The 48,104-nt window shown below is 62.4% G+C and carries 46 protein-coding genes, 2 tRNA genes and 1 rRNA gene; 22 read left to right on the forward strand and 27 right to left on the reverse strand.

The window, feature by feature from the left end:
* Positions 1 to 7: 7 nt before the first annotated feature.
* Both rrf and VL598_RS09320 read left to right on the forward strand, forming a co-directional pair.
* Positions 8 to 120: ribosomal RNA gene (gene rrf / locus VL598_RS09315) — 5S ribosomal RNA — on the forward strand.
* Positions 121 to 402: 282 nt separating this feature from the next.
* Entirely contained in the window at positions 403 to 1,515 is a 1,113-nt protein-coding gene (locus tag VL598_RS09320) for a PA0069 family radical SAM protein (protein ID WP_325326425.1), read from the forward strand.
* 20 nt (positions 1,516 to 1,535) lie between these two features.
* Here VL598_RS09320 and VL598_RS09325 read toward each other — a convergent pair whose 3' ends face one another.
* A complete protein-coding gene (locus VL598_RS09325; protein ID WP_325326426.1) occupies positions 1,536 to 1,997 on the reverse strand; it encodes an NINE protein in 462 nt (153 codons plus the stop codon).
* Between the two features lie 312 nt (positions 1,998 to 2,309).
* On the opposite strand from VL598_RS09325, the gene rpsP reads away from it, so the two are divergent.
* The 6 genes from rpsP to VL598_RS09355 all read left to right on the forward strand — a co-directional run bounded on the left by rpsP (position 2,310) and on the right by VL598_RS09355 (position 6,508).
* Positions 2,310 to 2,564, forward strand: a complete 255-nt coding sequence (rpsP, locus tag VL598_RS09330) for a 30S ribosomal protein S16 (RefSeq protein ID WP_053568597.1) — start codon at positions 2,310 to 2,312, stop codon at positions 2,562 to 2,564.
* A 77-nt stretch (positions 2,565 to 2,641) separates the two neighbouring features.
* Positions 2,642 to 3,331, forward strand: a complete 690-nt coding sequence (gene rimM / locus VL598_RS09335) for a ribosome maturation factor RimM (protein WP_325326427.1) — start codon at positions 2,642 to 2,644, stop codon at positions 3,329 to 3,331.
* A 24-nt stretch (positions 3,332 to 3,355) separates the two neighbouring features.
* Positions 3,356 to 4,123 (forward strand): tRNA (guanosine(37)-N1)-methyltransferase TrmD, encoded by a 768-nt coding sequence (gene trmD / locus VL598_RS09340; RefSeq protein WP_325326428.1) that lies wholly within the window; start codon positions 3,356 to 3,358, stop codon positions 4,121 to 4,123.
* Between the two features lie 167 nt (positions 4,124 to 4,290).
* Positions 4,291 to 4,671 carry a 50S ribosomal protein L19 gene (rplS, locus tag VL598_RS09345; RefSeq protein ID WP_325326429.1) on the forward strand — a complete coding sequence of 127 codons (381 nt, stop codon included), beginning with the start codon at positions 4,291 to 4,293 and terminating at the stop codon, positions 4,669 to 4,671.
* A 94-nt stretch (positions 4,672 to 4,765) separates the two neighbouring features.
* The gene (locus tag VL598_RS09350) at positions 4,766 to 5,443 is read left to right on the forward strand and encodes a CoA pyrophosphatase (RefSeq protein ID WP_325326430.1); all 678 of its coding nucleotides are present in this window, start codon (positions 4,766 to 4,768) and stop codon (positions 5,441 to 5,443) included.
* Positions 5,444 to 5,560: 117 nt separating this feature from the next.
* A complete protein-coding gene (locus VL598_RS09355) occupies positions 5,561 to 6,508 on the forward strand; it encodes a CobD/CbiB family protein (RefSeq protein WP_325326431.1) in 948 nt (315 codons plus the stop codon).
* An 84-nt stretch (positions 6,509 to 6,592) separates the two neighbouring features.
* Here the strand turns inward: VL598_RS09355 and VL598_RS09360 are convergent, their stop codons facing one another.
* Genes VL598_RS09360 through VL598_RS09370 form a run of 3 tightly spaced genes read right to left on the reverse strand, consistent with a single transcriptional unit; the run spans position 6,593 to position 9,146 of the window.
* Positions 6,593 to 6,913 (reverse strand): DUF2007 domain-containing protein, encoded by a 321-nt coding sequence (locus VL598_RS09360; protein WP_325326467.1) that lies wholly within the window; start codon positions 6,911 to 6,913, stop codon positions 6,593 to 6,595.
* Between the two features lie 17 nt (positions 6,914 to 6,930).
* A complete protein-coding gene (gene rsgA, locus VL598_RS09365; protein ID WP_325326432.1) occupies positions 6,931 to 7,890 on the reverse strand; it encodes a ribosome small subunit-dependent GTPase A in 960 nt (319 codons plus the stop codon).
* Positions 7,887 to 9,146 (reverse strand): M48 family metallopeptidase, encoded by a 1,260-nt coding sequence (locus VL598_RS09370; protein ID WP_325326433.1) that lies wholly within the window; start codon positions 9,144 to 9,146, stop codon positions 7,887 to 7,889. Before VL598_RS09370 ends, rsgA begins: the two co-directional genes overlap by 4 nt.
* Positions 9,147 to 9,283: 137 nt before the next feature.
* Between VL598_RS09370 and orn the strand changes: the two genes are divergently transcribed.
* Positions 9,284 to 9,892, forward strand: a complete 609-nt coding sequence (gene orn, locus VL598_RS09375) for an oligoribonuclease (RefSeq protein WP_325326434.1) — start codon at positions 9,284 to 9,286, stop codon at positions 9,890 to 9,892.
* Between the two features lie 17 nt (positions 9,893 to 9,909).
* On the opposite strand, the gene mog is transcribed toward orn, so the two are convergent.
* Positions 9,910 to 10,533 (reverse strand): molybdopterin adenylyltransferase, encoded by a 624-nt coding sequence (mog, locus tag VL598_RS09380; RefSeq protein WP_325326435.1) that lies wholly within the window; start codon positions 10,531 to 10,533, stop codon positions 9,910 to 9,912.
* Positions 10,514 to 11,134 carry a ribosome biogenesis factor YjgA gene (gene yjgA / locus VL598_RS09385; protein ID WP_325326436.1) on the reverse strand — a complete coding sequence of 207 codons (621 nt, stop codon included), beginning with the start codon at positions 11,132 to 11,134 and terminating at the stop codon, positions 10,514 to 10,516. The genes mog and yjgA overlap by 20 nt, the downstream gene beginning before the upstream one ends.
* 210 nt (positions 11,135 to 11,344) lie before the next feature.
* Between yjgA and pmbA the strand changes: the two genes are divergently transcribed.
* Positions 11,345 to 12,715 carry a metalloprotease PmbA gene (pmbA, locus tag VL598_RS09390; protein ID WP_325326437.1) on the forward strand — a complete coding sequence of 457 codons (1,371 nt, stop codon included), beginning with the start codon at positions 11,345 to 11,347 and terminating at the stop codon, positions 12,713 to 12,715.
* Here pmbA and VL598_RS09395 read toward each other — a convergent pair.
* The 4 genes from VL598_RS09395 to VL598_RS09410 all read right to left on the reverse strand — a co-directional run bounded on the left by VL598_RS09395 (position 12,684) and on the right by VL598_RS09410 (position 16,728).
* Positions 12,684 to 13,904 carry a PepSY-associated TM helix domain-containing protein gene (locus VL598_RS09395; protein ID WP_325326438.1) on the reverse strand — a complete coding sequence of 407 codons (1,221 nt, stop codon included), beginning with the start codon at positions 13,902 to 13,904 and terminating at the stop codon, positions 12,684 to 12,686. The genes pmbA and VL598_RS09395 overlap by 32 nt on opposite strands.
* A 239-nt stretch (positions 13,905 to 14,143) precedes the next feature.
* The gene (locus VL598_RS09400; protein WP_325326439.1) at positions 14,144 to 14,650 is read right to left on the reverse strand and encodes a dihydrofolate reductase; all 507 of its coding nucleotides are present in this window, start codon (positions 14,648 to 14,650) and stop codon (positions 14,144 to 14,146) included.
* 329 nt (positions 14,651 to 14,979) lie between these two features.
* Positions 14,980 to 16,353: a sigma-54 dependent transcriptional regulator gene (locus tag VL598_RS09405; RefSeq protein WP_325326440.1), complete on the reverse strand. Its 1,374-nt coding sequence runs from the start codon at positions 16,351 to 16,353 to the stop codon at positions 14,980 to 14,982.
* Between the two features lie 99 nt (positions 16,354 to 16,452).
* Complete coding sequence (locus tag VL598_RS09410; RefSeq protein ID WP_325326441.1) at positions 16,453 to 16,728, reverse strand: hypothetical protein; 276 nt, start codon at positions 16,726 to 16,728, stop codon at positions 16,453 to 16,455.
* An 860-nt stretch (positions 16,729 to 17,588) separates the two neighbouring features.
* Here VL598_RS09410 and VL598_RS09415 point away from each other — a divergent pair.
* From VL598_RS09415 to VL598_RS09425, 3 genes are all read left to right on the forward strand, one after another.
* Positions 17,589 to 18,965 (forward strand): sigma-54 dependent transcriptional regulator, encoded by a 1,377-nt coding sequence (locus VL598_RS09415; RefSeq protein WP_325326442.1) that lies wholly within the window; start codon positions 17,589 to 17,591, stop codon positions 18,963 to 18,965.
* A gap of 105 nt (positions 18,966 to 19,070) precedes the next feature.
* Positions 19,071 to 20,042, forward strand: coding sequence for a thymidylate synthase (locus tag VL598_RS09420; protein ID WP_325326443.1), 972 nt, complete (start codon positions 19,071 to 19,073; stop codon positions 20,040 to 20,042).
* Positions 20,043 to 20,147: 105 nt separating this feature from the next.
* Positions 20,148 to 20,288, forward strand: coding sequence for a hypothetical protein (locus VL598_RS09425; RefSeq protein ID WP_325326444.1), 141 nt, complete (start codon positions 20,148 to 20,150; stop codon positions 20,286 to 20,288).
* Between the two features lie 127 nt (positions 20,289 to 20,415).
* Here the strand turns inward: VL598_RS09425 and fumC are convergent, their stop codons facing one another.
* The 9 genes from fumC to fdxA all read right to left on the reverse strand — a co-directional run bounded on the left by fumC (position 20,416) and on the right by fdxA (position 28,622).
* The gene (gene fumC, locus VL598_RS09430; protein ID WP_325326445.1) at positions 20,416 to 21,816 is read right to left on the reverse strand and encodes a class II fumarate hydratase; all 1,401 of its coding nucleotides are present in this window, start codon (positions 21,814 to 21,816) and stop codon (positions 20,416 to 20,418) included.
* 80 nt (positions 21,817 to 21,896) lie between these two features.
* On the reverse strand, positions 21,897 to 23,489 hold the full coding sequence (locus tag VL598_RS09435; protein WP_325326468.1) for a phospholipase D family protein: 1,593 nt from the start codon (positions 23,487 to 23,489) through the stop codon (positions 21,897 to 21,899).
* Positions 23,490 to 23,777: 288 nt separating this feature from the next.
* Entirely contained in the window at positions 23,778 to 24,461 is a 684-nt protein-coding gene (locus VL598_RS09440; RefSeq protein WP_325326446.1) for an HD domain-containing protein, read from the reverse strand.
* 66 nt (positions 24,462 to 24,527) lie between these two features.
* Positions 24,528 to 25,907: an MATE family efflux transporter gene (locus VL598_RS09445; protein WP_325326447.1), complete on the reverse strand. Its 1,380-nt coding sequence runs from the start codon at positions 25,905 to 25,907 to the stop codon at positions 24,528 to 24,530.
* A gap of 227 nt (positions 25,908 to 26,134) precedes the next feature.
* Positions 26,135 to 26,356: an RNA-binding S4 domain-containing protein gene (locus VL598_RS09450; protein ID WP_325326448.1), complete on the reverse strand. Its 222-nt coding sequence runs from the start codon at positions 26,354 to 26,356 to the stop codon at positions 26,135 to 26,137.
* A 288-nt stretch (positions 26,357 to 26,644) separates the two neighbouring features.
* A complete protein-coding gene (locus VL598_RS09455; protein WP_325326449.1) occupies positions 26,645 to 27,412 on the reverse strand; it encodes a DUF4088 domain-containing protein in 768 nt (255 codons plus the stop codon).
* 438 nt (positions 27,413 to 27,850) lie between these two features.
* Positions 27,851 to 27,926 (reverse strand) — tRNA-Asn (locus VL598_RS09460).
* 111 nt (positions 27,927 to 28,037) lie between these two features.
* Positions 28,038 to 28,113: transfer RNA gene (locus tag VL598_RS09465), tRNA-Asn, on the reverse strand.
* 185 nt (positions 28,114 to 28,298) lie between these two features.
* Positions 28,299 to 28,622: a ferredoxin FdxA gene (gene fdxA / locus VL598_RS09470; RefSeq protein ID WP_325326450.1), complete on the reverse strand. Its 324-nt coding sequence runs from the start codon at positions 28,620 to 28,622 to the stop codon at positions 28,299 to 28,301.
* Between the two features lie 265 nt (positions 28,623 to 28,887).
* On the opposite strand from fdxA, the gene pncB reads away from it, so the two are divergent.
* From pncB to rmuC, 5 genes are all read left to right on the forward strand, one after another.
* Positions 28,888 to 30,096 carry a nicotinate phosphoribosyltransferase gene (gene pncB / locus VL598_RS09475; protein ID WP_325326451.1) on the forward strand — a complete coding sequence of 403 codons (1,209 nt, stop codon included), beginning with the start codon at positions 28,888 to 28,890 and terminating at the stop codon, positions 30,094 to 30,096.
* A gap of 176 nt (positions 30,097 to 30,272) precedes the next feature.
* A complete protein-coding gene (locus VL598_RS09480) occupies positions 30,273 to 30,944 on the forward strand; it encodes a lactate utilization protein C (RefSeq protein WP_325326452.1) in 672 nt (223 codons plus the stop codon).
* A 363-nt stretch (positions 30,945 to 31,307) separates the two neighbouring features.
* Positions 31,308 to 32,762, forward strand: coding sequence for a sodium:proton antiporter (locus VL598_RS09485; RefSeq protein ID WP_325326453.1), 1,455 nt, complete (start codon positions 31,308 to 31,310; stop codon positions 32,760 to 32,762).
* Complete coding sequence (locus tag VL598_RS09490; protein WP_325326454.1) at positions 32,762 to 33,751, forward strand: D-glycerate dehydrogenase; 990 nt, start codon at positions 32,762 to 32,764, stop codon at positions 33,749 to 33,751. Before VL598_RS09485 ends, VL598_RS09490 begins: the two co-directional genes overlap by 1 nt.
* Positions 33,751 to 35,241 (forward strand): DNA recombination protein RmuC, encoded by a 1,491-nt coding sequence (gene rmuC / locus VL598_RS09495; protein WP_325326469.1) that lies wholly within the window; start codon positions 33,751 to 33,753, stop codon positions 35,239 to 35,241. The genes VL598_RS09490 and rmuC overlap by 1 nt, the downstream gene beginning before the upstream one ends.
* Positions 35,242 to 35,475: 234 nt before the next feature.
* Here the strand turns inward: rmuC and VL598_RS09500 are convergent, their stop codons facing one another.
* The 6 genes from VL598_RS09500 to VL598_RS09525 all read right to left on the reverse strand — a co-directional run bounded on the left by VL598_RS09500 (position 35,476) and on the right by VL598_RS09525 (position 43,009).
* Positions 35,476 to 35,970 carry a GNAT family N-acetyltransferase gene (locus VL598_RS09500; protein ID WP_325326455.1) on the reverse strand — a complete coding sequence of 165 codons (495 nt, stop codon included), beginning with the start codon at positions 35,968 to 35,970 and terminating at the stop codon, positions 35,476 to 35,478.
* Positions 35,971 to 35,978: 8 nt separating this feature from the next.
* Positions 35,979 to 36,254, reverse strand: a complete 276-nt coding sequence (locus VL598_RS09505; protein ID WP_325326456.1) for a hypothetical protein — start codon at positions 36,252 to 36,254, stop codon at positions 35,979 to 35,981.
* Positions 36,255 to 36,298: 44 nt separating this feature from the next.
* Positions 36,299 to 37,630, reverse strand: coding sequence for a gephyrin-like molybdotransferase Glp (glp, locus tag VL598_RS09510; RefSeq protein WP_325326457.1), 1,332 nt, complete (start codon positions 37,628 to 37,630; stop codon positions 36,299 to 36,301).
* Positions 37,631 to 37,730: 100 nt separating this feature from the next.
* Entirely contained in the window at positions 37,731 to 38,387 is a 657-nt protein-coding gene (mobA, locus tag VL598_RS09515; RefSeq protein WP_325326458.1) for a molybdenum cofactor guanylyltransferase MobA, read from the reverse strand.
* A complete protein-coding gene (gene moaA, locus VL598_RS09520; RefSeq protein WP_325326459.1) occupies positions 38,384 to 39,493 on the reverse strand; it encodes a GTP 3',8-cyclase MoaA in 1,110 nt (369 codons plus the stop codon). The genes mobA and moaA overlap by 4 nt, the downstream gene beginning before the upstream one ends.
* Before the next feature lie 183 nt (positions 39,494 to 39,676).
* Entirely contained in the window at positions 39,677 to 43,009 is a 3,333-nt protein-coding gene (locus VL598_RS09525; RefSeq protein WP_325326460.1) for an Rne/Rng family ribonuclease, read from the reverse strand.
* 717 nt (positions 43,010 to 43,726) lie between these two features.
* Here VL598_RS09525 and VL598_RS09530 point away from each other — a divergent pair.
* From VL598_RS09530 to VL598_RS09545, 4 genes are all read left to right on the forward strand, one after another.
* Positions 43,727 to 44,764 (forward strand): RluA family pseudouridine synthase, encoded by a 1,038-nt coding sequence (locus tag VL598_RS09530; RefSeq protein WP_325326461.1) that lies wholly within the window; start codon positions 43,727 to 43,729, stop codon positions 44,762 to 44,764.
* The gene (locus VL598_RS09535; protein ID WP_325326462.1) at positions 44,745 to 45,404 is read left to right on the forward strand and encodes an HAD-IIIA family hydrolase; all 660 of its coding nucleotides are present in this window, start codon (positions 44,745 to 44,747) and stop codon (positions 45,402 to 45,404) included. Before VL598_RS09530 ends, VL598_RS09535 begins: the two co-directional genes overlap by 20 nt.
* Entirely contained in the window at positions 45,401 to 45,799 is a 399-nt protein-coding gene (locus tag VL598_RS09540) for a Rieske (2Fe-2S) protein (protein WP_325326463.1), read from the forward strand. The genes VL598_RS09535 and VL598_RS09540 overlap by 4 nt, the downstream gene beginning before the upstream one ends.
* Positions 45,800 to 45,948: 149 nt before the next feature.
* Complete coding sequence (locus VL598_RS09545) at positions 45,949 to 46,965, forward strand: S49 family peptidase (RefSeq protein ID WP_325326464.1); 1,017 nt, start codon at positions 45,949 to 45,951, stop codon at positions 46,963 to 46,965.
* A 33-nt stretch (positions 46,966 to 46,998) separates the two neighbouring features.
* Here the strand turns inward: VL598_RS09545 and VL598_RS09550 are convergent, their stop codons facing one another.
* Together VL598_RS09550 and VL598_RS09555 are read right to left on the reverse strand one after the other, a co-directional pair.
* A complete protein-coding gene (locus tag VL598_RS09550) occupies positions 46,999 to 47,721 on the reverse strand; it encodes an SAM-dependent methyltransferase (protein WP_325326465.1) in 723 nt (240 codons plus the stop codon).
* A partial coding sequence (locus VL598_RS09555; protein ID WP_325326466.1) for a Maf family protein occupies positions 47,718 to 48,104 on the reverse strand: 387 nt, incomplete at its 5' end. The genes VL598_RS09555 and VL598_RS09550, both read right to left, overlap by 4 nt.

The raw sequence follows: 48,104 nt of genomic DNA on the forward strand, positions 1-48,104 counted from the left end.
AGTTATGCCTGATGATCATAGCGAGTTGGTACCACCCCTTCCCATCCCGAACAGGACCGTGAAACGACTCCACGCCGATGATAGTGCGGATTCCCGTGTGAAAGTAGGTAATCGTCAGGCTCCCTATCCCGTCAAAAACCCTGCCCTATCCGGCGGGGTTTTTGCGTTTACGCGCCCAAAACGTCCGCCACGCACGTTCAATCGCTAAGCGGTGCGCAGCTTGTTTTAGTCGCCTACGCCGGCGAATCGGGAGGCGTATGATTTCAACGCACCTCCGTTCATCGCCTTGCGGTCGGGGCGGCGATCGTGGAGCGTTTTTCGCGCACCTTCCGTGACGATAAGCGACGATAGGCTTATCGATGTGGTCACGATATTTTCCGCATGGTTCGAGTTCATCGATCTATGGACGATTCCGACGTCGAATATCCTGTTGTGCCACCTACGCCCCAAAAAGGCCGCGGGGCTGTGACGAACTTGCAGGGGCGCTACGAGCTCGAAAGGCGCGAGTCGGTGGACGACGGCTGGGCGCCGGGCGACGATGAGGGCGGACCGGCGCTGCGTACCGAGGTTTTCGAGGAGCGGGCAAAAAGCATCCTGACGCGCAATAAGTCGCCGGACGTGCCTTTCGACGTCTCACTCAATCCTTATCGCGGGTGCGAGCATGGCTGCATCTACTGCTTCGCTCGTCCGACTCATAGCTACCTTGGCTTGTCGCCCGGGCTGGACTTCGAAAGTCGGATTTACGCCAAGATCAACGCGGCTGAACTACTCGAGCGGGAGTTAGCGAAGAAAAGCTATGTGCCCGAACCTATTGCCCTCGGTGTCAACACGGACGCCTACCAGCCTATCGAGCGTGAGCTGCGCATTACGCGGCGCGTGATCGAGGTGCTTCACCAATTCGGCCATCCGTTCGCCGCCATCACCAAATCGTCGTTGATCGAGCGTGATCTCGATCTTCTCGCGCCGATGGCGGCCCGAGGGCTTGTCATGGCAGCCGTTACGGTCACAACGCTCGATCCTGTGATTGCGCGCACGCTGGAGCCACGAGCCGCAGCTCCCGCACGACGTCTGCGTACCATCCGCGCCCTGAGCGAAGCCGGCGTCCCGGTGGGAGTCAGCATTGCACCCGTCATTCCCTTCGTCACCGAGCCGGACTTGGAGCGCGTCCTCGAGGCCTGCTCGGAGGCCGGCGCCACGAGTGCGAGCTACATTGTCCTGCGCTTACCCTGGGAAGTCGCGCCGCTGTTCCAGGACTGGCTCGCCGCCCACTTCCCCCAACGGGCCGAGCGTGTGATGGCACGCGTGCGCGATATGCGAGGTGGCAAGGACTATGACTCGTCGTTTGAGCACCGGATGAAGGGAGAGGGGGCTTGGGCGCTCCTGCTCAAACAGCGCTTCGATAAAGCTGCAAGACGCCTCGGGTTGAACATACGGCAACGTGGCATCCTCGATATCTCCCAGTTCCGGCGTCCTCCCGAGCGGGACGCCAGCAATCCGCAACTCAATCTCTTTTGAGCTGCCTCAGCTTCGCGGCATCAGCGAAACGCGTCGTGCCCGACTTGCGATTCGAAGTACGTCTGAAATGCGACGGCGAGGCCCGCCATCAGCATCATCGCGCCAATGAAGAGCGAAAAAATGACGATGAGTACCACGGTCCAGCCAGACCGGCTGTGCTTGTCCAGCCCGACGTTGAATTGCGAATCCCACTTTGGATCAGGACGCAGCCCGTACACTATCGCGGCTAGAAAGGCGGTGAGCAGCGAGATCGCACCCAGCACCGCCAGTAGCCAGCCGGCGGGCAACGTTGGCGTCGCAACGAGGAGTAGCACGCCACGAACACCGAGCAACGTGGCTAGCGCGTGCGACCAGCCGAACGCGTCACGCAAGCCGTACAGATAGAAGCGGTGGGCGCCGAGACTGCCCAGCAGGAAAGCGAGTGCGGCTGTCAGAGTCTTTGACCGAAAAACGGGCCGATGCTGGCAAGCGGGCTTGGGCATGAGGCTCCATTGAAGTGGCGCGATGGCAGTTGGCCGATATCGCGAAAGTGCCGGAAAGTGGCGCCTGTGCACGTGACCGGCCAAGAGTGTAGGGTCGCGAGAGGCGAGCCATCCAGATCCGCCGGGTCGCCCATTTTACGCTGCGAATTGACGCCGGAATTGACGTTGTTTACGCGCCGATCAGTCGTCGGCGATGTGCCGTGGCGCCGCAAACTGGTGGGCGCTCGCCTAAGTGTTTGTTATGGTTTTGATTTTCCGCTATACTCGAGCGTTTCTGTGATTGTCGAATCCCAGGTTATCAAGGATTAGAGTATGGTCATCATTCGCTTGGCTCGCGGCGGCTCGAAGAAGCGCCCGTTCTACAACATCGTAGCTACCGATTCCCGCAGCCGTCGCGATGGCCGCTTCATCGAGCGCGTTGGCTTCTACAACCCGGTTGCCACGAAGGGTGAATCGCTGCGTATTTCGCAGGATCGCCTGACGTATTGGCAAGGCGTCGGCGCACAACTGTCGCCGACAGTCGAGCGTCTCGTTAAGCAGGCGCAACAGGCGCAGCCGGCTGCTTAAGCGCATTGTCGGCAGCTTTCATGGTCTTACATGTCGGCTCTGCCGGCAGGCTGTGATAGTTAGCTGGAGGTCTGGCAATGTCTGCGCATGATGCTGGTGGTTCGGGGCGCGCTAAGCCCGCGCAACGTACGAGTGTGTCTTTTGGTGCGTTTGCCCGGAAGCCCACCGCGCGGCGAGCGTCGGAATCCGATGCGCAAGCTCAGGGGCGGCCCGAGCCTGTTGAGGTGTGGCCTGACGATGCAGTTGAGGTCGGCGCGATTGTCGATGCGTACGGTCTCAAAGGTTGGGTAAAGGTCGCAGCGCACGCGAGCGCGGGGCAGGGTGGCGACGCCTTGCTCCACGGGAAACGCTGGTGGCTGGCCAAAGGCCGCGAACGCATGTCGGTTCAGCTGACGCAAGTCAAGCTGCATGCCGGCCATGTCGTCGCGCATTTGGGTGGGCTGGCCGATCGCGACGATGCGCTGGCCCTGCGCGGATATAGCGTCTACGTCCGCCGGATGGACTTCCCAACTCTGAGTGACGACGAGTTTTATTGGGTCGATCTGGTCGGTCTTGAGGTCGTCAATGAAGCCGCTGAGTCACTTGGCTGCGTTGCCGACTTGATCGACAACGGGGCGCATTCGGTTTTGCGCGTCGAATACCCTTTGGCGGGCAAGGACGGCGAGCCGCGGACCGCCGAGCGGTTGATTCCGTTCGTCGGCGCATATGTGAAAACGGTGGACCAGGCGGCCAAGCGCATCGTCGTCGACTGGCAAACCGATTACTGACCATGATCGAGCGAGGGGAGTGCGATGCAGTTCGATGTCGTCACGCTCTTTCCCGACATGTTTCGCGCACTGACTGAGTGGGGCATTACGAGCCGCGCGACGAAGCAAGGTCGTTTTGCTCTACGTACGTGGAACCCGCGCGATTTCACGACGGATAATTACCGCACCGTCGATGACCGCCCCTACGGAGGCGGTCCTGGCATGGTCATGCTGGCGAGGCCGCTCTCGGCTGCTATTGCTGCGGCGAAGGCGGCGCAGGCGGGGCTTGGAATCGACCGCCCGCGTGTGGTGATGATGTCGCCGCAAGGCGCGCCGCTTAATCATGAGCGGGTCGTGTCGTTTTCGCGCGAGCCTGGCCTAGTGCTGCTGTGCGGGCGTTACGAAGCTATCGATCAGCGGCTGATCGATAGCTGTGTCGATGAAGAGGTGAGTCTGGGCGATTTTGTTCTGTCCGGCGGTGAGTTGCCGGCGATGGCCTTGATGGATGCCATCGCGAGACAGTTGCCGGGCGTCCTGAATGATGCACAGTCGGCGGTGCAAGATAGTTTCGTCGATGGTTTGCTCGATTGTCCGCATTACACGCGCCCCGAAGAATACGAAGGCGCGCGCGTGCCCGACGTGCTGCTTTCTGGGCACCACGCCGAAATCGAGCAGTGGCGCCGCCGCGAGGCGTTGCGCAACACGGCTGCCAAGCGCCCCGATTTGATCGAGCGCGCTAGGCGCAACAAGATGCTGACCCGCGCCGATCAGGCGTGGCTCGCAAGTCTTGCCAAGCTGCCGCCAAAGGATTAAACGCGCTTTTTTTGCGTTTTTGCAGCGGCTCGGCGGGAAAAGGCGGCATCGCGCATGCGAGTGTGCGGTGCCGGTTGTAAACCCATCCTCTATCGGGGCCACGCCGGGCGCGTCGCTTAAGCGCGAAGGCGGGCAAAACGCCGACAAGATGGCATTAGGAGTCAGTGATGAATCTGATTGCAAAACTCGAGCAGGAAGAAATCGAGCGCGTGCTCGAAGGCAAGGCGATTCCGGATTTCGCCCCGGGCGATACGGTGATCGTGAACGTGAATGTGGTCGAAGGCACCCGCAAGCGCGTCCAGGCCTACGAAGGCGTCGTGATCGCGAAGCGCAACCGTGGTCTCAACTCGTCGTTCATCGTCCGCAAGATTTCGTCGGGCGAAGGCGTCGAGCGGACGTTCCAAACGTACTCGCCGCTGTTGGCGAGCATCGTAGTGAAGCGCCGCGGCGACGTGCGCCGTGCAAAGCTGTACTATCTGCGCGAGCGCTCCGGCAAGTCCGCACGTATCAAGGAAAAGCTGCCGTCGAAAGACCGTTCGGCTTCTTGATCGTAATAGCTGTAAGAAAAAGCACCCTTCGCGGGTGCTTTTTTGTTGGACAGGCGAGAATAACGGTACACGTGCACTATCTTCAGGAGCTGCATTGATCCGCCCCATTATCGAACCTGAAGTCTTGCCGGTCGAATCGACCGGAGCTGGTTTGCCTGTAGTTGCATCACCGCGCCTGACGCCCGATGGCTTGCGCGCTCGTTTCAAGCAGCGCTTGGCATGGTCGCCGGAGCCCACCGAAGACTGGCGTAAAGAAAATGATCCACGCGCAGCAGCGGTACTGATACCGCTTGTGGTGCGCGAGGCGCGACTCACTGTACTGCTGACGCAACGTGCTGATCACCTCAGCGCGCACGCGGGGCAGATCAGTTTTCCCGGCGGACGACACGAACCGGATGATGAAAATGCCATCGCAACGGCACTGCGCGAAGCGAGCGAAGAGGTGTCGCTCGCATCTGATCGCGTCGAGGTGTTGGGTGCGCTGCCGGATTATCTGACAGGTACCGGCTTTCGCGTGACGCCGGTGGTTGGTCTCGTGCATCCGCCGTTTTCCGTCGAGGCCGATACCCTCGAAGTGGCCGACATTTTCGAAGTGCCGCTCGATTTCCTGATGAACCCCGCTCATCACCAGGTTCGTTTGCTGCGCTGGGAGCAGGGCGAGCGGCGCTTTTTCGCGATGTCGTATCCGCGCCCGGGCGCTGGAGGCCACTATTTCATTTGGGGCGCAACGGCCGGCATGTTGCGAAACCTCTATCGCTTTCTTGTCGCATGAGACGTATAGCGGGTGTCGAACGGTGGTGCGCCTATCCGCATCCTACGTTCCGCCGCTTCTGCCCTGTGCTATCGTTACGCGACAACAGCTAAGAACCCAATAGGCACGGCGCTTCGCATGACTTTTTTCTCCGTATTGCTGGCTCTCGTTCTCGAACAGTTGCGTGCGCTTTCACCGACTAATCCGGTGTTCGCACTGCTTCAATACCATGCGCAATGGGCCGCGCAAGGTTTCGACGCCGGCAAGAGAAAGCATGGAATTCTGGCGTGGCTGGCGGTCGTGGTGCCCTGGACGCTCGCCGTCGCGGCCATCTACTTCCTGCTCTATCGAATCAGTTTTGCGCTGGCGTTTGTCTGGAACGTCGTCATCGTCTATTTCACGCTCGGCTTTCGGCAATTCAGCCATTACTTTACGGATATTCACCTGGCGCTTAACAACGACGACGTGCAGCGCGCCCGGGAAATTCTCAACGAGTGGACGGGGATGGAGACCGTCGATATGCCCGTTGGGGAAATCGTGCGTCATACATTGATTCACGCAGTCGTTGCTTCGCACCGGCACGTCTTCGGCGTATTTTTCTGGTACCTCGTTCCTATTGGGCCCGCTGGCGCCGTGCTCTACCGGATTTCGGAATATCTCGCGCGCGCGTGGTCGACGCCTGCCGACGACCGCACGGTTGCTTTTGCAACGTTCCCACAACGCATTTTCCTCGTGATGGATTGGGTACCCGCCCGGCTGACCGCGCTCGGGTTTGCCATCGTCGGCAATTTCGAGGATGCAATCTACGCGTGGCGAAATCACTCGCGTCAGTGGCCCGACGTCAATGAGGGGGTGCTTCTCGCCGCGGGTAGCGGTGCGCTCGGCGCACGGCTTGCCGGTCCCCTCGCGGAGCCGTCGAGCCTCGAGGGCCTCGAGACGCTGGGGTCGTCCGATGGTCCTCCGATCCCTGTTGGTGACGACTGCACACCCCGCACGCTGCAATCGGCAGTGGGCTTGGTCTGGCGGGCAGTCATCCTCTGGATGATCTTGCTGCTCATGCTGACCATTGCGGTTTGGGTGGGGTAGCAAGGGGTTGGCAGGGGCTGGCCTTCGTCGGCACGTCACACGGTCGCGATCAAGGCGCAATTGGGCGACGATTCGGTCTGCCGCTTATTCGTCGAGCGGATTGCGTGCCGTGCCGCACTGCCAGCAGACTGTGAATTGAGGCTCAAGCGTTTCGCCGCATTGGCTGCACCGCCACGGTTTGCCGCCGGGGGGCGGGCCGTTCAACGCTGCCGCAATCAGCTTTCTGGCCATCGCCTCGTCACGCTCATCAACCAGCCATAGTTCGGGCGCACACTGTTCGGCAGGGATTTCGCCCAGCGCGCCGGTCAGATAGCGGTTATGCAATTCGCAGGGAATGCCCGCGACGCTGAGCAGGTTCACCCAGTGCTGGCCGATCACGGCGTTTGGAGCGAACATCAATCTCAGCATGGCAGGTCTCGGCTTTAGCGGACTATCTGGCTCGCTTCGTGCACGAGCTGAGCGTAAAGCGCATGGCGGGCTGACACAATGCGTCCGTCCCCCATCGCATCGAGAATGGCACACCCTGGCTCGTGCAGATGATGGCAGTTGTAGAAGCGGCAGTTCGCGAGCAGCGGCCGAAACTCGGGAAACGCGCGCTCGAGTTGACCCTCGGTCAGATGGTAAAGGCCGAACTCCTGGAACCCAGGCGAATCGATCAGCGCCCCACCGCCCGCCAGAGGATAGAGCCGCGTGAACGTCGTTGTATGGCGGCCGCTTCCGAGGGCTGTCGAAATTTCGCGCGTGGCCGCGTCAGCATTCGGGACAAGCAAATTGACGAGCGTCGACTTGCCCATGCCCGATTGGCCGAGCAGCAGCGTGGAATGGCCAGTGAGCCGCGCGCCGAGCACTTCGCGGGCTTCATCGGGGCGCTTTTTGATCGACAGCTCCAGCACCTCGTACCCGAGTGCCCGATAAGGCTCGAGTCGGGCTCGAGCCTTCATGAGCGCCGGCTCGATATCGGTCTTGTTGAGCACGATCAGCGGTAGAAGCGCGTTCGCTTCGGCGGCGACAAGGGCTCGGCCGAGCAGATCCTCGCTGAAATGCGGCTCCGTCGCGAGCACAATCAGCAGTTGATCGAGATTCGCGGCAAAGAGCTTTGACTTGTACTGGTCGGATCGATAGAGCAGATTGCGGCGCGTGCCGATTTCAACAATGACGCCCTGATCGGCCGAAGACGGTTGATACACCACGCGATCGCCGACTGCGACCTCACTCCGCTTGCCGCGTGGAAAGCATTGCACGAGCACGTCCGCTTCTGAGTCGGGCGCAACCACATAGTGGCGGCCGTGTGCAGCGACGACGAGCCCCTCGCTCAGTTGCTGGGGCTCGCGGTGTTCAGCAGGGGCTACGCGTTTGCCGGCTTTGGCTGTGCGGCTCGTCATGCTTGGCGCAACAACCGGTCGATTCGCTGCGAGGCCGGGGGGTGCGAATAATAGAAGGCCGTATAAAGCGGGTCAGGCGTGAGGGTGGACGCGTTGTCCTCATAGAGCTTGACGAGCGCATTGACGAGCTCACGTGCATCGGTCTGGCTTGCGGCGAATGCATCCGCTTCGAATTCGTGCTTGCGCGAGCTAAGGCTGCCGAGCGGCGTCACGAAAAAGAGGAACACGGGCAGGGCCAGGAAGAACAGCACGAGCGCGAGCCCGTTGTTGCTCGCCGTCATCGACGGTTCTACACCCAGGCCCTCGTAGAACCACGTACGCTGTGTGAGCCACCCGAGTAAGGCGAAGAGAGCCAGACTCACCGCGAAGGTAACGATCATGCGCTTGACGACATGGCGGCGCTTGAAATGACCGAGCTCGTGCGCAAGCACCGCTTCGATCTCGTCACCGGTGAGGCGCGCGAGCAGGGTATCGAAGAACACGATCCGCTTGGCGGCGCCAAACCCGGTGAAATAGGCGTTGCCGTGCGCCGAGCGGCGGCTGCCGTCCATGACGAACAGCCCCTTGGCGGCGAAGCCGCAGCGCTTCATCAGTGCTTCGATGCGGTTTTTGAGGGCCTCGTCCGCAAGCGGCTCGAACTTGTTGAAGAGCGGCGCGATCAGTGTCGGATACAGCACGAGGACGAGCAGCTGAAAAACGACGAGCACGGTCCAGGCCCAGAGCCACCAGAAGCTGCCTGCCTGGTTCATCAGCCACAGGACCACGAAGACCAGCGGCAACCCGAAGGCAGCGCCCAACGCGGCACCTTTGATGAGATCGCCAAAAAAGATGGCCTTTGTCATCCGATTGAACCCGAAACGCTCCTCGACGACAAATTGACGGTAATAGTCGAAGGGAAGATCGACCGCGCTCGCGATCACAACCACCGCGGCGACCAGTGCGATCTGCCCAACGTAGCCGTTCCCGACGAGGCCCGAGATGATGACGTTGAGCGCCTGCACGCCGCCGAGCAGCGTGAGGGCAACGGTCGTGGCGGCGCCCACGATCACTTCGATCATGGCGAGCCGCGTGCGCTCGATCGTGTAGTCCGCTGCGCGCTGGTGCGCGGCGAGCGGGATCGTGCCCGCGAACTGCCGCGGCACCGTGCCACGGTGGGCTGCCACGAATCGGGTCTGGCGGGCGGCGAGCCAGAGCTTCGTGCCGACCATGGCCAGCACGGTGGCGGCAAAAACGACGGTGAGGTAGAGAGAGGGCATCGCGTCAGGTCATCCGTTGTATCTATGCGAGAATTATAGAGATTTGCGCGATGGCGAGCGGAACGGCGAATTCTCGCCGCTCGAGCGCCGCGCGTCTTGCCGCACCGTTTTCCTTATTTTTACCTTGGACGCCTTGAATGACTGACATCCTCGAACCCGTCGGCGAGCCGACGCTCGCACGCAGCGAGATGAATCTCGTCTGGCTGGATATGGAAATGACGGGGCTCGAGCCCGATACCGACCGCATCATCGAAATTGCGGTCGTCGTCACCAATTCGACACTCGATAAGATGATCGAAGGTCCCGTGTTTGCTATTCATCAGAGCGACGAGACGCTCGGCAAAATGGACGAGTGGAACAAGAACACGCACGGCCGCTCGGGGCTCATCGAGCGCGTGCGGGCCTCGACGATCACCGAGAGCGAAGCGGCCGAGCAAATCCGTGCTTTTCTTGGGGCCTATGTGCCGCCCGGCAAGTCGCCGATGTGCGGCAACTCGATTTGCCAGGACCGCCGCTTCATGGCGCGCTGGATGCCGGAACTGGAGCAGTTTTTCCACTATCGGAACCTTGACGTGAGCACCTTGAAGGAGCTCTGCCGGCGCTGGCAGCCGGCCATCTATAAAGGTTTTCAAAAGCGCGCGATGCATACCGCGTTGGCCGACATCCACGAATCGATCGACGAGCTCAAGTACTACCGCCAGCATTTCCTCGTGCCGAGCGCACCTCTCGAAGGCGGCCAATCGTAGCGGGCTGCGCTACGCCACTATGCGCGCGGCGGGCGCTGCGCGCTTTTCGGGCGGAACGCCGCTACCACTTCCTCGTTGGTCGTCATGTAAGGGCCGCCAATGAGATCGATGCAGTAGGGCACCGCTGCGAAAATCCCCGGGACTTTTACCGCACCCGTCTCGGTGCGCAGACCCTCGAGCGTCTCCTGGATCGATTTCGGCTGGCCCGGCAAGTTGATGATTAATGCCGCGTGCGTCGGCGTTTCCCTGACGACGGCGACCTGCCGAGAAAGAATCGCCGTCGGCACGAAGTTCAGACTGATCTGGCGCATCTGTTCGCCAAAGCCGGGCATTTCCTTGGTCGCGACGGCAAGCGTTGCCTCAGGCGTCACGTCGCGCCGTGCGGGGCCCGTGCCGCCCGTCGTCAGGACGAGGTCGCAGCCGACCTCGTCGACGAGCTCGATCAGCGTCTTTGAGATCGTCGCAGTGTCATCGGCGATAAGCCGCTTTTCCGTGCGCCAGGGGGAGGTCAGCGTCTTTTGCAGCCAGGCTTCCAGTGACGGGATGCCTTTGTCCTCATAAACGCCGCTCGTGGCGCGGTCGCTGATCGACACAAGCCCGATCAGGACCTCGTCGGGGTGGCTACGTTTCGCTGTCGTCATCGTCGTCATCCGTTGCGTTGTTCCAATCGGCGTCGTCCTCGTCTGCTCCGGTTTTGGCGCTCGCCGTCTTGATCCATTGGAAGAGCTCGCGGTAGTAGCGCGGCGGTTTGCCTTGCTGCGTCTCCTTGCGGGCGTGGCGAATCAGCGTGCGGCCCGTTTGCGCATCGGCATCGGGGTGCTCGCGCACGAATGCCGTGAATGCGTCGTCATCCGCAAGCAGCCGATCGCGCGTCTGCTCAATCCAGTGCAGCCTCGCCGTTGCGGCTTTGTTCACGCCGCGGTACGCGTCGAGCGCCGTTCGCAGCGCTTCAGTCTCGGCGTCCGTCAGCGAGCGCATCACGCGGCCGATGTACTGCATCTGCCTGCGCTTGCCTTCGTGATCGGTGATTCGGCGTGCGTCGCGCACGGCGTCGGCCAGATCCTCGGGCATCGGCATGCGTTTCAAGGCATCTTTGGACAACTCGACGAGTTGCGCGCCAAGCACCTGCAGCGCCTGCATCTCACGCTTCATCTGCGATTTGCTCGGGCGCTCGTAAGCGTCGTCGTCGTGGGGCTCGGCGTCGGGCAGCCCCATCGGTTGAATACGGGTTTTGCGTGTCATGGCGTCATTTTACCGTGCCCGTCGGCATTGTCCTGCGCCATTCGATTAGCCCTATCAGGGCTGGCCCCCAACGTACATCGGCGCTGACCTTGCTATGATCGCGGGATGCAATGCGACTGGCGCGCGACACGCGTTCCAGCGTCCCGATCGGGACCGGGCGGATGACGCCCGTCTCGCACCCCCGACAAGCTCTAGACCGGATGGCAACCCATGGCAGCGGACACCGACACCTCACAACGCTTTTTCCCGCATACACAAGACGACCTCAAAGAAATCGCGTCGGACATTCTGCGTCACGCGAAATCGCTTGGGGCCACGGACGCGGCCACCGAAATCTCGGAAGGTGACGGCCTGTCCGTCACGGTGCGGCGCGGCAAGGTCGAAACGATCGAGCACAATCGCGACAAGATGGTGGGAGTGACGGTGTTCATCGGCGCAAAGCGAGGCAACGCCAGCACGTCTGACTTCTCCAAAGAGGCGCTACGCGATACCGTCGCTGCTGCCTACAACATCGCCCGCTTCACGGCCGAGGACAACTGTGCCGGGCTCGCGGAAGAGGAGCTGCTGGAGACGGCTCCGCGCGATCTCGATCTTTACCATCCGTGGCATCTGAGCGCCGACGAAGCAGTTGAGATCGCGCGGCGCGCCGAAGACGCGGCGTTCGCCACCAACGCACAGATTCGCAACTCGGAGGGGGCGAGCGTCTCGGCCCAGCATTCGCAGTTCGTCCTGGCGACAACGCGCGGATTTCTCGCCGGGTACCCGTACTCGCGGCATTACATTTCCTGCGCGCCGATTGCCGGCAGCGGCCGCAATATGCAGCGCGACGATTGGTATTCGTCGAAGCGAAGCGCGGTCGAGCTTGCCGCTCCCGACGCGATCGGCCGTTACGCGGCCGAGCGCGCGCTGTCGAGGCTGAGTGCGCGTCGCCTCGATACCCGCAAGGTGCCTGTGCTCTTTGAAGCGCCGCTCGCAGCGGGCCTCTTGGGCGCATTTGTGCAGGCGACAAGCGGCGGCGCGCTCTACCGCAAGACGTCGTTTCTCGTCGACAGTCTCGGCAAAGCGGTGTTTGCGCCGCATGTGCAGATCGTCGAAGACCCGCACGTGGCAGGTGCCATGGGCAGTGCGCCATTCGATGAAGAAGGCGTGCGCACGAAGCAGCGTGCGGTCGTCAAAGACGGGGTGGTGGAAGGCTATTTCCTTTCGACCTACTCCGCGCGCAAGCTTGGCATGCAGACGACGGGTAATGCCGGCGGGTCGCATAACTTGTCGCTCGTGAGCTCGGCCACGCGCGACGATGACGACTTCGAAGCCATGCTCAAGAAGCTCGATACCGGGTTGCTCTTGACCGAATTGATGGGGCAGGGGGTCAACTATGTGACGGGCGATTATTCGCGCGGTGCATCCGGCTTCTGGGTCGAGAACGGCAAGATTCAGTACCCCGTCGAGGAAATTACCGTCGCCAGCACGCTGCAGGATATGTTCCGCAACATTGTGGCGATCGGCACGGACACCATCGTGCGCGGAACGAAGCACACGGGCTCGGTTCTTATCGAGCGGATGACGGTCGCAGGTCAGTGAGGGAACGCCGGGCTGCCTGCAGGCGGGCTCGGCGTTTCTTCAGCCAGATCAGCACGCCTGTTGCACTGAGCATCGCGAGGGCGACGCCCGTCACGCTGATGACGACGCGCCCGAGCGTGCCTGCGATGCGGCCCGTGTGCAGCGGAAACTGCATTTGCATGAAAAGATCGCCGGCCGAGCCGCGCCCAGGAATTTGCTGGCCGGCTGGCATCCCCGTTCCCGCATCCCAATAGAGCCACGCGCTGCGCAGGCTTCCTTGGCCGCGCTCGTCGCCCGCTGCAAAAAAGCCTATTGCGTACGCGGCTTGTCGTGGCGCGTACCGTAAAGCGCCGAGCGGGGCGACAATGCCTTCGCGTCGTGCCTGCGCGGTGGCGGCATCGACGATTTGCTCCCGACTCCAGACAGTCTCGGCCGGTTCCGCCGACCGGCGTTTTGCGCCCGCCATGAACGGTGTCGATTGCAGTGGGGAGAGCCACGAGACGAGCGGCCGCACAACGGGTGCTCCGAGACTGACCGAGATCGACGTCAGGGCGACGGTTGCCAGGACGGCCCATAGCCAGACACCGCCGGAGCGGTGCAAATCGAACGTGAGTGCGTGGCGCCCACGGTTGAAGCGGAACACGAACGACTTCCACCGGTTTTTTGCGCTTGGGAATGCCAGCACAAGTCCGATGCAGCAGTCGAGCAGCCAGATCATGCCGACGATTCCCAGGACCCATCGCCCGATTTTGACGCCGCCTTGCTGCGGCCGTAACCAGAGCGAGTTGTGGAGCTCGTAGAGGGTCGGGAGCAGATTGAGCCGTGCGAGCGAGAACCTGCCCAAATCGCGCCGGCCCTGGATGGCTCCTGTGACCGGATCGATTGCGACTTGATCGAAGCCGAGGCGATAGGGCTTCCCGGTTTCCTCGTTCGTCCGGCCGGCAACGCGCACGACGAGCGTTGCGCCTGGCTCGATACGCAAGGGAAGGTAGGTGACGACGAGCCGCGGGTCGGCCGTCTCAAGCCGACGCGCGAGGGCCAGCGGCGCCTCGGGTTGTCCGGGCGAGGCTGAACGGAAAAAGGCCGGATTGAGTGCCCGGTCGAGCTCGGGCTCCCATGCAATGACGGCACCGGTCAAGCCCGAGACGAAAAGAAACAAGGCCGTGCCCAGCCCGAACCAACGGTGCAGAAAAACGAAGGTTCGCCTCATGCTGACGTCCTGCTTCTCATGCGGTGCGTGTGATCGTGGCGCGATACGACTAGGGCATCCGAAGGAAATGGGTTCGACATAGCATATATATGCGAATGAGAATGCGTCGCATTCTATGTCGGGCAGCGTCCGCGCCGCAAGTTGAATTAGGGCTGTGTCGACGTCGATGCCAAGGCGCCGATGACAACGAAATTGGGCTGTGCCACGCGGGAACCAAGCGTGTGCACAGCCGGAGCCGGTTAGCGGGCGGGGGCGAGGCGCCGGTAAACGACGCGGGCGTAGTCGAACCCGTCCACACCTTCTTTTTGGAGCAGCTCTCGCGAGACGGCTTCCCACTGTATCGGGTCGGGTTCTGCGAAGGTGGCATCGCCTTCGAAGTCAGCGGCGATCTCGGTCACGATGAGCTTGTCCGCGAACGCGATGCCCGCTTTGTAGAGCTCCGTGCCGCCAATGAGGAATGCTTCGGTTGCGCCGTCGGTGGCGGCGAGCGCGAGTGCCGCCTCGATGCCCGTGACGGTTTCGCAGCCTTCGAAGCGGCGCGATGCATCGCGTGTCACCACGATGTTGCGGCGTCCCGGCAGGGGGCGGCCGATCGATTCGTGTGTCTTGCGCCCCATGATGATGGGCGCGCCCATCGTCGTGCGCTTGAAAAAGGCGAGATCCTCGGGCAAATGCCAAGGCAGTTGGTTCTCGCGGCCAATTACGCCATTGCGGGCGCGGGCGACGATCAGTGTCAGCGTTGTCATCAATAAAAGCGTCAGCGCATAAAGCCAGATTGGCGCCGATTGTACGCGACCCGAGGGCGCCCTGGACGTCACGCCCGGCAACTGCTGGGGGTGAGGCTTCCGTTGCCGGTGCCGCTATCGGTTCGAGTGCGTGTGTGCCGGGGCATCATCCGAATGCGCCGCCCAAATACAGGCGGTTCGTACGCCATACACAAGCATGGCAGAGCTTGACCGGCAGGAATCCCGTTCGGCCATCATGAGCTCATTTGCCGATGCAGTTTGGCCTCGCCTCACTTGCTGCGCGCGTCGTCGGATGCGCGCAGCAAGTGTTCCGTCAAGTTTTGCAGCCCTTAGTTCTCGGCTTTCTCCTGCGGCTCTTGTGTCGTGGCGTCGCGCAGCCCGTGTGCGGCCATCAATCGATATAGCGTCACCCGGGAAATGCCGAGGTCGATCGCAGCTTCGTTGAGCCGGTGCCGATGACGAAGCAGCGCCGCCTCGATCGCGCGCTTTTCCGCTGTATCGCGTGCTTCGGCAAGCGTCATCGTTTCCTGCGCCGTGAACTGAGCCAGGTCGAGGTCTTCGGCGGTGATGAGCTTGCCTTCGGCCATCACGATCGCGCGTCGCACTCGATTGATCATCTCGCGCACGTTGCCAGGCCAGCTGTAGCTGTACATTGCTTCAATCGCTGAGGGCGCGAAGCCGCGAATCTTGCGCGAGCTGTCCGTCTTGAATTTCTGCAACGTGTGTTGCGCGAGAATCTCGATGTCCTTGCCCCGCGCCCGCAGAGGCGGTTCATCGATGCGCAGCACGCACAGACGATGGAAGAGGTCGGTGCGAAAGCGTCCCTCCAGCATCGCGGTTTCGAGATCGACGTGCGTGGCGGAGACAACCCGTACATCGACCTCGATCACCTCGCGCCCGCCGAGCCGCTCGATCTTCCCTTCTTGCAGGAAGCGCAACAGACTCGCTTGGCTCTCGAGCGGCAGATCGCCGATCTCGTCAAGAAAGAGGGTGCCACCGTGCGCGGCCTCAACACGCCCGATCTTGCGCTGGTTGGCGCCGGTAAAAGCGCCGCGCTCATAGCCGAACAACTCCGACTGCAGAAGATGATGAGGTATCGCGCCACAATTGATGGCGATGAAAGGCGCTTTGCGGCGCGGCGAGCGTTCGTGAATCGCTTGCGCCGTCAGCTCCTTGCCGGTGCCCGATTCGCCCGAAATGAACACAGGCGCATCGGTATTGGCCACCTTTCGGATCGCGCGAAAAAGCTGTTGCATCGCGTCGCATGTGCCGATCATCTCGTCGTTGCCGATCATGGCGACGCCGGCCGCCATGTCGAGCTCGCACAGCGTCATCATGCCAAAGGCGCGGCCCAGCAAATAGTCGATCGAAGCCTGCGCGGCCGGCAGCTTCACATAGTCAAAGCAATAGTTGCGAATTGCCCGGCGCATGTCGGGTTCGTCGAGCTGCTCGGAATTAGCGAGTGCGATCCACCCGATATGCTGCCGGCGCAGGCTGGGTTCGAGCGCGGTCAAATCGCGGGCGGACAGGCGCGTCATATCGATGAGTCCCGCCGACGGCAACTCCGGTTTCGCGAGACGTGCGGTTTCGCTCGGCGAGCGCGCAACGCGCACGCTCCAACCTTGGCTCTTCAGATGCTCGACGAGCGTTTCATCAGGGATGCGCGCAACATAAATGAGCGCCCTTTCCTGAGAGTCGTTCATATCGACGCTTTCCTTAACGTGTGCCGTCGACGGACAACACGAGCCGGCCGCAAACGGCGCAACTGGGGTGACGTGAGGGGCTGGGCACACGATATCTGCCTATGCCGAACGCCAAAAGGTCGACGAAAAGCGCTCGCCGGGGTCGCGCCTGTCGGTCGCAATCCACGTCAACGGGATCGTGATGAACGGCGACATCCCGACCGGCGTCTTCGCGAGTAAGCGATTGGCGTCGATCGCACGCAGTGTATTGAGAGCGGCTTCTTGCGGCTGATTGGCAAGCGCCGGTCCCGTCGTCTGCGAGGACGCAGTCAGTTCGCCCGCCCATGCGCCGTCTTTCGACGCCGCATGGGCGGCCCTCGTTGACCTCTTGAACATTCTTCTTCCCCCGGTCGTCGGCAGCCGCGAATCCCGTGTCTCCTTGCTTCGAGACTGCCGCCTTTGGTCATCTGCTTTGTGCGTGCGACGAGTCATCGCACGCTTTATGTCATGTCCGCGCGCCTCATTGACCAACATTGCACCGAGTGCGTCATCTCCTTCCATAACCACGGCCCTCGGTGCCCAAAGAGAGCGCGAAGTGGGTCAACGGCATCGATTGTTTGCCTGCTTGCGCGCTGCGTACATGAGTGACACGAGTGCAAGCGTAGACGCATCGATGGCCGATTGCGCGTTGCTTGCCGCACATATCGCAATGCAGCGAGGCATGACGACGGCGTGCCGAGCCAGCCGGCTGGCGTTTTTTGTCGAAGCGCCGAACCAATCACTATCCGTGGATGGGCATGTGGGCGAGTGCGTTGCAACGGCCAGAGTACTTGCACGCGTTGCAAGCTTCGGGCGACATGAGGAAAAAATGTTTCAATGTTGAAACGAACTGGCAAATGGCGATTAAAGCAGGGTGCAAAATTGGCTTTGTCGTAAAAGAGCCACGCGGTTGCGGTAGAAATAAAATGTTGACGCTGGCTGCTGCGACTCGGATTGCACCGTGTGCCTGTGATTTTTCTCGATTATTGTGACGCCGGCAGGCCCGAAAGGGCGGGCCGTATAGTAAGCTTCACAGCTTTACATCTAATAAGAAGACCGAGCGTCGACGGTTATTAATAATATTTTTTCGAAATACAGCTTCACAGGGAGAGCAGAGCAATCGGCGCCTTGGTTTCCGAGCAGCGAGGTGGCGAGCATCGCGGTTTAGACCGCATGCGGCGCTTTACACTCGTTCGCCATTACAAAGAGGCTGAAGAATGGAACTCGTAACACGACAACTGATTTACGTTACGCGAGAGGCGAACGCTCAGCTGAGTGCGCAATTCCATGAGCGGGGGTGGCACGTCGATGTTGTCGCGAATGCGCGCGACGCCAAACGCGCGCTGCGCGGTGACGCGGCCGCAGGCGGTTTGCTGGATTTGTCGAGTGGATTCGAGGGACACGAAATCGGCGCGTTCGAAACGTGCCTGACGACGCCGCGCGTAGGCTGGGTCGCTGCAACGATGCCGGGGCAGTTGCAGGATGCGGCGCTTCGCCGGCTAGTGCGTGACTACTGCTTTGATTACGTGACGCTTCCATGCGAGGATGGGCGCGTCGTGGATTCGGTTGGCCACGCCTATGGCATGGCGGTGCTGGCCGAAGCCGATCACGAGATGCTCACGCGTGTTGGCGAGAACGAGATGATCGGCTCATGCGAGGCGATGCGCGCGCTCTTTCGCTCGATTCGCAAAGTGGCCATGACGGATGCCCCTGTGTTCGTTTCGGGAGAGTCGGGCACGGGCAAGGAGCTGACGGCCGTCGCGATTCACAAGCGCTCCCCGCGGCGCGATGCGCCTTTTGTCGCCATCAATTGCGGCGCGATTCCGCCTCACCTCTTGCAGTCGGAACTGTTCGGATATGAGCGGGGGGCCTTTACCGGCGCGAGTCAGCGCAAGATGGGCCGCATTGAAGCGGCGCACGGCGGCACGCTATTTCTCGACGAAATCGGCGACCTGCCGCTCGAAAGCCAAGCGAGCTTGCTGCGCTTTTTGCAGGAAGGCAAGGTGGAGCGGCTTGGCGGCCACGAATCGAATGTGGTCGACGTGCGCGTCATCTCTGCAACGCACGTTGACATGCATCGGGCCATGGTTGAGGGGCGATTCCGGGCTGATCTTTACCACCGGCTTTGTGTTCTGCAGATCGATGAACCTCCGCTGCGTGCCCGCGGTAAAGATATCGAGTTGCTTGCGCGGCATATGTTCGAGCGCTTCAGAAAAGATGCGAGCCGACGGGTGCGCGGCTTCTCGCCGGACGCCATCGCAGCCCTTCACAACTATCGCTGGCCCGGCAATGTGCGCGAGCTGATCAACCGAGTGCGGCGGGCGATCGTCATGTCCGAGGGGCGGCTGATTACCGCGCGCGATCTCGAGCTGTCCGAATACGTCGAGATTGTCCCCGTCTCGCTCGCACAGGCGCGCGAGGCGGCCGAACGCCAGGCGATCGAGCTCGCGCTGTTGCGTCATCGCGGACGGCTCGGCGATGCGGCGCAGGAACTCGGTATTTCGCGTGTGACGCTGTACCGGCTGCTCGGCGCACACGGCATGCGGCAAATCGAAGTTCATCAGGGCGGCGTTCATATGACGAGTGGAGGGTGAGGGAAATCCTCCCGTTCCGAAGCGGCTTGATAGAATCGCGACTCGCGCACGCGTCGCGAACGAAGCACTGCAGCCGCGTGCTGAACGCCTGAGGACTTTCCCCCGATGAAACAGTATCTCGATCTTGTCCGTACGATCCTCGAGACCGGCACCTGGCAGGAGAACCGCACGGGCATCCGCACGATCGGCATCCCTGGCGCGATGTTGCGTTTCGATCTGCAAGAGGGCTTTCCTGCCGTCACGACCAAAAAGCTTGCGTTCAAATCGGCCATCGGCGAGCTGGTTGGCTTCTTGCGGGCCTCGCGCAGTGCGGCGGAGTTCCGCAGTCTGGGCTGCAAGGTCTGGGACGCGAATGCCAACGAGAACGCACAGTGGCTTGCCAATCCGTTCCGTGAGGGGTCGGATGACCTCGGCGATGTCTATGGCGTCCAATGGCGCAAGTGGCCAGCCTACAAGGTGCTCGAGGCGCAAGCCGAAGCGCGGATCGAAGATGCCGTTGCATGCGGCTATCGTATCGTCACGCAGTTCGAAGAGGACGGGGCACGCAAGGTGCTCCTCTACAAGGCGATCGATCAGTTGCGACAGTGCCTCGATACGATCATCAAGAGCCCAACCGACCGGCGCATCCTTTTTCATGCGTGGAATCCGGCGGTCCTCGAAGAGATCGCACTGCCGGCGTGTCATCTGCTGTACCAGTTTCTGCCGAATGTGACGCGTCGGGAAATCTCGCTGTGTCTCTATATTCGCAGCAACGATGTGGGGCTCGGCACGCCTTTCAATCTCGCCGAAGGTGCTGCGTTGCTTTCGCTCGTCGGGCGGCTCACCGGGTACACGCCGCGCTGGTTCACCTACTTCATCGGCGACGCTCATATCTACGAGAACCAGCGTGCGATGCTCGAGCAGCAGCTCGAGCGCGAGCCGTTTGCAAGCCCGCGGCTCGTCATCGCGGAGCATGTACCGTCCTTTGCCGAGACGGGCGTCTATGCGCCTGAATGGCTCGAGAAGATTGAACCCTCCGATTTTTCGCTTGTCGATTATCGGCATCATGAGCCACTGACGGCACCCATGGCCGTGTGATGGCTTTGCCCGTAGCCGCAATGGCTGTCGGTCGTCAACGACGGCCGATGGTGCGCGTGCGCGGGCTCTAGAATCGATGATCAACGCAGAGAGTCGGAGGTTGCAATGAAAGCGTGGATCGCAGCAGTTCTGGCTGCGTGGATCTGCGCCGCGTGTGCTCAGGGAGGACCGTCTTCCTACGGGCCGCAAGGCGGCAGCGTCACGATGTACGGCACGGTCGATACAGGTGTCACGGTTAAGAACTGACCAGCCGTGCGAGAAGCGCGCATCCCTTTGCGCGTGGTGTAAAAAAGACGGGCTGGGCACTCCGCACCCCGTACACCGCACCGCAGCGCGTGGTCGCAGTGCGCGTGTACCCAACGCTGAATGATGGCTATCCGCCTTGTCGGCCTACCATATCGGCAGGACGCACCCACTCGTTGAACTGCTGCTCGGTGACATGGCCGAGCGCCAGCGCAGCGGCCTTGAGCGTTGAGCCTTCCTTGTGCGCTTTCTTCGCGATCTGGGCGGCTTTGTCGTAGCCGATGTGCGGATTGAGTGCGGTAACGAGCATCAACGATTCGCTCAGAAGCGCATCGATGCGTTCGCGATTTGGCTCAATGCCGATGGCGCAGTGATCGTTGAAGCTTTGCGCCCCGTCCGCGAGCAGTCGGATCGACTGCAGCACGTTATGCGCAATCATCGGCCGGTAGACGTTGAGCTCGAAATTGCCGTTGGCGCCGCCGATATTGATCGCCACGTCGTTGCCGAACACCTGGCAGCACAGCATGGTGACAGCCTCGGATTGCGTCGGATTGACCTTGCCCGGCATGATCGAGCTGCCGGGCTCGTTTTCAGGGATCGCGATCTCGCCGAGCCCGCAGCGCGGACCGCTGGCGAGCCAGCGGATATCGTTGGCGATCTTCATCATGCTCGCGGCTACCGTTTTCAAAGCGCCGTGCGCGAATACGAGCGCATCGGCTGCGGCCATCACCTCGAATTTGCTCGCTGCACTGATGAACGGCAACCCTGAGCGCTGTGCGATCGTGGCGGCCACGCGGGTGGCGAACTCGGGATGTGCGTTCAGGCCCGTGCCAACGGCCGTGCCACCCTGGGCGAGTTCATAAAGATGCGGCAGCGCCGACTCGAGATGCGCCATGCCGTGCTCGAGCTGCGCCACATAGCCCGAGAACTCCTGCCCGAGCGTGAGCGGCGTCGCATCCTGCAAGTGTGTTCGGCCGATCTTCACAATGTCGTCGAACGCACGCGCTTTGGTCGTGAGCGTTGCCGTGAGCGTCTCGAGCGCAGGCAGCAGATGGTGGACGATGCCAATCGCTGCGGCAACGTGCATCGCCGTGGGAAACACGTCGTTGGACGACTGGCCTCGATTGACGTCGTCGTTCGGATGCACTTTGCGCGCTTGCCCCCGTTCGCCGCCGAGCAACTCGCTCGCGCGGTTCGCAATGACCTCGTTCAGGTTCATATTGGTCTGCGTGCCCGAGCCCGTCTGCCAGACTGCCAGCGGAAATTCGCCTGGATGCTGGCCCCCGATGATCTCGTCGGCCGCCTGCATGATCGCGCGCGCCTTGTCCTCGGGCAGTAGACCGAGCTCGAGGTTGACTTCGGCAGCCGCGCGCTTGATCAGCGCGAGCGCCGTGATCAGTTCGGGGGGCTGCTTTTCCGTCGAAATCTTGAAGTTCTGCAATGAGCGCTGCGTTTGCGCGCCCCACAGATGCGCGTTCGGCACGGCAATGTCGCCGAAGGTGTCGCGCTCCATGCGTACGTCGTCGGTCATAAGTGCCTCCTGTGAATCCGAGATGACGGGGTTTGCGTCGATCTTTATCGAGTACGCCCATAAGGCCGCATGCACGGCGCTTACAGCTGCGAGTCGATCGGCAACAACAAGAATAGCCCGCCGAGCAGATTGCGCACGAACCCGGCCTGTGGGTCGAACGACCATGTGTGCGGATCGCGGCGCGAGTCAGTCGCATCGTTGCCGCGCCAGACAAGGCCGGAACTGGGCGCCCCGATCGCGCGCAACCGCGCCTCTTCTTCCGGCGTAGCAAGCGTGACCCGGTAGCTCGCATCGGGCGACATCGATCGTTCGATCAACGAGGCGACGGCCTCTGCCAACTCCCGACTATCGATGACAAGGGCCATCTCGGTGTTCAGATGGGCAGAGCGGGGGTCTAAATTGAGCGATCCGATGACGAGCTTGCACCGGTCAATCACATAGGCCTTTGCATGCAAGCTCGAGCGCGAGCGGGAACCCGGGCTGAGAAAACGGCGGCGCGTCGTACGCTGCAGCGGCTGAAACTCGTACAACTCAACGCCGTTTTTGAGCAAGGCGATGCGGTAGCGGCTGTACCCGGCCTGCACGGCGATCGCGTCGGTCGACGCCATCGAATTTGTCACGACAGCGACGCGCACGCCGCGCCGCGTCAGGTCGCCCAGCAGTTGCACCCCCGCCTCATGAGGCACGAAGTAGGGTGATAGCAACAACACCTCGTGCTGCGCGCCGCTGACGAGTTCAGCAAGGCGATGCATTGGGGGGCTTTGATAGTCGTCGTCAAGCGCGGTCACCTTGCGAGGCGAGTCCACGAGGAACTGCGCGGGTGCCCAGACGAGGCCCAGATCGCCTTGCACCAGCCGCGCAGCGAGCGGCGCGTCGCTGACTGGCTTCGCACCCACGGCTTGCGCTTGGGCTCTCCAATGCGCGCGCAGGGCCTCGCGGGCGGCTTCCAGATCGGCTGTCTTGTAGTGCCGCTTGTCGAGCGCACTGAGGGGATAGGCGAGCGGGCTATTCCAGAAAGCGTCAAAACTGCGCGAGACGTCGCGCACGATAGGGCCTACGGCGAGGACGTCCAGATCGCGAAACTGCAGCGTCGGGCTGGCGCTGAAGTACTCGTCGCCCAAGTTGCGTCCGCCCAAGATCGCCACCGAACCATCCGCAATCATCGCCTTGTTATGCATGCGGCGCGTGTACTGGTCGATGCGGGTGAAGACGTTTTCTGTCCGCGCCAGGACGCTCCTGTGCGTGCTGCCGTACGGGTTGAAGACACGCACTTCGATCGACGCGTGAGTCGCAAGGGCGGCCATCAGACGCTTGTTGTCGTCGAAATTGAAGCCGTCGACCAGCATGCGTACGCGTACGCCCTGGTCTGCCGCATAGAGCGCCGCGGCGAGCAGTAGGCTCCCGGTATTGTCTTCGGATGCGATGTAGTACTGCAGGTCGAGTGTCTTCGTCGCGGCGCGTGCGAGTGCAACGCGCATTTGGAGCGCCTCGGTGCCGCCGATCAGCAGACGAAATCCCGATCGGCCCTGGTGTGCCGCGGCGAGCGGTGCGAGCGCGTGGCCAAGCGGCGTCGATTGCGGTGAGGCCAGCGCGCGTGTGACCGGGCGATCGAGTGAGGTGGCGGGCGGCAGCGTCGTGCAGGCGGCGAGAAGAAGCGCCACGAGCGTGGGCATGAGCCGGATGGCCGACGCAGTGACGCATTTTTTCGCGAGGTATGCGATCGGGTGCGGTTTGGCCAAGCGGCTTGCTCTGGCACGAACACTGACACGAAGATTCATCGCGGCCGTTCTTGTATGAAAGTTACCCCCAATGTCAGCCGTGGGGATGCCGCGGCGGCTTTGGGCGGCGGGGTCGCATCAGTTTATGCGCAAGATACGGACCTGGGCGCGTCAGTGGGGATTAGTGTGCCGGTGCTGTCTTGCCAAGTTGCGTTTGGACTGGACCGGCAGGTAAAAAAATGGCTAGCCCGCTGCTTTCTGAAATCCAAAAACGAGGCTTGTTTCGTTGCTTAAGCTTTCGAGGAAATCGAGCATGAAAGCATGGCGTTGTTCGGCAATCTTTCTCGCGAAGGGGGTATTCATCCTGTCCTTCAAGAGCAGTAACTTTTCATAGAAGTGATTGATCGTCGTTCCATTTCTGAGCTTGTACTCTTCGAAAGATCTGTGCAGAACCGGTTGGATGTCTGCGCTCATCATCGGTTGGTTGAGAGCTCCACCAAAAGCAAATGCGCGAGCAATCCCTATTGCACCCATCGCGTCCAGCCTATCCGCATCCTGTACACACTGCGCTTCGATCGACAGCTTTAGATCATTACCGGAGTTCGCTCCCCGGTAGGGGATATCCAGGATGATTTGAGCCACGGTGTCGGCCATATCGCTCGACATGGTATGGGTCCGGATCCACTGTCTCGCGATTTCAGGGCCGATCGCCTCATCGCCGCCGTTCAATTTGTAATCCGAGATGTCGTGAAACAACGCCGCAAGTTCGACAACTGTCGAGTTTGCGCCGCATTCGCGAGCGATCATCTTCGACATCTTCCAAACGCGCTCCACGTGCAGGTAGTCGTGCCCGGTATGGTCCTCCGGCATTTGCTGCTGAACAAACTGCCGGGCGGCCGTAATAGTGCCCTCATGCGAATTCGACATCTCTTTCGCCCCTGTATTCACAGCATCAAATCTCAACAATCCAACGGCGGATCAGGAGAGCACTGTTCAGCCGTGCCCTCGACGCGTCATGCGCTCGAACCGCAATGTCATCAGCACAGCGACGCTGGCCAATCCTGCCGCGAGCCCCCACCAGAGGCCGCGCGCGCCGAGGCCCGCGTGAAAAGCCAGCCAATATCCGGTCGGAAAGCCGATACCCCAATAGCCGAGCGTCGCAGCAAGCATCGGAATACGGGTGTCCTTCAGGCCGCGCAGGCAGCCTGAGCCGATTGTCTGCATGCCGTCGACGATCTGGAACACGGCCGCGATGCCGAGTAGCGCGGCCGCGAGTGCGGCCGTCTGCAGGTTCTGCGGATCGTCGAGGCGCAGATAGAGCCCGACGATCACGTGGGGCGCTGTGAAGTAGAAGAGCCCGGTCATCGACATGAACGCGACACCGAATCCGAGCGCGACGAAGCCTGCATGCCGCGCCGCAAGCGGCTGCCCGGCACCGAGCCAGTAGCCGACGCGGACGTTCGCGGCCTGCCCGATCGCGAGCGGCACCATGAACGACACGGAGCTCACATTGAGCGCGATCTGGTGCGCGGCGAGCGCCGTCGGGCCGAGCACGCCGATCATAAGGCTCGTGGCGAGAAAGAGTGTTGCTTCGACGCCGAAGGTGATGGCCACGGGCCAGCCGATGCCAAAAAGCTCACCCATGAGCGGCACGTTGGGACGCGCCGCGGCGATGAAATGCCGATAGCGACGGCGGCCATGCAGCAAGGCGACGAGTGCGATTGCCGCAGCCCAAATCGTGATTGTCGTCGCGGTGGCCGCACCGACGAGGCCAAGGCGCGGGAGGCCAAACGCGCCGTGAATCAGGCCGTAATTGAGCACTGCATTCACGCCGACACTCGCGATCGAGATCCAGAGCAACCGCTTTGCCGCACCGATGGCGGGCAGGAAAGCACGCATCATGCCCACGCCGATCATGCTGCCGACCGACGCCCAGCGCAGCACGTCCATGTAGGCGCCGACATCATGCGCGAGCGCAGCGGGCTCGCCGAACCAGAGCAGGAGCGGCTCGGTGAACGAGAGCACGACAAACGCAGGTACGGCAAGCAGCACGGCAAGCACGAGGCCCGTCCAGTAGATGTGCGGGACGCGGTGGTCGGCCTGAGCGCCGCGCGCATGGGCGACCGTCACGCTGACCGACGACAATATGCCTTGCAGCAGCGTTGCGACGACGAAGAACAGATTGGCCCCCAGGCCGCCGGCCGCAAGCGCCTCGGGGCCGAGCGAGCCGAGCATGATGGTGTCGGTGACGCCCATCGCCATCTGCGACAGTTGAGCGATGGCCAGTGGTGCGGCGAGCCGGGCCGTTTCTGCCGCGTGACGGGTTAGCGTCGGCGGCGCGGCGACCGAGTTGGAGAGGCCGGAATGCGACATGGGAATGCTGAACGAGCCCTCGGTAACGGCGCGTGCACGCCGTGTCACGTTGTTATGGATCTGAAAGACGAAAGCTTATTGCCTGGCGGCGCGCTTGTCGATGGATAGGCTGCAAGATGAGCCGATCGCGCTATGCTTGGCCGCGCCGCCGGCCGTCTCGGGGCGGGGCTGAAATGGGGGCGTATCGTGCGATACGTTCGGCAGTGCCAAGCCGGTCGTGATTGCGCTCAAAGCGCTTCGTGAACGGCAATCCGTGTGCTGCCTACCATTACGACCTCACCCGCTCGGATCTTGCAGGTTTTGCGTAGCTCGACGCGGCCGTCGACTGTAACCTCGCCCGCAGCGACAAGGGCCTTCGCCGATCCGCCACTGTCGGCAAGTCCCATCAGCTTGAGCAGGTTATGCAATTCGACGTACTCACCCGTCAGCGTGAAATCGAGGTTGGCCATGGCGGTGTGCGCGCGCCGCGCAACGAAAGAAGGGCAGGCATCATAAGCGAAGGGCGGCCCCGGGGGAATAGGCGAGATCGTATTCGCTTCTCATGTTTACTGCACGCCCTTCGGCTTCGCCTACGGCGAGACCTGCCGGCTTCCACGGCGCGGCCGTACCCGACCCGTTGCCGCAGCCGGTGCGACACCGGTGCGTCGTCGCAATCCGGCTCAAAGTCTTTCCCCGGGGCAGGTATCGGCCCTGGCGCCACCGCTCGGGCGCGGGGCTTTGTGTCGCTAGCTCGACGCTCAGTCCGAACGGCGCTGTTCGGGACGTGGTGCCTGCGCTGGCGGCGTGAAGAAATTTCGCAGCCAGGCCGCCATGCGGGAGAAAATGTCGTACGGTTCCTCGACGAAGATCTCAGGCTTGAGTAGCCGTAGGAACTCCATAATCTGCAGCGCCTCGTGCTTTTGGAAGGAGCCGTGGGCGAGCCCCAGCTTGAGCAGGGCGCGCAACTCACCCAACTTTTCGCGTGCGCTGCTGCCGACGCTCGTCTCGCACGCAATCTTGGCTTCATAGACACGCTGGCGCAGCGACTCCGCGAGGCGCCAAGCGGGCGTTTGCATCATCTCTTCGAGCGACTGCATATCGCGCGCCGAGGCCTTGATCTGAGCCGCCAGCGGATCCACGAGTGAAGCATCGCCGCCTGCTTCCTTGACGATCGCCGCAGCCCATTCACGGCATGCCTTGGCGAGTTCATCAGGGGTCCACTCGGAGCGCACGGCGAATGCGAAGCCGTGCACCTCCGCTTGTCGAACGAGGATCGCGACTACGTCTGGAAATTCCTTGTCGAGCGTGCGCTTGGCCCAGGCGTACTGGCCACCCTGCAACATGCGCTGAACAGCGTGCTCGGTGAGCGGGACCATGTTGTCGAGCAGCTTCGCGCGCAGGAAGTCTTCGAATGACGGCGTCGCAAACTGCGGGTCGAGCTTCAGCGACACACGCACGAAAGCTTCAAAGTCCTTCTGCAGCGTGGCGATGGTTTCGTCGCGGATTGAAAGGGTGATCTGACCCATGGGCATGTCCTGATGGCTCGTCCGTGCGCTTTCTTGCCGGCACACTGTGTGTGACCCCTCGGCGGCTATCGGCGGCAGTTGCGTCGAGTCGTTGCGCCGGTTGCGTGGCACATGTCGCGACATTGAAACACGTCGCACATCACTGCGCTTGCTGAGGAGTACATTTCGTCCTCTATATCGGCAATGCATGCCAAGACTTGAGTGCTGGATCAAAATTCGCCGCGTAGGGCAGAGGGGTGATCTACGAATCAATTCGCTGCCCGCTCTGCTGGCGTGGGGGCAAAACGACTTGTATCGTCGGTTCCGGCGATGCGCGTGATAGCGGGGCGCACCGGCACGGCTGCTCGCGTATCGCCAGCGAGCTTGAACGAGAGGTGACCAAATTGGGCCGACAGAAAACAAAAAAGGTAGCGCTGATGCGCTACCTTTTTCGCTATTTGGCTCCCCGACCTGGGCTCGAACCAGGGACCTACGGATTAACAGTCCGGCGCTCTACCGACTGAGCTATCGGGGAATAATACGATTCTGCACAACTGCGATAGTGGACGGTTTCTCAACTTCGCGAAAACCACTCTCTACCTTACACAACGAGCCCGCTTCGAACGGGCTCGTTGCACACATTCTTTGGCTCCCCGACCTGGGCTCGAACCAGGGACCTACGGATTAACAGTCCGGCGCTCTACCGACTGAGCTATCGGGGAACAACTGCAGAGAAACGAGATTTTAGGGAGCGGGGATCATGCTGTCAATACCCTTCTTGCGAGAATGAGGGCAAAGCACATGCAAAATTCGCATCACCGTGTTCGGTTATGCAAAGGGCGCGACCGAACACCGCAAGGCGTGCTCGCCGACGTAAGCCGCACTCGATGCGTTTCCCCGCGTCCGATCAGCGCTCAAGCAGGTTGAGCTTCTCAGTGACGTCTTTCCACTGATCCGCCTCGGGCAAGGAGCCTTTGGTCTTCGTAATGCTGGGCCAGTTCTTCGCGAGGTCCGTATTGAGCGCGATGAAGTGTTGCTGGTCGGCGGGAACGTCTTCCTCGGCGTAGATCGCGTTCACGGGGCACTCTGCAACACAGACGGCACAGTCGATGCACTCATCCGGATCGATCGCGAGGAAGTTGGGACCTTCGCGAAAGCAGTCGACCGGACAAACGTCGACGCAGTCCGTATATTTGCACTTGATGCAGCTTTCGGTCACAACGTGAGTCATTAATGCTCCTGCACAGGGTATCGGGGAATCGGATGATGCCGGTTAATCAAACCCGTTATTGTAGCGTAACAGCAGCAATTCGATGGCCACGGACCCGCCCGGTTTAGATCGATTCGTGATGAGTTTATAAGGTCCCGGCGTATGGCGTCGGCGGGTTTCCTGCGGGATGGGCGCTATCGGGCTGCCGCCAACGCGCTTCGGGTAACATGGGGCAGCGGCGGGCCATCGTACCCTCCGGTCCAAACCTTGGCAGTCTTGCGGAATCATGATCATTACATCCCTGCTCGACACTGATCTCTACAAATTTACGATGATGCAAGTGGTGCTGCATCATTTTCCCGGTGCGAGCGTCGAATACCGGTTTCGCTGCCGCACGTCGAACGTGGACCTCACGCCCTATATTGGCGAAATCCGCGAAGAGGTGAGGCAGCTTTGCCGGTTGCGCTTCGCAGACGACGAGCTCGACTATCTGCGTCGGATGCGATTCATCAAGAGCGACTTCGTCGACTTCCTCGAGCTCTTCCATCTGAACGAAAAGTACATTTCCATTGAGGCATCGCCGAAAGGAAATGGCGAGATAGACATCGCGATCAGCGGGCCATGGCTGCATACGATTCTCTTCGAGATCCCGGTTCTAGCGATCGTCAACGAGGTCTACTTTCGGAACATGCAGCGCCAGCCCGACTATTCGGTCGGCCGTGAGCGCCTCTCCGAAAAGATCAAGCTGCTGGGTGCCCGGCCGGAGCTCGCCGAATGCAAGATCGCCGACTACGGCACGCGCCGGCGCTTCTCGAAAGAGTGGCATGAAGAGGTGATTCTCACGCTCATGAACGGCATCGGTGCGCAGTTCGCCGGCACGAGCAATGTTCACTACGCGAAAAAGCACGGCTTGATACCGCTCGGCACGATGGCGCACGAGTACTTGCAGGCCTGCCAGGCGCTCGGCCCGCGCTTGCGCGATTCGCAGACCTACGGGTTCGAGGTGTGGGCGAAAGAGTACCGCGGCGACCTCGGCATCGCGCTTTCCGACGTCTACGGCATGAAGGCGTTCCTGCGCGACTTCGACATGTACTTTTGCAAGCTCTTCGACGGCGCGCGCCACGACTCGGGCGATCCGTTCGAGTGGGGCGAGGCGCTTTTGCGCCACTACGAGGAAAATCGTTGCGACCCGCGCACGAAGGTGCTCGTCTTTTCGGACTCGCTCGACATCCCCAAAGTCCTCCAGCTTTACGAACGGTTTCGCGGGCGCTGCCGGCTTGCGTTCGGCGTCGGCACCAACCTCACGAACGACCTCGGTTACCAACCGCTGCAGATTGTTATCAAACTGGTCCGTTGCAACGGACAACCGGTTGCGAAGCTGTCCGATTCGCCGGGCAAGAACATGTGCGACGACAAGGCCTATATCGCCTATCTGCGGCAGGTTTTTGGCATTGAGCCGCCACCCGAAGCGACGCCGGAGCGAGCGGTGCAGTAAGACCTAACGGCGCGCTTTTTTGCGACGGGAATGGGCGCGCCCAAGCGTTGGCGCTGCCGCGCACGCGAAAATGCCGAGAGTCCGCAGCGGTAGTCCATCCGGGCGATGTATCCCAAAATTCACGGTCGGTATAATCGGCTGGATCGACATCGCCTGGCGAAAAAAGGAGAAGGGGCATGGACACATCGGTGGCACGCCGCAACATCCTCGCGCGTATACGCGCAGCGAGTGGCCGCGGGGCGCAGCCGGAGCCGTCGGAGCGGGAAGCTGCGGCGGATTATCTCGAGCGCCATCCTGCGGGTCCGCGGCCACCGCTGCCTGCCGATGCAGCAGGGCTTATCGCCCGTTTTGTCGAGCAGGCCCGGCTTTTGGCGGCCACCGTCGATGAAGTCGAAACTTTAGATGACGTACCCGCTGCGGCGCTGCGCTATCTGAGCGATAACGGCGTGTCAGCGCATGCCGTGGCTTGGCGCACGCTTGAGGCGCTGCCGTGGGCTCAAGCGGGCGTAGCGGTCGAATTTCGCAAACCGCAGGATACCGATCGCGTCGGCATCACAGGCTGCTTTTGCGCGACGGCTGAAACCGGCTCGTTGGTCCTGCTCTCTGGGCCGGGCACTGACGTCTCCGCTGCACTGCTGCCCGAGACGCACATCGCTGTGGTGCCGGCTTCGCGCATCGTTGCGGCGCATGAAGAAGCGTTCGCGCTAATGCGCGCAGAACGCGGCGAACTGCCGCGCGCGGTCAACTTCGTGTCCGGACCGTCTCGTACGGCTGACATCGAACAAACGATCGTCCTTGGCGCACACGGTCCTTACCGCGTGCACGCGATCATTGTGCGTAGCGCCTGAGAAGCGGTGTGCTGGTGCGGCGCGTCCCTGTGACGCTTGCCGGCCGGGGTGGCTCGTCCTGCGAATGGCGCCGTCCACGGTTTCCAGCCACTCTCCAGAACCGGTTTTAGGCCGGATTGCCTGAGCTATTTTGGCAGGGATTTGCCCTCCCAAAGCGTCGCCGAGACCCCGGCTTTCAGGCCGAGGTCTCGGATCACCACGTACGCCCCGAAGGAAGTCTCCTTAGGGGACGCCCCGAAGGAAATCCCCCACCCCGAAGGAAGTCCCAGGGGGATTGGGGGGCGCCCCCGAAGGAAGTCTCCCGCCCTGCAGGAAGTCCCCCTGCGGGAAAGGGTGGGGTTTCAAACCGGAATCAGTTTGACGATGAAACAACAAAGCACTGCATCTGCGCGCACCGCGGCTACAGTTGTCGGAGTGTGCGCGTTTTGGTCGTCTGGCGCAGCGGCCGCGGCCCTTGACGGCTCGACGCTTTCACCGCTTTGGGCACTGCCGTTCGCGGGCATTTTGCTGTCGATCGCCATTTTGCCGCTCGTCGCATCGGCGCTGTGGCATCACCACTTCGGCAAGATTGCCGCCGCGTGGGCTGCCGCGCTTCTCGTGCCATTCGCATTCGCCTTCGGCATGCACGCGGCATTGCACACGCTCATCCATGCGCTCGCAACCGAGTACATTCCTTTCATCGTTCTGCTCGCCGCGCTCTATACGATCGCCGGCGGTATTTGCGTACGCGGCAACTTGCACGGTTCACCGAACGTCAACACCGCCATGCTGGCGCTCGGAACGCTGCTAGCGAGCGTGATGGGTACGACAGGTGCGGCGATGCTGCTGATCAGGCCGGTGCTGCGCGCCAACGACAATCGCAAGCATTGCGTGCATGTCGTCATATTTTTCATCTTTCTCGTTGCGAACGCGGGCGGCTCCCTGTCCCCGCTGGGCGATCCTCCGCTTTTCCTCGGCTTTCTGAACGGTGTGGACTTCTTCTGGACGACTCGGCATCTCGCATTGCCGATGCTCTTCGTTTGTACTTCGCTGTTAGTGCTCTTCTACGCGCTCGATTCGTACCTTTATCACTGTCGTGGGGCCGATCGAGAAGAGCGTGCCGCGTTCCTCGATCCGACACCTGATAGCCACGGGATTTTCATCGAGGGGAAGGTGAACTTCGTGCTGCTTGCGCTCGTCGTCGGCCTCGTCCTCATGAGCGGTTTATGGAAGCCCGGCATCGAGTTCACTGTGCTGGGCGCGCCCATCGAGCTGCAAAACGCCGTGCGCGACGTTGCTCTGATCGGCTTGACGGGGTTGTCGCTCGCAGTGACGCCGCGCGCCGCGCGCGCCGGCAATGCGTTCAACTGGGCACCGATCGAAGAGGTTGCGAAGCTGTTTGCCGGCATCTTCGTGACAATTGCGCCTGTCATCATGATGCTGCGCGCAGGCAGCGACGGCGCCTTTGCGCAGGTTGCCCGCCTCGTCACCGATACCGAGGGCAGGCCCATCGACGGTATGTATTTCTGGGCCACCGGGCTGCTTTCATCGTTTCTCGACAATGCGCCCACCTACCTCGTGTTTTTCAATCTGGCCGGTGGCGACGCGCAGACGCTCATGACCTCGGGGGCGACGACCCTTGCTGCGATTTCGGCCGGCGCCGTCTTCATGGGGGCGAATAGCTATATCGGCAATGCCCCGAATTTTATGGTGAAGTCGATGGCGCAAGCGCGCGGCGTGCGCATGCCGAGCTTCTTCGCGTATCTTCTATGGGCTGGGGCGATTCTCGTACCCATTTTCCTCATGACGACTTGGCTGTTTTTTTCCGGAGAGAAGTAATGCAGAAGGTTTTTGTCGCGCGTCCGATCTTTCCCGAAGTCATCGAAAGGCTAAAGCAGCATTTCGAGGTCGATTGGAATGACGGCCCCCCACTGAGCCCCGACGAACTTGCGCGCAGGCTCGCCGACAAGGACGGTGCGCTGACAGCCGGTGACCCGGTGGGCGCCGCAACGTTCGCCGCAGCACCACGGCTGCGCGTGGTGGCGAACATGGCGGTTGGCTACAACAACTTCGATATCCCTGCGTTCAACGCGGCCAACGTGCTGGCGACGAACACGCCCGATGTGCTGAACGAATCGACGGCCGATTTCGGCTGGGCGTTGATGATGGCCGCCGCGCGGCGCATGGCGGAAAGCGAACGGTGGCTGCGCGCCGGCGAATGGCATGGGTGGCGTTACGACGGTTTTCTGGGCGCTGACGTTCATGGCTCGACGCTTGGCGTTGTCGGCATGGGACGCATCGGCCAGGCGATTGCGCGCCGTGCGCGCGGCTTCGCGATGCGTGTGGTCTACCATAACCGTTCGCGTGTGGCGCCCGAAGTCGAGGCGGAACTCAATGCCGAGTACCTGTCGAAGGAAGACCTGCTGCGGCAGGCTGACCATGTTGTGCTCGTGCTGCCGTATTCTCCAGCGAGTCATCACACGATCGGAGCGGCCGAGCTTGCGCTGATGAAGCCGACGGCCACCCTGACGAACATCGCGCGAGGCGGCATCGTCGACGACGCGGCGCTCGCCGAGGCGCTACGCGAGAAGCGGATTGCTGCCGCGGGCCTCGACGTCTTCGAAGGCGAGCCAAGTGTGCATCACGCCTTGCTCGAGGTTCCGAATGTCGTGCTCACACCGCATATCGCGAGCGCCAGCACGGCAACGCGCCGCGCCATGGCGAACCTTGCCGCCGATAACCTGATGGCAGCGCTTGGGGTCGGGCCGCGCGCCGGACGGCCGCCGAATCCCATCAACCCGGAAGTGATCGGGAAAGCACGCGCATGATGACGTTGACGATTGCGCTTGCCATTGCCGTCATCGTGCTTGCGGTTGTACTGGCGGTGGCGCTGCGCGGTCTTGCTCGGGCGAACGATCGCGCCGCGCTCGACGAACTGGGCGAGTGCATTGAGACGGCAGGGCAGACACAAGCGCGCGCTTATGAGCGGCTCGAGCGCGAACTGCGCGGTGAGATCGCCGAGACTTCACGGCTATCTCGGGTGGAGCTGGGCGGCGGATTCGCGCAATTCCAGCAAACGCTCGCGGCGCAGCTGACGAGCGTGGCCACGGTTCAGAACCAGCAGATCAATACCTTTGCCGCGCGTCTTGCTCAACTCATCGATACGAACGCGAAGCAGCTCGACGCGATGAGGGAAAGTCTGCAGCGACAGGCGCTCGAGGCACGCGAGGAGCAGGGCGCCACGCTCAAGCGTTTCGGGGACACGCTGGCACAGCAGCTCGCTCAGCTGACTGAAGCGAACGACCGCCGCTTTTCGGAGGTTCGTGCGACGCTCGAGCAGCGCCTTAAAGACATCGAGGCCAACAATGCCACGAAGCTCGAGGAAATGCGCCGCACGGTGGACGAGAAGCTGCACGCGACACTGGAGCAGCGTCTTGGCGAGTCGTTCAAGCTAGTCTCTGATCGCCTCGAGCAGGTCCATCGTGGGCTCGGAGAAATGCAGACGCTCGCGGCTGGTGTCGGCGACTTGAAGAAGGTGCTGACGAACGTGAAGACGCGCGGCACCTGGGGCGAGGTGCAACTCGAGGCGCTGCTCGAGCAGATCCTGACGCCCGAGCAATACGCCAAGAACGTTGCGACTATTCCGAAAAGCAGCGAGCGCGTCGAGTTCGCGATCAAGCTGCCGGGGCGCGCTGCAAGCGCAGGCGGCGAGGGCGGCCGAACCGCTCTACCGGTCTGGCTGCCGATCGACGCAAAGTTTCCTCGCGAGGATTACGAACGGCTTATCGATGCACAAGAGCGCGCCGATCCCGCGGCTGTGGAGGAGGCATCACGTGCGCTCGAGGCCCGCGTGCGCAATGAGGCTCGCACGATTGCGGAAAAATACGTGGCGCCGCCTCATACGACTGACTTCGCGCTACTCTTTCTGCCGACGGAGGGCCTGTACGCCGAAGTGCTGCGCCGGCCGGGTCTCACGGACCAGCTTCAGCGCGACTACCGGGTGACCATCGCGGGACCTACGACACTCACGGCACTGCTCAACAGTCTGCAGATGGGCTTTCGCACGCTTGCCATCGAAAAGCGTTCTAGCGAAGTGTGGCAGGTCTTGGGGGCGGTGAAGACTGAGTTCGGCAAGTTCGGCGACGTGCTGGCGAAGACGAAGTCGCAACTCGAAACGGTTGCTCGTTCAATCGAAGCTGCGGAGCGCCGGACGCGGGTGATGAGCAGCAAGCTGCGCGAAGTGGAAGCCTTGCCGGGCGATCAGATGGAGGCGCTACTAGGCGAAGCGCAGTTGAGCCTTCCTGAGCAGGAAGCTTGACGTGGAAGTCGCCCCAGCGTGTGGGAGGGGCGGCTTCGCTCGGTGGTTCGCTCGCCGAATCCCAATCAGGCCAAATCCCAAGCGGACCCAATCCCGGTCGAAGCGTTTGCCCTGACCTGGGCCGGGCATGGCCGCGTAGAGGAAGCCGGCAGGCCTCGCCATAGGCGAAGCCGAAAAGGGACTTCCTCTGAACCGAAGGGTGATGCGTGCGCGGGTACCTGGTGGCGCGCTCAGCTACGCGCCATCGGCGAGTTTCAGGAGCGCGTCATCGGCCACGCGGACGATCCGCCAGTCGGGTAGGACGGTCGCTCCCATCTTCGTATAAAAGTCGATCGCGCGCTGATTCCAGTCGAGTACCGACCATTCGAACCTGCCGCAGCGACGCTCGACAGCGATGGCTGCCAAGCGCCGCAAGAACGCTGTCCCAAGCCCGCTGCCGCGCAGGGCGGGTTGAACATAGAGATCTTCCAGATACAACCCACGCCGGCTGAGGAAGGTCGAAAAATTATGAAAGAACACTGCATAGCCGACGAGGTGCCCATCGTGCTCGGCCACGAGCGCTTCGGCACTTGGGCGGGCACCGAACAGTGCATCGTGCAGGTTGCCCTCGGTTGCCTCGAAAAGATGCGTGAGTTTTTCGAATTCGGCCAACTCGTGCATCAGTGCCAGCATGGCGCCGATGTCGGCCGGTATGGCAGCGCGGATCGTTGTGTTTGTTGTGTTCGTCATGCTGTGCTTCACGCCTCCTCCGGCGCGTCTGAAAGGACGATTTCGATGCCGCCGAAACGCGAGGCGACCCAGTTGTAGGCGTGGCAGGCAATCCAAAGCAGGATGAAGCCGAGAATCGCATTCAGCAAAAGTGCGCTGAAGATGGTGCTCAGCTCAACCGAGCCGTATTTGATAAATGCGACCAGCATCCCGAGCAGGACGATGGGCACGCTGAATGTCAAGTAGACGAGGATCAGCGCTTTGGCCGTCTGGCCTGGGGCGATCGACGCAATTTGTTTCTTCATGTGCAGGGGAGCTCCCAAGAGACCGATTGACCTCTGTTCGTTGATCAAATGAGCCCTTCAAAGGGCATGATGTCGACGCTGTCACCCGCGACGATGTCGCCTTGCTGGTGCGCGAGGATGATAAAGCAGTTGGCTTCGCTCATCGAACTCAAGACGCCAGAGCTTTGCGAGCGCGTCGGCGTGACGCGCCACGATCCGTCGTGCTCCCGGGACGCGATGCCGCGCAGGTACTCGGTTCGGCCCGGGCGCTTTTTGATCGGGGCGGTTGCGCTCGCCGCGAGCTGCAGTGGCGCGGGCGCATCTGCACCCGACATCGAGAGCAGTGCCCCGCGCACGATCTGGTAGAACGTCGCCATCACCGCAACGGGATTGCCCGGCAACCCGAAATAGAGAGCGGCGCGTTCGTCGCGCTCGCGGCCTTGCTGACCATCCGGCCAAACCCGGCCAAACGCGAACGGCCGGCCAGGGCGCATGGCGAGCTGCCAGAACGCAACGTCACCCAGCGTTTCCAGCGTGCGGCGAGTGAAGTCCGCTTCGCCAACGGATACGCCGCCCGAGCTCAACACGGCGTCGGCGCATTGCGCCGCAGATCGGAAGGCCGTAACGAGTGCGGCCGGATCATCGCGGACGACCCCGAGATCGAGCACTTCGACATTGAGGCGCGTCAGCATCGCCCAGAGCGTGTAGCGATTGCTGTCATACACACAACCCGTATCGAGCGGTTCGCCGATCGAGCGCAGTTCGTCACCGGTCGAGAAGAAAGCCACGCGCAGTCGGCGACGTACGGCCACTTCTGCGATGCCGAGCGAAGCGAGAAGGCCGATGTCGGATGCACGCATGATGCGTCCCGCGTGCAGCGCCAAGCATCCGCGGGCCAAGTCTTCTCCAGCGCGCCGGCGATTTGCGCCGCGCTCGAGGCCGCGGGCGTCGAACACGATGCGCTCGCCGCTGCGCGTCACAAGCTCTTGCGGGACGACGGTATCGCACCCCGCTGGCATCGGCGCGCCCGTCATGATGCGCACGCATTGCCGCGCCGCAAGTGCGCCTGTGAACGGATGACCGGCGAGCGCCCGACCCGCCACATCGAGGGCGAGCTGAGTAGCATCGCCTGGGCCCTGGGTACCGGCCGTTGTTTCGGCCAATACGGCCCCGGCGAATGCGTAGCCATCCATCGCGGCATTGTCGTGTGCCGGTACGTCGATGGGTGATACCACGTCCTCGGCGAGGACGCGATCGAGGCAGCTTCGCAGCGCCAAACGCTCAACCGTTGTTACCGGTTGTGCCCAGCGTCGTAAGATGGCCTGCGCAGCCCCGACAGACAGGGCCTGTGCCTCGTGTTCGGAAATACAGCTGGAAATGTTGTCGGACGTTGTCATCGGTGATCGAATGCAGCGCTTCGCCGGGATATTGACAAGACAGTGCCGCGAGTGGCGACCCTCTCTGGAAAGACATGCCTCATTCGGCATAGCCTTTCGCTTACGGCTCGCGCCTTAGAGGCTCTGCACGCTCGAGCTCGGCGAGTTCCTGCAAAGAATTGGCATTGTAAAACGCGTGCTCATCCGCAAAGGTCACTTCCACACTCATGTGGCGCGCGTACCACGCGCGAACCTTATGCTCGCCGCGGGCCAGGGTATCGGCGAGGTCGGCCGCGAGCGCGGTGCGCAGCAGCGCGAAAACGGGGTGTAGCGAGGAGTGTCCTAACGGACCCCGCGTGACGACAGTCGCGATATCGGCGCGCGCTCCCTCGAGCGCGCGAACGAGCTGCGATGCCAGATCGATCGGCAAATTAGGCGCGTCGCAAGGCACACAGAGCATCAGTTCGGCGTCGGTCGCCCGCAAGCCCGCCAGGATGCCGGCGAGCGGGCCTGGGAAGTCGCCCGATTCGTCGGATACGACGCGTGCGCCGAACGGTGCACCGAGTGCTGAGTATGCGTCGAGATTGCGGTTGGCGCTGATGAACAGGCCATTGACTTGCGGCGCGATGCGTTTTGCGACGTGCAGCGCGAGCGGTTCGCCGTTGAGGGGCTGAAGCCCTTTGTCGACGCCGCCCATGCGCGTGCCGCGCCCGCCGGCGAGAATCAGCCCCGATATGCGCGTAGGCGAGACGGGTTGTGTGGTAGTGATACCGCTCATCCGCCGATGTACGACATTTCGATGCGTGAGCCGGCAGCCTGTTGCCCAGCGGCCGTCGCGCTTCCTCTCAACAAAGAATAACGGTCGTCGCGCACCTGCCAAATGCGAGCGATGGCCGTCCCAATCTCGGCATCGGAGGCACCGCTGCGCACGAGCGCGCGCAGATCATGCCCCGACGACGCGAACAGGCATAAGTAAAGCTTGCCCTCCGTCGACAAGCGCGCACGCGTGCAGCTGGTGCAAAACGCGCGCGTCACACTCGAGATGACGCCGATTTCCCCGCTGCCGTCGGCATAGCCCCAACGCTGCGCGGTTTCTGCCTGCGTATGGGGCTCGAGTGGCACAAGCGGGAACTGCGCTGAGATGCGGCTGACGACGTCGGCGGAAGGAAGCACTTCGGTCATGTTCCAGCCGTTCGACGTGCCGACGTCCATATACTCGATGAAACGCAGTACGACGCCGGAGCCCTTGAAGCGACGCGCCATCGGGACAATCTCGCTGTCGTTCGTGCCGCGCTTGACGACCATATTGACCTTGATGGGCGCGAGTCCCACCTCAAGCGCCGCCTCGATGCCCTCGAGCACGCTCGAGGCCGCAAAGTCAGCGTCGTTCATGCGCTTGAAAAGCGCGTCGTCGAGCGCGTCGAGACTGACTGTGACGCGCGTCAAGCCCGCGTCCTTAAGGGAGCGCGCTTTGCGGGCGAGAATTGAGCCATTCGTCGTCAACGTGATGTCGAGCGGGCGACCTTCGGGCGTTGTGAGCAGCGCGAGGCGCTCGATCAGCCCCTCGATGTTCTTGCGAAGCAGTGGCTCTCCGCCCGTTAATCGGATTTTTTCGACGCCGTGCGCAACGAAGAGGCGAGCGAGGCGCTCGATCTCCTCGAACGTCAGCAGCGCGTCATGCGGCAAAAATGGATAGTCTTTGCCAAAAACGGCGCGCGGCATGCAATAAACGCAGCGGAAATTGCAGCGGTCGGTGACCGATATGCGCAGATCGCGCATTGGTCTCGCAAGCGTATCGGTCACGATCCCACGCGGTGCGAACGGCGTGCCGGCGACATCGGGAGCTGCGCTGATATCGGCGACCGGAATGATGCGGCGGGACATGATCAACTGTAAAAGGAACTAGACGCCCATTCTAACGGAACGCGCGCAAGCCGGCTCGCATACTGAAAGCTGGCTAAAGCTTCGACCGTCCGTGCGTCCATGAAAAAACCCCAAGGTTGGAGTCGCGTCCAACTCTTGGGGTGCAGTCGCGGCGCCTTTTACACCGGCGCGGTGCCGAGCGAATTACTCGGCTTTGCGTGTCTCGATTTGCTGCATCGGCGTCGCATCGAGCGCAGGCGGCGACTTGCGCTCACGTTGCGCGCGCGTCGGTGTCGCACTATGCGCCGCGGCTTCTTGAGCTGCATGCAGCTTATCCGCATCGGTCTTGACCCAGACGAGGCCGACGGAGTCGAGCATCGATTGGAGGTCGACCGACGAACGGCCACTCGACAGACCATTCGCGTGCGTAGCCGGTGTGGCTTCGGCAGTTGCGCGCGGGCGACCTGCAGGCTCCGTCGTTTCGATTTGTGTCATGACTTGCTCAGCCGGCGTTTCCTCGGGCGCAGGCGCGGTGGCCGGCGTCAGGGGGAGCACTGGCGCCGCTTGCACGGCCGTTACGCTTTCCGACACGGGCGCCGGAGCAGGCTCCGATGCGGGCGTCGGCGCAGCTTCTGCCGGCGCAGCGGTTGCCGTGGCCGAAAGCGGCTGTGACTCGACATGAGCGGCGGGTGCTTCAGGCTGCACAGCTTCGGTGGCAGCAGCCGTCGAGACCGGTTCGGCCGGCAAGGCTCGTTCAGTCGCTACAGCTGGTTCTGCCTGCTGGGCGTCAGCGCTCGGCGCGCTGGCTACCGCACCGATTTCCGCGACGGGCGCGGGGTGTGTTTCCTGCGTTGCTTCAGCTGCGGTCTCCGGCAACGCCGTTGCGACTGGCGACTGAGTCTCGACGGGCGTTACCACCACGCGTTCCTCGGCGGCACGCGGCGCCGCTGCTTGGACACCGTCTTGCAACGCGGCCTCGACGGGCTGCTTCAGCTCCGACGCGGCAGCCGCTGCAGGCACGGGTGCGGCAGCGACAGCGGGCACCGAGGCGACGGTACCTTCCGCTTCGGCGACATCAGCGGCATGCGTGACATTGGTCACTTCCTCGTCGCGCTCGCGCCGACCGCCACGGCGTCCGCGGCGACGGCGGCGGCGCTCTTCACCGTCATGCCCGACGGTGTCCTGTTCGGGCACCGCCATTTCTTGACCCGCGCTGCCGCTGTTCGTCGTTGCCGGGGCCTCTGCCTCAGCGTCTGGCCGCGTCGCCACATCGGCGACTTCGGTGAACGATTTGCGGCGCTCGGGGCGCTCGTTGCGATCACGACGCTCCGCACGGTCGCCGCGCTCCTGGCGCTCACCGCGCGGTGCCATTTCGGCCGCTTGCGACCGGTCGGCCCGCTCCGAACTCTCGGCCCGTTCCGCCCGTTCCGCCCGTTCGACGCGTTCGGTCCGCTCCGCACGTTCCGCTCGTTCGCCACGATCCGGGCGCTCAGCGCGTTCCGCACGCTCCTGTGCACGCTCTGCACGACCGTCGCGCGCTTCTCGGCCTTCGCGTTGCTCACGCGTGCCGCGGCCTTCGCGCGGTTGCTGCTCTTCGCGTCGTTGGGAAGGCTGCTGTTGTGCCTGACGCAATCCGGCGACGCCGTCACCACGCGCTGCGGCTTCCCGCGTTGCGCCGCCGCGCCGGTTGCGGTTGTTGCGCTCGCCGTTGCGCTCCGCGCTGCGCGGCGTGCCTTCGCGGGCGGGCCGGGCTGGCGTGGGCGGCTCGGGGGCCACCTCGGGCGCAGCGGCCGGCTGTACACCGAAGAGGTTCTTCAGCCAGCCGATAAAGCCACCGCCCGCGCGAGCCGGCGTGCCGGCTGCTGCGGAGCCCGCCGTCTGAGCCGCCGGCGCACGCGCCGGGGCGGTCGGGGCCGGTTTTTCGGGCGTAATGCCCTTCACGGCTGCTTCCTGCTTCGGCTTGGTGTCCTCGGCACGCTTGCTGTAGCCGGTTTCCGATTCGAGCTCGCGTGCGGCTTCCTCGGCCATCTTCCACGATGCGCGCGGATCGTCGAGGCGCGCGTCGTCGTGGCGCAGGCGCTCGAGCTTGTAATGCGGCGTATCGAGATGCTTGTTCGGAATAAGGACGACGTTGACTTTGAAGCGCGATTCGATCTTATTGATCTCCTGGCGCTTTTCGTTGAGCAGGAACGCGGTGACTTCGACGGGCACCTGGCAGTGGATGGCCGCCGTGTTCTCCTTCATCGCTTCTTCCTGAATGATCCGCAGCACTTGCAGTGCGGACGATTCGGTATCGCGGATGTGGCCTGTGCCGTTGCAGCGCGGGCAGGTGACGTGGCTGCCTTCGGAGAGGGCCGGGCGCAGCCGCTGGCGCGAAAGCTCCATGAGGCCAAAGCGCGAGATCTTGCCCATCTGCACGCGGGCGCGGTCATGCTTGAGCGCATCCTTCAGGCGCTGCTCCACCTCGCGCTGGCTTTTCGACGATTCCATGTCAATGAAATCGATGACGATGAGACCGCCGAGGTCGCGCAGTCGCAGTTGGCGGGCGACTTCGTCGGCCGCTTCCAGATTGGTGCGCGTTGCCGTTTCCTCGATGTCGGCACCCTTGGTGGCGCGCGCCGAGTTGACGTCAATCGCCACGAGCGCTTCGGTGTGGTCGATGACGATCGCGCCGCCCGATGGCAGGGGCACGGTGCGCGAGTAGGCCGTCTCGATCTGGTGCTCGATCTGGAACCGCGAGAAAAGCGGCACATCGTCGTGGTAACGCTTCACCTTGCCGACGTTGTCCGGCATGACGATATCCATGAAGGCGCGCGCCTGCTCATAGATTTCGGTCGTATCGATGAGGATTTCACCGATGTCGGGCTGGAAGTAGTCGCGAATCGCCCGGATGACGAGACTCGATTCGAGGTAGATCAGCATCGGCTGACCGGGCTGGCCGCTTTGCGAGGCTGCTTCGATCGCACGCCACAGCTGCATGAGGTAGTTGAGATCCCACTGCAGCTCCTCAGCGCTGCGGCCGATCCCTGCCGTGCGCGCGATGATGCTCATGCCCTCGGGCAGTTGCAGCTGCGCCATCGTCTCGCGCAGCTCCTGGCGATCATCGCCCTCGATACGGCGCGAAACACCACCGCCGCGCGGGTTGTTCGGCATCAGAACGAGGTAGCGGCCTGCGAGCGAGATGAAGGTCGTGAGGGCGGCCCCCTTGTTGCCGCGCTCCTCCTTTTCCACCTGCACGATGAGTTCCTGCCCTTCGCGCAGCGCGTCCTGGATGCGCGCCGAGCGCATGTCGACGCCGTCGCGGAAGTACTGGCGGGCGACTTCCTTGAATGGCAAGAAGCCGTGGCGGTCTTCGCCGTAATTGACGAAGCAGGCCTCGAGCGAGGGCTCGATGCGGGTAACGATGCCCTTGTAGATATTGCCCTTACGCTGCTCGCGTCCGGCAGTTTCGATATCGATGTCGATGAGTTTTTGCCCATCGACGATGGCTACGCGCAGTTCTTCCTGCTGCGTAGCATTGAACAACATGCGTTTCATTGAACGGCTCCAGAGCGGCTTCGCCTGAGAGCGCCGATGGCCATCCGGGCCGAAACGGTGCTCGCGGCGGCGCGCCGCGTCTTTGTTATGACAAGCACGCTGGAGCGGAAAAAATGGCGGGGAGAATTGCCTTCTAGGGGCTCGCCGCGGATGAAATAGGACCGCGAGCCGCCGGGCGCATGCGAACACGGCTTCAAATAACGGCGTTGCCCAGGGCGCGCTTTTCGCTGCCGCGCGGCCGTGCCGCGGAGCTCATCGTGCGCTGCACGTCTCAAGGCCCAGGACGAAGCCGCGTTCGACAAGGCGGCACAAAGCCCGGGGCGCTCGACAGCCGCGCGGGTGTCTCGCCAGTTTTGACGTCGCCGAAACGCCGCATAGTGCGCAACGTTCATGGCGCTCGCCGTGATTTTCGCGATCAGGAGCTTCTCGCATCGGCCACACAACGCGCGAAGGCGACGCGCTCCTGACGAATTCTTTTTTACCAAAGTTCCGTTACCGTCAGCATCGGCCACGACCGAACGCGCCTGTGGGCGCCGTCCTTGCCGCGACGAATGCCGTGCGTGCAACTCGTTGCTACTCGATGCCAGGGCGAGCAACCAGCCCGTGGGTACTGCCAAGCAAGTAAAATGACGCTTTCTGGCAGTATTTCCGCACAACCCGCCAGACTTCCGGCAAAACCGCCGGCAACCGCAGGCTGCTGGGCAAATTATATTCAGAATGAATGAGTTAGGCAAAGTTTCCCAGAAACAGGTCGCAGGCGACCAAGTCACGATGATACAGGTAGACGACGGTGCTGCCGGTCAGCGGATCGATAATTTTTTGTTGCGTGTCTGTAAGGGTGTACCCAAAAGCCATATCTACCGGATTTTGCGTAGCGGGGAAGTCAGGGTCAACAAGGGCCGCGTCGATGCCAAATACCGGCTTGTATTGGGCGATGTGGTGCGCGTGCCACCCGTGCGGATGGCCGCGCACGTCGATCATGCGCCCGTCGCCGTAGCACCTCCTGCTCGATTTGAGGTGCTGTTCGAGGACGAATACCTGCTCGTAATCAACAAGCCCGCAGGCGTCGCCGTGCACGGCGGCAGCGGGATTGCATTCGGCGTCATCGAGCAGATGCGCGAAGCGCGGCCGCACGGCAAGTTTCTCGAACTGGTGCACAGGCTCGATCGTGAGACGTCGGGCGTGCTCATGCTCGCGAAAAAGCGTGTGGCGCTCGTCGGCTTGCACGAGCAGATTCGTGAAAACCGGATGGATAAGCGCTATTACGCTTGCGCGCATGGGCAGTGGGCCAGCGATTGGGGGCGGCGCCGAGCCGTCAAGGAACCGCTTTTCAAGTACGTGACGGCCGACGGCGAGCGCCGTGTGCGCATACAGCCTGATGGGATGCCGTCGCATACCGTTTTTCAGCTTCTCGACCGGTGGTCCGACTACGCGCTCGTCGAGGCGGAATTGAAAACCGGCCGCACACACCAGATCCGCGTGCATCTGGCCCACCTCGGGCTGCCGATCGTGGGGGACGTCAAATACGGCGATTTCACGCTCAACAAGGCGCTCGCGAGGGCCGACGCGCGCCCGGGCATCAAGCGGATGTTCCTGCACGCCCACCGGCTCTCGCTCACGCACCCGGTAACGGGGGAGTCATTGACGTTCGAGGCGCCGCTGCCCGACGAATGCCGACGTTTTGTGGATCAGCTCAATCAACAACGCAACCAACAGAGGGACGAGGCGCGACGCGATGGCTCGACAGCAATTTGATTTGATCGTCTTCGACTGGGACGGCACCTTGATGGACTCGACGGCGCACATCACGCGCAGCATCCAGGCCGCCTGCCGCGATCTCAGTGTGCCGGTGCCGACGGACGAAGCCGCCAGCTACGTGATCGGCCTCGGCCTGCGCGATGCGCTCGCCATCGCTGCGCCGTCGCTCGATCCGCACGACTACCCGAGGCTCGCCGAACGCTATCGCCACCACTTTTTGTTGACGGGCGTCGAGACGGTGCTGTTCGAGGGCGTGCGGGAGTTGCTGGAGGAACTGCGCGATCGGGGCTATCTGCTGGCCGTGGCGACAGGCAAGAGTCGCGTGGGCCTCAATCGCGCGCTCGACGAAGTGCAGCTCACACGGTTCTTCGACGGCACGCGCTGCGCCGACGAGACGTTTTCGAAACCGCATCCGGCCATGTTGCAGGAGCTCACGCGCGAGCTGGGGCAGGATCTCGGCCGCACGCTGATGATCGGCGACACGACGCACGATCTGCAGATGGCGATAAATGCCGGCGCGGCTGGCGTCGCTGTCGCCTACGGCGCCCATCCGGTGGATGCGCTCACCGCGCTCGCGCCCCGGTTCGTCGCCGAGAACGTGCCGGCGCTTAGGCACTGGCTTCGGGAGTACGCATGAGCGCAGCGCACGACGCCCCACGCGAGGCCCGGCGCGTTTGCGCGGCGAACGAGCTCGTCGAGGGCGGGGCGGCCGTGCGCATGGCCGCGAAGCATTGCGGCCAAGATGCGGTGGTCTTCTTTATCCGGTTCGGTGGCGTCGCTTACGGCTATCTGAACCGCTGCGCGCATGTGCCGATGGAGCTAGATTGGGTCGAGGGTCAGTTCTTCGACTCTTCGGGCTTATACTTGATGTGCGCGACGCATGGCGCGCTTTACGCGCCAGAATCGGGGCGCTGCGTAGGCGGTCCGTGCCGAGGGGGCAAGCTGCGGCCGGTGAGCGTCGAGGAGCGCGAGACGCTCGAGGGCCGCGCCGTGTTCTGGCTGCCCGAGGACGCCTTGCATCCGGCGAGTTGAGTCATTGTCGGTGCTGGTGCTGGTGCCGGTCGTGACGCTTCGATCGCCCTTTGTCCGATTTTCAGCTCTCAGCTTACCCCGGTCGTTCGCCTGGGCATACGTTCGACTCCGTTCCCTTCATCTCTTTTCAATCTCCTATTGATCGACGCATGGCCGATACCCCGACCCCTGACCCGCGTGATGGTGCCGACACTCCTGGGCCATCGTCGCCGCGTTCGGCAACGCCTGGCAACGAATCGAACTGGGAGCGGGCGGCGCTCGAACGCATTGCCCTCGCTGCTATCACGGAGCAACGCGCGGCGCGACGTTGGCGAATCTTTTTTCGCTTCGCGTTCCTCGCGGTCCTTGCGCTGATCGCGCTCAGCGTGTTCCATGCGGCGGGTGACAAGGTGGCGGCGACGGGCCGCCACACCGCGCTCGTCAAGATCGATGGCGAGATCGCTGCGGACAGCGGGGCGAACGCCGACGACGTCGGCCGAGCCTTGCGCCGCGCATTCGATGATGCCGACACCGCCGGCGTCATCGTGCAGATCAACAGTCCCGGCGGCAGCCCGGTGCAGGCGAGCATCATCAACGCCGAGATTCGCCGCCTGCGTGAGAAATACCCGTCGAAACCGCTTTATGTCGTCGTGGGCGACATGTGCGCATCGGGCGGGTATTACATCGCGGTGGCCGGCGACAAGATCTTCGTCAACCAAGCCAGCATCGTCGGCTCGATCGGCGTGTTGATGGACGGGTTTGGCTTTACGGGGCTCATGGACAAACTTGGCGTTCAGCGGCGCTTGCACACGGCCGGTGCCAACAAGGGCTTCTTCGATCCGTTCTCTCCCGAGACCCCTGCGATGGATCAGCACGCGCAAGCGATGCTCGACGAGATCCACCAGCAGTTCATCGACGCCGTGCGCGAAGGCCGCGGCAAGCGGCTGCACGAGACCCCCGAAATCTTCTCGGGGCTCTTCTGGACCGGCGCAAAGAGCGTCGAGCTGGGGCTCGCCGACGGCTTTGGCGACACCCGCTATGTCGCGCGTGAAGTCATCAAGGCCCCGCGCGTCGTCGACTATACGGTGACGGAAGGGTTGTCTGGCCGGCTGGCGCGCAGATTTGGCGCCGCTGTAGGCAGCGCGGCCGTGAAGGCGCTGGTGACCAACCGTCTGAGCCTTGATTGATCGGCCAATCGCGCCATCCTCTCCGGGACTGGTTCAGCTAGCCAACATCAGGAAAATCGCCGGCCGCTTGTGAAAATCGAGCGCGCCGGCATTCTTTTTCCATTCCGACACTGGGCGGCTGACAATGCGTTCTGTGTCCAGTGTGAGGTCGACGGCGACCGCGACGAGCGTCGACGGCGCCAGGCCGGCGAGCAGCGCATCGAGCAGCGCGCGATTGCGATACGGCGTTTCGATGAAGATTTGGGTCTCGTGGACCTTGCGCGATTGCTGTTCCAGCTCCTTCAGCTTTTTCGCGCGCTCGGCCGCATCGACAGGCAGGTAGCCGTGAAAAGCGAAACGCTGACCGTTCATGCCCGAGGCCATGAGTGCAAGCAGGATCGAGCTGGGGCCAACGAGCGGCACGACCTTCACGCCGCGTTCGTGCGCGCGACGCACAAGCAGCGCGCCGGGATCGGCGACGGCCGGGCAGCCGGCCTCCGAAACCAGCCCTGCGTCTGTCCCGGCAAGCACGGGCGAGAGTAGTCTGTCGATTTCAGCGGCGGGCGTCTTCACGTTGAGCTCGCGAATTTCGATTTCCTGGATCGGCCGCTCGGTGCCGACCTTTTTCAGAAACGAGCGCGTTGTCTTCGCGTTTTCGCCGATGTAGTAAGCGAGCGATGCGGCACGTGCGACGACGGTTGCCGGCAGCACGGTCGCGAGCGTTGCCGCGTCGCCTTCCCCGAGCGCGTTCGGGATCAAATAAAGCGTGCCACTCATTGTGCACCTCCGAAAAGGGGGTAGCCCGCTTCGCGCAGCATTCGCGTGAGCGCAATGAGCGGCAGGCCGATGAGGGCGGTTGGGTCGCTCGAATCGATCGAGTCGATGAGCGCGATGCCGAGGCCCTCCGCCTTCGCACTACCGGCGACGTCGTAAGGCGTTTCGGCGTGCAAATAGGCCTCCAGTTCCACATCCGGCAGGTCCCGAAAGCGCACCTGCGTGACGATGTCCGTGGTTTGGGCGATGTCGCGCGCGCTATCGAAGAGGCAAAGCGCGCTATGGAACTCGACTACGCGCCCGCGCATCGCTTGCAGCTGCGCGAGCGCGCGCTCATGCGTGCCTGGTTTGCCCATCTGACGCCCATCGAAAGTGGCGACCTGATC

It is taken from the genome of Trinickia sp., from assembly GCF_035492435.1.
GTDB lineage: Bacteria > Pseudomonadota > Gammaproteobacteria > Burkholderiales > Burkholderiaceae > Trinickia.

Excerpts from the sequence above, each read along its gene's own strand:
- pmbA (WP_325326437.1), top strand. The coding sequence starts at position 11,345 with ATGGCAGCGGACACCGACACCTCACAACGCTTTTTCCCGCATACACAA.
- VL598_RS09450 (WP_325326448.1), bottom strand. The coding sequence starts at position 26,356 with ATGGCCAACCTCGATTTCACGCTGACGGGTGAGTACGTCGAATTGCAT.
- fumC (WP_325326445.1), bottom strand. The coding sequence starts at position 21,816 with ATGACCGACGACGTACGCATGGAGCGCGACACCTTCGGCGACATTGCC.
- VL598_RS09425 (WP_325326444.1), top strand. The coding sequence starts at position 20,148 with ATGAAAGCGTGGATCGCAGCAGTTCTGGCTGCGTGGATCTGCGCCGCG.
- pncB (WP_325326451.1), top strand. The coding sequence starts at position 28,888 with ATGATCATTACATCCCTGCTCGACACTGATCTCTACAAATTTACGATG.
- orn (WP_325326434.1), top strand. The coding sequence starts at position 9,284 with ATGACTGACATCCTCGAACCCGTCGGCGAGCCGACGCTCGCACGCAGC.
- rsgA (WP_325326432.1), bottom strand. The coding sequence starts at position 7,890 with ATGACGAGCCGCACAGCCAAAGCCGGCAAACGCGTAGCCCCTGCTGAA.
- rimM (WP_325326427.1), top strand. The coding sequence starts at position 2,642 with ATGTCTGCGCATGATGCTGGTGGTTCGGGGCGCGCTAAGCCCGCGCAA.
- VL598_RS09355 (WP_325326431.1), top strand. The coding sequence starts at position 5,561 with ATGACTTTTTTCTCCGTATTGCTGGCTCTCGTTCTCGAACAGTTGCGT.
- VL598_RS09405 (WP_325326440.1), bottom strand. The coding sequence starts at position 16,353 with ATGAACGACTCTCAGGAAAGGGCGCTCATTTATGTTGCGCGCATCCCT.
- yjgA (WP_325326436.1), bottom strand. The coding sequence starts at position 11,134 with ATGACACGCAAAACCCGTATTCAACCGATGGGGCTGCCCGACGCCGAG.
- VL598_RS09400 (WP_325326439.1), bottom strand. The coding sequence starts at position 14,650 with ATGACAACGCTGACACTGATCGTCGCCCGCGCCCGCAATGGCGTAATT.
- VL598_RS09525 (WP_325326460.1), bottom strand. The coding sequence starts at position 43,009 with ATGAAACGCATGTTGTTCAATGCTACGCAGCAGGAAGAACTGCGCGTA.
- rmuC (WP_325326469.1), top strand. The coding sequence starts at position 33,751 with ATGACGTTGACGATTGCGCTTGCCATTGCCGTCATCGTGCTTGCGGTT.
- moaA (WP_325326459.1), bottom strand. The coding sequence starts at position 39,493 with ATGTCCCGCCGCATCATTCCGGTCGCCGATATCAGCGCAGCTCCCGAT.
- mobA (WP_325326458.1), bottom strand. The coding sequence starts at position 38,387 with ATGAGCGGTATCACTACCACACAACCCGTCTCGCCTACGCGCATATCG.
- VL598_RS09410 (WP_325326441.1), bottom strand. The coding sequence starts at position 16,728 with ATGTTCAAGAGGTCAACGAGGGCCGCCCATGCGGCGTCGAAAGACGGC.
- VL598_RS09545 (WP_325326464.1), top strand. The coding sequence starts at position 45,949 with ATGGCCGATACCCCGACCCCTGACCCGCGTGATGGTGCCGACACTCCT.
- VL598_RS09500 (WP_325326455.1), bottom strand. The coding sequence starts at position 35,970 with ATGACGAACACAACAAACACAACGATCCGCGCTGCCATACCGGCCGAC.
- fdxA (WP_325326450.1), bottom strand. The coding sequence starts at position 28,622 with ATGACTCACGTTGTGACCGAAAGCTGCATCAAGTGCAAATATACGGAC.
- VL598_RS09540 (WP_325326463.1), top strand. The coding sequence starts at position 45,401 with ATGAGCGCAGCGCACGACGCCCCACGCGAGGCCCGGCGCGTTTGCGCG.
- VL598_RS09530 (WP_325326461.1), top strand. The coding sequence starts at position 43,727 with ATGAATGAGTTAGGCAAAGTTTCCCAGAAACAGGTCGCAGGCGACCAA.
- VL598_RS09485 (WP_325326453.1), top strand. The coding sequence starts at position 31,308 with ATGAAACAACAAAGCACTGCATCTGCGCGCACCGCGGCTACAGTTGTC.
- VL598_RS09455 (WP_325326449.1), bottom strand. The coding sequence starts at position 27,412 with ATGGGTCAGATCACCCTTTCAATCCGCGACGAAACCATCGCCACGCTG.
- VL598_RS09445 (WP_325326447.1), bottom strand. The coding sequence starts at position 25,907 with ATGTCGCATTCCGGCCTCTCCAACTCGGTCGCCGCGCCGCCGACGCTA.
- VL598_RS09535 (WP_325326462.1), top strand. The coding sequence starts at position 44,745 with ATGGCTCGACAGCAATTTGATTTGATCGTCTTCGACTGGGACGGCACC.
- VL598_RS09420 (WP_325326443.1), top strand. The coding sequence starts at position 19,071 with ATGAAACAGTATCTCGATCTTGTCCGTACGATCCTCGAGACCGGCACC.
- VL598_RS09490 (WP_325326454.1), top strand. The coding sequence starts at position 32,762 with ATGCAGAAGGTTTTTGTCGCGCGTCCGATCTTTCCCGAAGTCATCGAA.
- rplS (WP_325326429.1), top strand. The coding sequence starts at position 4,291 with ATGAATCTGATTGCAAAACTCGAGCAGGAAGAAATCGAGCGCGTGCTC.
- VL598_RS09440 (WP_325326446.1), bottom strand. The coding sequence starts at position 24,461 with ATGTCGAATTCGCATGAGGGCACTATTACGGCCGCCCGGCAGTTTGTT.
- VL598_RS09320 (WP_325326425.1), top strand. The coding sequence starts at position 403 with ATGGACGATTCCGACGTCGAATATCCTGTTGTGCCACCTACGCCCCAA.
- VL598_RS09480 (WP_325326452.1), top strand. The coding sequence starts at position 30,273 with ATGGACACATCGGTGGCACGCCGCAACATCCTCGCGCGTATACGCGCA.
- VL598_RS09325 (WP_325326426.1), bottom strand. The coding sequence starts at position 1,997 with ATGCCCAAGCCCGCTTGCCAGCATCGGCCCGTTTTTCGGTCAAAGACT.
- rpsP (WP_053568597.1), top strand. The coding sequence starts at position 2,310 with ATGGTCATCATTCGCTTGGCTCGCGGCGGCTCGAAGAAGCGCCCGTTC.
- glp (WP_325326457.1), bottom strand. The coding sequence starts at position 37,630 with ATGACAACGTCCGACAACATTTCCAGCTGTATTTCCGAACACGAGGCA.
- VL598_RS09370 (WP_325326433.1), bottom strand. The coding sequence starts at position 9,146 with ATGCCCTCTCTCTACCTCACCGTCGTTTTTGCCGCCACCGTGCTGGCC.
- VL598_RS09395 (WP_325326438.1), bottom strand. The coding sequence starts at position 13,904 with ATGAGGCGAACCTTCGTTTTTCTGCACCGTTGGTTCGGGCTGGGCACG.
- VL598_RS09505 (WP_325326456.1), bottom strand. The coding sequence starts at position 36,254 with ATGAAGAAACAAATTGCGTCGATCGCCCCAGGCCAGACGGCCAAAGCG.
- VL598_RS09435 (WP_325326468.1), bottom strand. The coding sequence starts at position 23,489 with ATGCCCACGCTCGTGGCGCTTCTTCTCGCCGCCTGCACGACGCTGCCG.
- mog (WP_325326435.1), bottom strand. The coding sequence starts at position 10,533 with ATGACGACAGCGAAACGTAGCCACCCCGACGAGGTCCTGATCGGGCTT.
- VL598_RS09415 (WP_325326442.1), top strand. The coding sequence starts at position 17,589 with ATGGAACTCGTAACACGACAACTGATTTACGTTACGCGAGAGGCGAAC.
- trmD (WP_325326428.1), top strand. The coding sequence starts at position 3,356 with ATGCAGTTCGATGTCGTCACGCTCTTTCCCGACATGTTTCGCGCACTG.
- VL598_RS09550 (WP_325326465.1), bottom strand. The coding sequence starts at position 47,721 with ATGAGTGGCACGCTTTATTTGATCCCGAACGCGCTCGGGGAAGGCGAC.